This is a genomic window from Qipengyuania sp. Mu-71 (assembly GCF_036867055.1).
Classification (GTDB): domain Bacteria; phylum Pseudomonadota; class Alphaproteobacteria; order Sphingomonadales; family Sphingomonadaceae; genus Qipengyuania; species Qipengyuania profunda.
The window spans coordinates 718,834-774,864 of record NZ_JBAJHR010000001.1; the positions used below are offsets into that span (position 1 = coordinate 718,834).

57 protein-coding genes (2 of these 57 cut by a window edge) are annotated in these 56,031 nt (G+C 66.0%); 30 read left to right on the forward strand and 27 right to left on the reverse strand.

Annotated elements, in window-relative coordinates:
- On the forward strand, positions 1-442 hold the 3' portion of the coding sequence (locus tag V6B15_RS03585) for a DsbA family oxidoreductase (RefSeq protein ID WP_334200060.1). It extends 242 nt beyond the left edge of the window; the window shows 442 of its 684 coding nt (coding positions 243-684); its start codon lies off the left edge, out of view; the stop codon is at positions 440-442.
- A gap of 57 nt (positions 443-499) precedes the next feature.
- Here V6B15_RS03585 and V6B15_RS03590 read toward each other — a convergent pair whose 3' ends face one another.
- The 4 genes from V6B15_RS03590 to mgtE all read right to left on the reverse strand — a co-directional run bounded on the left by V6B15_RS03590 (position 500) and on the right by mgtE (position 4,911).
- Positions 500-742, reverse strand: a complete 243-nt coding sequence (locus V6B15_RS03590; RefSeq protein ID WP_330767237.1) for a hypothetical protein — start codon at positions 740-742, stop codon at positions 500-502.
- A gap of 62 nt (positions 743-804) precedes the next feature.
- Positions 805-2,595: a methyl-accepting chemotaxis protein gene (locus tag V6B15_RS03595; protein ID WP_334200061.1), complete on the reverse strand. Its 1,791-nt coding sequence runs from the start codon at positions 2,593-2,595 to the stop codon at positions 805-807.
- Between the two features lie 172 nt (positions 2,596-2,767).
- Positions 2,768-3,157, reverse strand: a complete 390-nt coding sequence (locus V6B15_RS03600; RefSeq protein ID WP_253514930.1) for a DUF1489 family protein — start codon at positions 3,155-3,157, stop codon at positions 2,768-2,770.
- A 308-nt stretch (positions 3,158-3,465) separates the two neighbouring features.
- Positions 3,466-4,911, reverse strand: a complete 1,446-nt coding sequence (gene mgtE / locus V6B15_RS03605; protein WP_320182027.1) for a magnesium transporter — start codon at positions 4,909-4,911, stop codon at positions 3,466-3,468.
- 100 nt (positions 4,912-5,011) lie between these two features.
- Here mgtE and V6B15_RS03610 point away from each other — a divergent pair, with 100 nt between their 5' ends.
- The 6 genes from V6B15_RS03610 (at position 5,012) to V6B15_RS03635 (ending at position 10,519) form a co-directional block, all read left to right on the forward strand.
- Positions 5,012-5,473 carry a peptidylprolyl isomerase gene (locus V6B15_RS03610; protein ID WP_253514934.1) on the forward strand — a complete coding sequence of 154 codons (462 nt, stop codon included), beginning with the start codon at positions 5,012-5,014 and terminating at the stop codon, positions 5,471-5,473.
- Positions 5,474-5,562: 89 nt separating this feature from the next.
- A complete protein-coding gene (gene miaB / locus V6B15_RS03615; RefSeq protein ID WP_334200062.1) occupies positions 5,563-6,906 on the forward strand; it encodes a tRNA (N6-isopentenyl adenosine(37)-C2)-methylthiotransferase MiaB in 1,344 nt (447 codons plus the stop codon).
- Between the two features lie 95 nt (positions 6,907-7,001).
- Positions 7,002-8,045, forward strand: a complete 1,044-nt coding sequence (locus V6B15_RS03620; RefSeq protein WP_334200063.1) for a PhoH family protein — start codon at positions 7,002-7,004, stop codon at positions 8,043-8,045.
- Positions 8,046-8,138: 93 nt separating this feature from the next.
- Positions 8,139-8,627, forward strand: coding sequence for an rRNA maturation RNase YbeY (gene ybeY / locus V6B15_RS03625; RefSeq protein WP_334200064.1), 489 nt, complete (start codon positions 8,139-8,141; stop codon positions 8,625-8,627).
- A 72-nt stretch (positions 8,628-8,699) separates the two neighbouring features.
- The gene (locus V6B15_RS03630; protein WP_334200065.1) at positions 8,700-9,566 is read left to right on the forward strand and encodes a hemolysin family protein; all 867 of its coding nucleotides are present in this window, start codon (positions 8,700-8,702) and stop codon (positions 9,564-9,566) included.
- A 68-nt stretch (positions 9,567-9,634) separates the two neighbouring features.
- Positions 9,635-10,519, forward strand: a complete 885-nt coding sequence (locus tag V6B15_RS03635) for a LysR substrate-binding domain-containing protein (protein ID WP_334200066.1) — start codon at positions 9,635-9,637, stop codon at positions 10,517-10,519.
- Here V6B15_RS03635 and V6B15_RS03640 read toward each other — a convergent pair.
- The 7 genes from V6B15_RS03640 to V6B15_RS03670 form a co-directional block, all read right to left on the reverse strand.
- A complete protein-coding gene (locus V6B15_RS03640) occupies positions 10,516-11,439 on the reverse strand; it encodes a lysophospholipid acyltransferase family protein (RefSeq protein ID WP_334200067.1) in 924 nt (307 codons plus the stop codon). The two genes, V6B15_RS03635 and V6B15_RS03640, sit on opposite strands and share 4 nt — an antisense overlap.
- Positions 11,411-11,833 (reverse strand): Fur family transcriptional regulator, encoded by a 423-nt coding sequence (locus V6B15_RS03645; protein WP_253515174.1) that lies wholly within the window; start codon positions 11,831-11,833, stop codon positions 11,411-11,413. Before V6B15_RS03645 ends, V6B15_RS03640 begins: the two co-directional genes overlap by 29 nt.
- Positions 11,834-11,908: 75 nt before the next feature.
- Positions 11,909-12,346, reverse strand: a complete 438-nt coding sequence (locus V6B15_RS03650) for a MucR family transcriptional regulator (RefSeq protein WP_253515175.1) — start codon at positions 12,344-12,346, stop codon at positions 11,909-11,911.
- 115 nt (positions 12,347-12,461) lie between these two features.
- The gene (locus V6B15_RS03655; RefSeq protein ID WP_334200068.1) at positions 12,462-12,914 is read right to left on the reverse strand and encodes a GNAT family N-acetyltransferase; all 453 of its coding nucleotides are present in this window, start codon (positions 12,912-12,914) and stop codon (positions 12,462-12,464) included.
- Positions 12,911-13,522 carry a tRNA (adenosine(37)-N6)-threonylcarbamoyltransferase complex dimerization subunit type 1 TsaB gene (tsaB, locus tag V6B15_RS03660; protein ID WP_334200069.1) on the reverse strand — a complete coding sequence of 204 codons (612 nt, stop codon included), beginning with the start codon at positions 13,520-13,522 and terminating at the stop codon, positions 12,911-12,913. Before tsaB ends, V6B15_RS03655 begins: the two co-directional genes overlap by 4 nt.
- 36 nt (positions 13,523-13,558) lie before the next feature.
- Entirely contained in the window at positions 13,559-14,152 is a 594-nt protein-coding gene (locus V6B15_RS03665) for a malonic semialdehyde reductase (protein ID WP_334200070.1), read from the reverse strand.
- Between the two features lie 28 nt (positions 14,153-14,180).
- Positions 14,181-14,762 carry a NifU family protein gene (locus V6B15_RS03670; RefSeq protein ID WP_320182038.1) on the reverse strand — a complete coding sequence of 194 codons (582 nt, stop codon included), beginning with the start codon at positions 14,760-14,762 and terminating at the stop codon, positions 14,181-14,183.
- A 101-nt stretch (positions 14,763-14,863) separates the two neighbouring features.
- Here V6B15_RS03670 and V6B15_RS03675 point away from each other — a divergent pair, with 101 nt between their 5' ends.
- From V6B15_RS03675 to trxB, 10 genes are all read left to right on the forward strand, one after another.
- Complete coding sequence (locus tag V6B15_RS03675) at positions 14,864-17,803, forward strand: M16 family metallopeptidase (protein ID WP_334200071.1); 2,940 nt, start codon at positions 14,864-14,866, stop codon at positions 17,801-17,803.
- A gap of 123 nt (positions 17,804-17,926) precedes the next feature.
- Complete coding sequence (locus V6B15_RS03680) at positions 17,927-19,300, forward strand: class II 3-deoxy-7-phosphoheptulonate synthase (protein ID WP_334201322.1); 1,374 nt, start codon at positions 17,927-17,929, stop codon at positions 19,298-19,300.
- Between the two features lie 179 nt (positions 19,301-19,479).
- Positions 19,480-20,733 carry an ergothioneine biosynthesis protein EgtB gene (egtB, locus tag V6B15_RS03685; RefSeq protein WP_442969003.1) on the forward strand — a complete coding sequence of 418 codons (1,254 nt, stop codon included), beginning with the start codon at positions 19,480-19,482 and terminating at the stop codon, positions 20,731-20,733.
- Complete coding sequence (gene egtD, locus V6B15_RS03690; protein ID WP_334200072.1) at positions 20,733-21,737, forward strand: L-histidine N(alpha)-methyltransferase; 1,005 nt, start codon at positions 20,733-20,735, stop codon at positions 21,735-21,737. The genes egtB and egtD overlap by 1 nt, the downstream gene beginning before the upstream one ends.
- 49 nt (positions 21,738-21,786) lie before the next feature.
- Entirely contained in the window at positions 21,787-22,446 is a 660-nt protein-coding gene (locus tag V6B15_RS03695; RefSeq protein WP_334200073.1) for a retropepsin-like aspartic protease family protein, read from the forward strand.
- 46 nt (positions 22,447-22,492) lie between these two features.
- Positions 22,493-23,236 carry a trehalose-phosphatase gene (otsB, locus tag V6B15_RS03700; RefSeq protein ID WP_334200074.1) on the forward strand — a complete coding sequence of 248 codons (744 nt, stop codon included), beginning with the start codon at positions 22,493-22,495 and terminating at the stop codon, positions 23,234-23,236.
- Positions 23,233-25,020, forward strand: a complete 1,788-nt coding sequence (locus V6B15_RS03705; protein WP_050600325.1) for a glycoside hydrolase family 15 protein — start codon at positions 23,233-23,235, stop codon at positions 25,018-25,020. Before otsB ends, V6B15_RS03705 begins: the two co-directional genes overlap by 4 nt.
- A complete protein-coding gene (locus V6B15_RS03710) occupies positions 25,002-26,408 on the forward strand; it encodes an alpha,alpha-trehalose-phosphate synthase (UDP-forming) (protein WP_334200075.1) in 1,407 nt (468 codons plus the stop codon). Before V6B15_RS03705 ends, V6B15_RS03710 begins: the two co-directional genes overlap by 19 nt.
- Positions 26,409-26,465: 57 nt before the next feature.
- Positions 26,466-27,245: a tyrosine-protein phosphatase gene (locus V6B15_RS03715; protein WP_334200076.1), complete on the forward strand. Its 780-nt coding sequence runs from the start codon at positions 26,466-26,468 to the stop codon at positions 27,243-27,245.
- A gap of 63 nt (positions 27,246-27,308) precedes the next feature.
- Entirely contained in the window at positions 27,309-28,292 is a 984-nt protein-coding gene (gene trxB / locus V6B15_RS03720) for a thioredoxin-disulfide reductase (RefSeq protein ID WP_334200077.1), read from the forward strand.
- A gap of 125 nt (positions 28,293-28,417) precedes the next feature.
- Here trxB and V6B15_RS03725 read toward each other — a convergent pair whose 3' ends face one another.
- From V6B15_RS03725 to V6B15_RS03745, 5 genes are all read right to left on the reverse strand, one after another.
- Positions 28,418-28,852 carry an MAPEG family protein gene (locus V6B15_RS03725; protein ID WP_320182047.1) on the reverse strand — a complete coding sequence of 145 codons (435 nt, stop codon included), beginning with the start codon at positions 28,850-28,852 and terminating at the stop codon, positions 28,418-28,420.
- A 13-nt stretch (positions 28,853-28,865) separates the two neighbouring features.
- The gene (locus V6B15_RS03730) at positions 28,866-29,315 is read right to left on the reverse strand and encodes an MAPEG family protein (RefSeq protein WP_334200078.1); all 450 of its coding nucleotides are present in this window, start codon (positions 29,313-29,315) and stop codon (positions 28,866-28,868) included.
- 69 nt (positions 29,316-29,384) lie between these two features.
- Positions 29,385-30,035, reverse strand: a complete 651-nt coding sequence (locus tag V6B15_RS03735) for a class I SAM-dependent methyltransferase (protein ID WP_334200079.1) — start codon at positions 30,033-30,035, stop codon at positions 29,385-29,387.
- Positions 30,032-31,249 carry a DUF3419 family protein gene (locus tag V6B15_RS03740; protein ID WP_334200080.1) on the reverse strand — a complete coding sequence of 406 codons (1,218 nt, stop codon included), beginning with the start codon at positions 31,247-31,249 and terminating at the stop codon, positions 30,032-30,034. Before V6B15_RS03740 ends, V6B15_RS03735 begins: the two co-directional genes overlap by 4 nt.
- 78 nt (positions 31,250-31,327) lie before the next feature.
- Positions 31,328-32,281 (reverse strand): threonine ammonia-lyase, encoded by a 954-nt coding sequence (locus V6B15_RS03745; protein WP_334200081.1) that lies wholly within the window; start codon positions 32,279-32,281, stop codon positions 31,328-31,330.
- Positions 32,282-32,348: 67 nt separating this feature from the next.
- Here V6B15_RS03745 and V6B15_RS03750 point away from each other — a divergent pair, with 67 nt between their 5' ends.
- From V6B15_RS03750 to V6B15_RS03780, 7 genes are all read left to right on the forward strand, one after another.
- Positions 32,349-33,560, forward strand: a complete 1,212-nt coding sequence (locus V6B15_RS03750) for a saccharopine dehydrogenase family protein (protein ID WP_334200082.1) — start codon at positions 32,349-32,351, stop codon at positions 33,558-33,560.
- Between the two features lie 194 nt (positions 33,561-33,754).
- On the forward strand, positions 33,755-34,450 hold the full coding sequence (locus V6B15_RS03755) for a hypothetical protein (RefSeq protein WP_334200083.1): 696 nt from the start codon (positions 33,755-33,757) through the stop codon (positions 34,448-34,450).
- 8 nt (positions 34,451-34,458) lie between these two features.
- Entirely contained in the window at positions 34,459-35,091 is a 633-nt protein-coding gene (locus V6B15_RS03760; protein WP_334200084.1) for a hypothetical protein, read from the forward strand.
- A gap of 150 nt (positions 35,092-35,241) precedes the next feature.
- Positions 35,242-36,588: an oxygenase MpaB family protein gene (locus tag V6B15_RS03765; protein WP_334200085.1), complete on the forward strand. Its 1,347-nt coding sequence runs from the start codon at positions 35,242-35,244 to the stop codon at positions 36,586-36,588.
- Positions 36,589-36,639: 51 nt separating this feature from the next.
- On the forward strand, positions 36,640-37,329 hold the full coding sequence (locus V6B15_RS03770) for a CerR family C-terminal domain-containing protein (RefSeq protein ID WP_334200086.1): 690 nt from the start codon (positions 36,640-36,642) through the stop codon (positions 37,327-37,329).
- Positions 37,330-37,334: 5 nt separating this feature from the next.
- On the forward strand, positions 37,335-38,513 hold the full coding sequence (locus V6B15_RS03775; protein WP_334200087.1) for a carboxynorspermidine decarboxylase: 1,179 nt from the start codon (positions 37,335-37,337) through the stop codon (positions 38,511-38,513).
- 189 nt (positions 38,514-38,702) lie between these two features.
- Complete coding sequence (locus V6B15_RS03780) at positions 38,703-39,905, forward strand: type III PLP-dependent enzyme (protein WP_334200088.1); 1,203 nt, start codon at positions 38,703-38,705, stop codon at positions 39,903-39,905.
- A 4-nt stretch (positions 39,906-39,909) separates the two neighbouring features.
- On the opposite strand, the gene V6B15_RS03785 is transcribed toward V6B15_RS03780, so the two are convergent.
- From V6B15_RS03785 to murI, 7 genes are all read right to left on the reverse strand, one after another.
- Entirely contained in the window at positions 39,910-40,683 is a 774-nt protein-coding gene (locus tag V6B15_RS03785; RefSeq protein ID WP_334200089.1) for a hypothetical protein, read from the reverse strand.
- Positions 40,680-41,372 carry a nitroreductase gene (locus V6B15_RS03790; RefSeq protein WP_253514995.1) on the reverse strand — a complete coding sequence of 231 codons (693 nt, stop codon included), beginning with the start codon at positions 41,370-41,372 and terminating at the stop codon, positions 40,680-40,682. Before V6B15_RS03790 ends, V6B15_RS03785 begins: the two co-directional genes overlap by 4 nt.
- A gap of 64 nt (positions 41,373-41,436) precedes the next feature.
- On the reverse strand, positions 41,437-42,642 hold the full coding sequence (locus V6B15_RS03795; protein WP_334200090.1) for a cell wall hydrolase: 1,206 nt from the start codon (positions 42,640-42,642) through the stop codon (positions 41,437-41,439).
- A 52-nt stretch (positions 42,643-42,694) separates the two neighbouring features.
- Positions 42,695-43,552 (reverse strand): TauD/TfdA dioxygenase family protein, encoded by an 858-nt coding sequence (locus tag V6B15_RS03800; protein ID WP_334200091.1) that lies wholly within the window; start codon positions 43,550-43,552, stop codon positions 42,695-42,697.
- Between the two features lie 55 nt (positions 43,553-43,607).
- Positions 43,608-43,886, reverse strand: a complete 279-nt coding sequence (locus tag V6B15_RS03805) for a YdeI/OmpD-associated family protein (RefSeq protein WP_334200092.1) — start codon at positions 43,884-43,886, stop codon at positions 43,608-43,610.
- Positions 43,887-43,893: 7 nt separating this feature from the next.
- On the reverse strand, positions 43,894-45,114 hold the full coding sequence (hemA, locus tag V6B15_RS03810) for a 5-aminolevulinate synthase (protein WP_334200093.1): 1,221 nt from the start codon (positions 45,112-45,114) through the stop codon (positions 43,894-43,896).
- Between the two features lie 108 nt (positions 45,115-45,222).
- Positions 45,223-46,017 carry a glutamate racemase gene (murI, locus tag V6B15_RS03815; RefSeq protein ID WP_334200094.1) on the reverse strand — a complete coding sequence of 265 codons (795 nt, stop codon included), beginning with the start codon at positions 46,015-46,017 and terminating at the stop codon, positions 45,223-45,225.
- 165 nt (positions 46,018-46,182) lie between these two features.
- On the opposite strand from murI, the gene plsY reads away from it, so the two are divergent.
- From plsY to V6B15_RS03840, 5 genes are all read left to right on the forward strand, one after another.
- Positions 46,183-46,788: a glycerol-3-phosphate 1-O-acyltransferase PlsY gene (gene plsY, locus V6B15_RS03820; protein WP_334200095.1), complete on the forward strand. Its 606-nt coding sequence runs from the start codon at positions 46,183-46,185 to the stop codon at positions 46,786-46,788.
- Positions 46,785-47,891, forward strand: a complete 1,107-nt coding sequence (gene dprA, locus V6B15_RS03825) for a DNA-processing protein DprA (RefSeq protein ID WP_334200096.1) — start codon at positions 46,785-46,787, stop codon at positions 47,889-47,891. Before plsY ends, dprA begins: the two co-directional genes overlap by 4 nt.
- A gap of 284 nt (positions 47,892-48,175) precedes the next feature.
- Positions 48,176-48,841, forward strand: a complete 666-nt coding sequence (locus V6B15_RS03830) for a hypothetical protein (RefSeq protein ID WP_334200097.1) — start codon at positions 48,176-48,178, stop codon at positions 48,839-48,841.
- Between the two features lie 71 nt (positions 48,842-48,912).
- Entirely contained in the window at positions 48,913-51,504 is a 2,592-nt protein-coding gene (topA, locus tag V6B15_RS03835) for a type I DNA topoisomerase (protein ID WP_334200098.1), read from the forward strand.
- Positions 51,504-51,686 (forward strand): hypothetical protein, encoded by a 183-nt coding sequence (locus tag V6B15_RS03840; RefSeq protein WP_050599265.1) that lies wholly within the window; start codon positions 51,504-51,506, stop codon positions 51,684-51,686. Before topA ends, V6B15_RS03840 begins: the two co-directional genes overlap by 1 nt.
- 12 nt (positions 51,687-51,698) lie before the next feature.
- On the opposite strand, the gene V6B15_RS03845 is transcribed toward V6B15_RS03840, so the two are convergent.
- Genes V6B15_RS03845 through lepB form a run of 4 tightly spaced genes read right to left on the reverse strand, consistent with a single transcriptional unit; the run spans position 51,699 to position 55,434 of the window.
- Complete coding sequence (locus V6B15_RS03845; protein WP_334200099.1) at positions 51,699-52,925, reverse strand: MgtC/SapB family protein; 1,227 nt, start codon at positions 52,923-52,925, stop codon at positions 51,699-51,701.
- Positions 52,926-52,970: 45 nt separating this feature from the next.
- Entirely contained in the window at positions 52,971-53,873 is a 903-nt protein-coding gene (gene era / locus V6B15_RS03850) for a GTPase Era (protein WP_263604835.1), read from the reverse strand.
- Positions 53,870-54,541 (reverse strand): ribonuclease III, encoded by a 672-nt coding sequence (gene rnc, locus V6B15_RS03855; protein ID WP_334200100.1) that lies wholly within the window; start codon positions 54,539-54,541, stop codon positions 53,870-53,872. Before rnc ends, era begins: the two co-directional genes overlap by 4 nt.
- Positions 54,538-55,434 (reverse strand): signal peptidase I, encoded by an 897-nt coding sequence (lepB, locus tag V6B15_RS03860; RefSeq protein WP_334200101.1) that lies wholly within the window; start codon positions 55,432-55,434, stop codon positions 54,538-54,540. The genes rnc and lepB overlap by 4 nt, the downstream gene beginning before the upstream one ends.
- A gap of 67 nt (positions 55,435-55,501) precedes the next feature.
- On the opposite strand from lepB, the gene pgi reads away from it, so the two are divergent.
- A protein-coding gene (gene pgi, locus V6B15_RS03865) for a glucose-6-phosphate isomerase (protein WP_334200102.1) crosses the window boundary here: on the forward strand, positions 55,502-56,031 show its 5' end (the start). 1,027 nt of this gene lie beyond the right edge of the window; only the first 530 of its 1,557 coding nucleotides appear in the window; the start codon lies at positions 55,502-55,504; its stop codon lies beyond the right edge, outside the window.

A 56,031-nucleotide genomic window follows, 5' to 3' on the forward strand; every position in this document is an offset into this window, starting at 1 on the left:
CATGCGCGAAGCGGCGCAAAACGCGGGCGTATCGCTCGATTACCAAGGCGGCGATCCCGAACCGCCGCGGTGGATGTGGAACACCTTCGATGCGCACAAGCTGCTGACCTGGGCGGGCGAGGCGCACGGCCCGGAAAAACAGACCGAGCTCAAGCTCGCCTTGTTCGAAGCGCATTTCAACCAGCGGCGCCAGATCGGCGACCACGCGGTTCTGCTCGACGTGGCGGACAGCGTCGGTCTCGACCGCGCAGCAGCCGAAGCCGCACTGGCAAGCGAGGAATGGGCGCACAAGGTCCGCGCCGAGGAACGCGCGGCGTGGGATTTCAACATCACCGGCGTGCCGGCGATGATCGTGGAAAACAAGTTCATGATCCCCGGCGCGCAGCCACCCGAAGCCTATGCCGACGCGCTGCGCCGGGTGGCACAGAAGACCGCCGCCTGAACGCAAACGCCCCGCCGGTGAGGGCGGGGCGCTCGGTCATCGGTCGCGTCTGAAAGCTCAGCCGCGCGAATCCTGGATGGCAGACAGCGTCTTGTCGCCCTTCTGCGCGTCCTGCGCGGGATTGTCCGAACCCGTTTCGGGCTCGCGGTTTGCGGGATCGGTCGCGCGGTTGAGTTCACCCCGCTTGCCGACCTGGCGATTGACTTCGCCGCCGGCCGAGCCCTGCTGCGAGGGGGTCGCATTCTCGGTCATCTCGGCGATCAGTTCGTTGTCGGGATGGCGTGATTGGCGTTCGGGCATATGCGTTTCTCCTTTGCCCAACCAACGGGGCGGCCCGCCCTGATGTTCCGAGATTGGGCGGGTCAGGCGGCCCGTACCGAGTGGACGAACCCGCGCGAACTCGCATCGAGCGCGCGGGCGGTCCCGTCGAGTTGGTCGGCTGAGGTCAGCACCTGTTCGGCCGCCGCGCCGGTGCCGCGCGCCATGTCGCCGATCTGCGCCAGATTGCTTCCCACCGCATCGACGCCATTGGCGGCGAGGTCGAGATTATGGGCCAGCTCGCGGCTCGACAGCGATTGCTCGTCCACCGCCTGCGCGATCGCGGTGGCGGTCATCTCGACCTCGCGAATGCGTTCGCCGATGCGTGCCAGCGCCTCCACGCTTTCGCGCGTCACCACCTGCATACCGACGATCCGGCGGCCGACGTCGCCCGTCGCCTCGCGCGTCTGCCGTGCCAGCTCCTTGACCTCGCTCGCCACCACCGCGAAGCCGCGTCCGGCCTCGCCGCCGCGCGCCGCCTCGATCGAGGCGTTGAGCGCGAGCAAATTGGTGCGGTCGGCAATCGCGCCGATCATGTCGACCACTTCGCCGATCTCCTCCGCCACATTGGCAAGGTCGGCCATCTTGCGGTCGGCCACTTCGGTGGTCTGGCGTGCATCCTGCACCACGCCCGCCGAATTGCCCGCCTGCCGCCCGATCTCGGCGATCGACATGGCGAACTGGTCGCTGGCGGAGGCGGCCGCGGTCACCCCGACCTGCGTTTCGGCCATGTCGCGCGAAACCTGTTCGACGAAACCGATGGTGCGCGTCGCGGCGCCGGCCATGTCGGTCGAAGTTGCCTGCAGCTCGCGCGCGGCCTGCGCCACGCTGCCCACCGCTTCGCCCACGCCGCCCTGGAAATTGTCGACCAGCCGCCGCAGCACTGCATTCTGCTCGGTGCGTGCCTTGCGCTGCAGTTCGGCCAGCGCATCGGCGCTTTCGCGGAACACTACCAGCGCGCGCGCCATTTCGCCAATTTCGTCCTCGCGGCCCGTAGCGGGGATTTCGATCGACCGGTCGCCGCGCGCCAGCCGCGTCATCGCGCCGGTGATCTCGGACAAGGAGCCGGAGACCTGCCGCGACAGGCCGCGCGCGCCGGCGATCACCAGCACGATGCAGCCCGCGATCATCGTCAGCGCCAGCACGATCGCCCATGTGCCCAGCGTATCCAGCGCCTGCTGCGCGGCATCGGCCTGCAGCCGCAGCGTGGTTTCGATCTCTTCGGCCTGCTGGGCAAGCTGGCTGCCCGAAATGTCGATCGCACCGGCCAGCGCGTCACCCGTGGGCGAGGGGCCATGCGCATTGATCGAGGCCTGCAGCGCGCGCAGTTCGGGCGCGAACCCCTCGACCTGCGTCACCAGCCATTCCATCTGTTCGCGCGACTGGCTGCCGCCGCCGTCGAGCGCGATCGTGGCGTCGATCTCGCTGCGCGCCTGGTCGAGCGTGGCAAAGGCCGAGGCGATCATCCGGGCCTCGCCCTCCGCCGCATAGCGCGAGGCGAAATAGCGGCTTTCGGCGATCGAGGTTGCCAGTTGCGAGGCCGCCAGCGCGCGCGAGGCGCTGACCGAAGCATCGCCCGCACGCGTCGACAGCACCGCCAGAGTGCCGCCCAGCAGTAGGCCCAGCAGCGTGAGAATCAGCGTGAAGGAGATCGCGAAGATCCGCACCTTGCCCGCGATGCTCGCGCGCATGTGCGCTAACCGGCCAGCCAGCCGGCGACGCGGCGCGGGGCGCTCATCGGCGGGCGGGGGCAAGGCGGCGGCGGGCTCGGCGGGCGGCTGCTCGCTATCGGCTGCACGAGCGAAAGCGTGGACGAAATTCGGCTGGGCGGTCATCGGGGGAAGCCATGTGATTGGTGATGGCGCCCGATTACGCGCCAGCCCTTACCAAGGCGTAAACCATGACACGAAAAAGCCTATAAAACCAATGACTTAATTCAGAAACGTCGCGGTCGCGTCGATGTCATAAAGCTTTGAATTCAGGCATTTGCATGATGAAGCACGATTTTCAGATCAAGCCCAGTCGTTCGAGCTTGCCCGCCAGCTTGCCGGGCAGCGCATCGCCGATGTCTTCGCCCGGCGCCAGGTCGCGCGGAACCTCGCCCTTGAGATAGCGCCAGCCCTGGTGCGCACGCTTGGGGCGCGGGTGGACGCGGACCAGTACCGGTTCGAGGTCGATCGACCAGCGCCCGTCGGGGGTTTCGCTGAACCCCAGTATCTCGCTGCGCGCGACGATGCTGTGCTGGTGGATCCAGAACAGCGACCCGCCGATGCACTGTTCCCACTTGGTCGGGCGATAACGCGTGGTGAGGTTTGGGCTGCGCCGCGCGGCATACCAGTTCTCGATATCGGCATAGCTCTGCGCACCGAAGGCGATCTTGGTCAGGTTGAGCGGCATGGGGGTGAGATAGGGGATACCAGCGAAACCTCAACTCCCCCGTCGCCCCGGACCTGATCCGGGGCCGGTGCTTCTTTTCATCGGATGCGGGCGAGGCCAGGCAGCCCCGAACCCGGATCAGGTCCGGGGTGACGTGATGGGGACGGCAAAGTCACCACTTTCCTACATCGATCGATCCCCGGCAGGATGCACCAATGCGCGCATCTCTTCCCCTCCGGCTCCCGTATTTCCGCGGTTTCGCAGCGCAGCAACCACCCGCAGCTTTTTTCGCCCTGAACCGTGTAACACCCGGTCCATGTGTAGGCTTGCTACCCCGTGACCCCGCAGGCCACGGCGAGGCCGAGGAAGGCGAAGAAGCCCATCGAATCGGTGATCATCGTCACGAACACGCTACTCGCCACTGCCGGGTCCTGGTCGAGCCGTTCGAAGGCGACCGGGACCAGCACGCCCGCCAGCCCTGCAGTGACCACGTTGATCACCATCGCCAGCGCGATCACGCCGCCGAGCAGGGGAGTGAAGATCACGCCCGTCGCCAGCCCCACCAGCACCGCGATGGTCATCCCGTTGAGCACCGCCACGCGCATTTCGCGGATCAGGATGCGGCGCGTGTTGCTGCGCGTCAGCTGGTTGGTGGCGATCGCGCGGACGGTCACCGCCATCGTCTGCGTGCCCGCATTGCCGCCGATGCTGGCGACGATCGGCATCAGCACCGCCAGCGCCACCAATTGTTCGATCGCCGCGCCGAACAGCGCGATGATCAGGCTGGCGACCAGCGCGGTGCCCAGATTGGCGACCAGCCAGCGCACACGCGCCGAATAGGCTTCACGGATCGGCTCGTTGATGTCGCCTTCGCCCGCGCCGCTCATCAGCAGCGCATCTTCGCCCGCTTCTTCGGAGATGATGTGGACCACGTCGTCGACCGTCATCTGGCCGACCAGCCGCTCGTTCTCGTCGACCACCGCGGCGCTGATCAGGTTGTACTTCTGGAACATCAGCCCGACCTCTTCCTGGTCGAGCATCACCGGGATCAGCGTCTGGTCGCGCTTCATCACATCGGCCAGCGCAATGCTGCGCGGCGCGCGCAATACCCAGCTCAGCGCGCAGGTGCCGACCGGGTGGTGCTTCTCGTCGACCACGAAGACCTCGAAGAATTCGTCGGGCAGGTCGCGGCCCTCGCGCAGGAAATCGATCAGATCGCCGACGGTCAGATGCTCGGGCACCGCGACGAAATCGCGGCTCATCAACCGGCCCGCGGTCTCCTCGGGATAGGCGAGCGCGGACTGGATCGCGATCCGGTCTTCCAGCTCGATCTCGGCCAGGATGGCGCGCTGGTCGGCCTCGTCGAGATCCTCGATCAGCTGGACCGCATCGTCGGTTTCGAGCTGGTCGACGATCTGCGCCACCGCCTCGGGCGGCAGCGCCTCCATCATGTCCTCGCGGACGTAATCGTTGAGCTCGGCGACCACGTCCGAGGTCATCAGGTCGGTGATCGTCGCAGCGAGCTGGTAGCGTTCCTCGCGCTCGAACAGTTCGAGCAAATCGGCGATGTCGGCGGGGTGGAGCGGCTCGACCAGCTCGTAGACCGCCTTGCCGTCGCCTTCGTTCAGCGCATCGGCGACCGAGCGGACGAACTCCGCCTTGAGCGTGTTCTCCTCATCCATCCGTTCGTCGTCGATACGGTCGTCGGGGCGCGCCTCCTCGACGGGCGGATCGGCCAGCATCACATCGTCTTCGGGCGGCGTCGCATCGGCCATGGCCTGCGGTCTAGGCAGACGCGGCGGGATTGCAAGCAGAGGGTGACACGCCGTGCACAATCCCTATGTAGGCGGCCAACCAATCACAGGAGATACCCCGATGGCGGACAAGCTGACCTTCACTCTCGACACCGGCGATGGCGACAACAAGGACGTGGTCATCAAGCTGCGTCCCGACCTCGCGCCCGGCCATGTCGAACGCATCACCACGCTCGCGGGCGAAGGCTTCTACGACGGGGTGGTCTTCCACCGCGTGATCCCCGGCTTCATGGCGCAGGGCGGCGATCCGACCGGCACCGGGATGAGCGGCAGCGACAAGCCCGACCTCAAGGCCGAATTCAACAGCGAACCGCACACGCGCGGGACCTGCTCGATGGCCCGCACGCAGGTGCCCGACAGCGCCAATTCGCAGTTCTTCATCTGCTTCGACGACGCCGAATTCCTCGACGGCCAGTACACCGTCTGGGGCCAGGTCGAGAGCGGCATGGAACACGTCGACGCGCTCCCCAAGGGCGAACCGCCTGCAAACCCGGGCAAGATCGTCAAGGCGACTGTTGGGTAAACTTCGCCGGGATCGAAAACGGGAAGGGCGGCCACGAGCCGCCCTTTTCGTTGAAAGGGCTGGTCCCATCGGGTAAAGGCGCGCCACTCATGAAACCGACCACCACCCCTCCCAAGACCTACCGGGTCAAGAGCTTCGGCTGCCAGATGAACGTCTATGACGGCGAACGCATGGCCGAGATGCTCGACGCGCAGGGCATCGCGCCCGCAGCCGAGGGCGAGGATGCCGATCTGGTGGTGCTCAACACCTGCCACATTCGCGAGAAGGCGGCGGAGAAGGTCTATTCGGACATCGGCCGCCTGACCAAGGGCAAGACGCAGGACAAGGCGCCGATGATCGCGGTCGCGGGCTGCGTCGCGCAGGCCGAGGGCGAGGAGATCATGAAACGCTCGCCCGCGGTGAGCATGGTCGTCGGCCCGCAGGCCTACCACCGCCTGCCCGAAATGCTTGGCCGCGCAGTGCAGGGCGAACGCGCGACTGATACCGATATGCCCGCGATCGCCAAGTTCGCCGCACTGCCCGATCGCCGGCGGATCGGCCCGACCGCCTTCCTCACCGTGCAGGAAGGCTGCGACAAGTTCTGCACCTATTGCGTGGTGCCCTATACCCGCGGCGCGGAAATCTCGCGTCCTTACAGCGATCTGGTGACCGAAGCGCGCAAGCTGGTCGAAGCGGGCGCGAAGGAAATCACGCTGCTCGGCCAGAACGTGTCCGCGTGGAGCGGCGAGAATGACAGGGGCCACGCGGTGGGCCTAGCGGGTCTGATCCGCGACATCGCCGCGATCGATGGCCTCGCGCGCATCCGCTACACCACCAGCCACCCGGCCGACATGGACGACGAGCTGATCGCCGCGCATGGCGACACGCCCAAGCTCATGCCGTTCCTCCACCTGCCCGTGCAGGCGGGCAGCGACCGCGTGCTCAAGGCGATGAACCGCAGCCACAGCGTCTCCAGCTATCTCGAGCTGCTCGACCGCTTCCGCGCCGCGCGGCCCGATCTCGCGCTGTCGGGCGACTTCATCGTCGGCTTCCCCGGCGAGACCGATGCCGAGTTCGAGGAAACGCTGCAGCTGGTCGGCGAGGTCGCCTATGCGCAGGCCTTCAGCTTCAAATACTCGCCGCGGCCCGGAACGCCGGCTGCGACGATGGACGGGCAGGTGGCGAAAGAGGTCATGGACGAGCGCCTGCAGCGGCTCCAGGCCGCGCTCAACCGCGACCAGCTGGCGTTCAATGAAAACACCGTCGGCCGCACCTGCGAGGTACTGGTCGAACGCAAGGGCAAGCTGCCCGGCCAGTGGCTCGGCAAGACGCCGTGGCTGCAAAGCGCGTGGTTCGAAGGCGACGTGCAGATCGGCGACCTGGTGCAAGTCGAACTGGTCGAGGCGGGCCCCAACTCGCTTGCCGGGATGCTGCGCGAGACTGTCGCCGCCTGATTACTGCGGGATGACTATCCACCGTCTCGCAGCGTGGACCAACTTGCGCGCGGTGCGTTGAAGCCTAAACTCCGAGTCGCATTCGAAAGGAGCCTATGGCCCGCAAACCTGTCCAGAAGGACGCACAGACCTTCTCCCCGCCGCCCTCTCCGCAGCGCGAAGTGCGCCGCGCACAGGTCGATCTCGGCTTTGACAACCAGAGCCTGCTGGGCGCGCTGTTCGGCCAGTTCGACGCCAATCTGGTGCAGGTGGAAAACCGCCTCGGCGTGTTCATCTCCGCCCGCGGTAACCAGCTGCATATCGAAGGCCCCGAAGACAGCGTCGCCCGCGCGCGCGACGTGCTCAAGGCGATGTACGACAAGCTGGCCGTGGGGCAGGATCTCGACGCGGGGGCGATCGAGGCGCTGATCACCATGTCGGACGAACCGACGCTCGACGGGATCGTCGGCACCGAACCGGGCAATGACAAGGTTGGCCCGCCGATCATGATCCGCACGCGGCGCAAGACCATCGTTCCGCGCAGCGCGATGCAGACCACCTATATGCGCAGCCTGGTGCGCGACGACATCATCTTCGCGCTGGGTCCGGCAGGGACGGGCAAGACCTATCTGGCGGTGGCGCAGGCGGTCGCGCAGCTGATCACCGGCAGCGTGCAGCGGTTGATCCTCTCGCGCCCTGCGGTGGAAGCGGGCGAAAAGCTCGGCTTCCTGCCCGGCGATCTGAAAGAGAAGGTCGATCCCTATCTGCGCCCGCTGTACGACGCGCTCTACGATTGCATGCCGCCCGAACAGGTCGAGCGGCGGCTGGCCTCGGGCGAGATCGAGATCGCGCCGATCGCCTTCATGCGCGGCCGCACGCTGGCCGATGCCTTCGTCATCCTCGACGAAGCGCAGAACACCACGCGCGAACAGATGAAGATGTTCCTCACCCGCTTCGGCCAGAACAGCCGGATGGTGATCTGCGGCGATCCGCGGCAGGTCGACATTCCCGGCGGCGACGGGATGAGCGGGCTGGCCGATGCGGTCGGCAAGCTCGAAGGCGTCGACGGCTTCGGCACGATCCGCTTCACCGCCGCCGACGTCGTGCGCCACCCGATCGTCGGCCGCATCGTCGAGGCCTACGAGGGGCCGAGCGCCTAAGTTAGTCATTGCGAGGAGCCGCAGGCGACGCGGCAATCCATAGAACTGCGCGCTGGATTGCTTCGCTGCGCTCGCAATGACAGAGGGTCGGAAATGGATTTCGACATCGACATTGACGGCTGGCCCGCGGACGTGGAGTGGGATGCGCTGACCGTGCGCGCGCATGCGGCGCTGGGCACTGTCGAGCCCGCGCTGGACAATCCGCGGCTGACAGCTTCGGTGCTGTTCACTTCGGATGAGGAGGTGCACGCGCTCAACCGCGAATGGCGCGGCAAGGACAAGCCCACCAATGTGCTGTCGTTCCCCATGCTCGAGCGCGCCGACCTGCTCGACCTCGCCCCCGAGGGGCCGCCCGAAATGCTCGGCGATCTGGCGCTGGCCGCGGGCACCTGCGCGCGCGAGGCGGCGGACAAGGGAGTGCCGCTCGAGGCGCATGCGGCGCACCTGCTCATCCACGGTTTGTTACACCTTGCCGGCCATGATCATGTCGATTCGGACACGCAGGCCGAAGCGATGGAAGCGCTCGAGATCGCAGCGCTTGCAAAATTGGGTATCGCCGACCCATATGGGGACCGCAACTGACTGGAGTGCATAATTAGGGCCATGCCCGATTCGTCATCACCCGCGGGAGACGCGGAGAGTAGCAGCGGGCTTATGCTCGCCATCCGGAAATTCTTCGACCCCGACTACGGCGAACGCTCGCTGCGTGCGCAGCTGGAAGACGCGATCGACGAGCACGAGGACGAAAACGGCGACGACACGCCCGAGCATAGCGGCACGGGCGATTTGTCGCTGGTCGAGCGCCAGATGCTGCGCAATCTGCTGCATTTTTCCGAGCACGATGCCGACGATGTCGCGGTACCGCGCGGGCAGATCATCGCGATCGAGGCCACCGCCAGCTGGGACCAGCTGGTCGAGACCTTCGCCGAACACGGCCATTCGCGCATGCCCGTCTACCGCGACCAGCTCGACGATGTGATCGGCATGATCCACATCAAGGACGTCTTCACCATCCTCGCCCGGCGCGAGGCCCCGCCGAGCGACTGGACCGTGCTGATGCGTCAGCCGCTCTATGTCCCGCAGACGCGCAACGCGCTCGACGTGCTGGCCGATATGCGCGCGCAGCGCATGCATCTGGCGGTGGTGGTCGACGAGTTTTCGGGCACCGACGGTCTCATCACGATCGAGGATCTGGTCGAGGAAATCGTCGGCGAGATCGAGGACGAACACGACGAGGCGCCCGAGGAATGGATCGTCGATATCGGCGAGGGCATGTGGGACTGCGACGCCCGCGCCGAGCTCGACGATGTCGCCGAGAAGGTCTCGCCCGCGCTGGCCGAGGTCGAGGAATCGGTCGATACGCTGGGGGGGCTGGCCTTCGTGCTGGCCGAACAGGTGCCCGAGGTCGGGCGTGTGCTCGAACATCGCAGCGGCTGGCGGATCGAGGTCACCGATGGCGACGAAACCCATGTGAAGCGCCTGCGCCTGCACGCACCCGAGGATTCTGCAACAGTCATGTGACGACAGTTGCAGATTATCGCACATTCGCCCTCGACAGCGACGAATTGCGACCATAGCGTGCAACCATCATGGCTACCCGGCGACTGCCCCCCTTGCGCGCCCTCGAGGCGTTTGTTCGCACCGTCCGGCTCGGCTCCGCGCGCGGTGCGGCGGACGAGCTGGGGCTCAGCCCTTCGGCGCTGTCGCGGCGGATCGGCAATCTCGAAGAATTCGTCGGCAAGAAGCTGTTCACCCGCGCGCGCCAGTCGATGCAGCTGACCGATGACGGACACGCCTTTTTCGAAGCGGTGAACCCGCAGCTCGAAGCGCTTGCGCGGGCGGTCGAAAGCCAGTCGGAAAACCTCTCGCTGTTGCGCCTGCGGCTGGGCGTACTGCCGCTGTTCGGCACGCAGCGGCTGTTTCCCAAGCTTGGCGAACTGCGCGAACGCCATCCGCTGCTGCATATCGATATCGATACCGGCGCGCATCTTGAGGACCGCGTGGGCGATGTCCTCGATGCCGCGATCATCCTCTCGCGCGGGCCGTCGCGCGGGCTGCACGCCGTCCGGCTCGATTACAACAAGGTCCACGCGATCTGCAATCGCGACCTTGCCGACACGCTCGGGTCCACCCCCGACCGGGATCTGCTCGCCCGGCAGACTTTCCTGATCCACAACGAACTGCCCGAAAGCTTCACCGCCTGGCGCGCGGAAATCGGCTTCGCCGATCTCGAACCTGCGGCGATCGACCATTTCGATTCGGGCCAGATCATGCTCGAGGCAGCCGCGCAGGGGCTGGGCATCGCGATCATGCATGACGACCATATGCGCCGCGCGGCCGACAGCCGGCTGGCGACCCTGTTCGAAGTCGCGGTCGAAAGCCCCTATAGCTATTGGTTCGTGTGCAAGCCCACCGCGCTGGAAGAACGCCCGGTGCGGCTGTTCCACGACTGGCTGGTCAAGGCCGGGCTCTAGCCTTCGCGGGGCGTCCCGTCGGGCGCGAAATAGCGGATCGCTTCGACCGTATGGCGGAAATCGCGCAGCGGTTCGTCGAGCGTCGCGCCCAGTTCTTCCTCGATTTCTTCGCGCGCTTTCGCGGCGATCGCCTTGCGCCCGTGATATTCCTCGGGGCTGAACGGCTCGAGATAGGTAATCCGCAGGCGGAACGAGCCCTTGCGGCCCATCACGCGCATCGCGTTGTTGAGCCCGTCTTCCTCGCCGATCCAGCCGATGAATTCGGACACCTCGCCATAGTCGAGCACCACCGGCTGGACGAGCACGCCCGGCGGCGGGGGTTCGAGCACCGACAGCATCGAACTCTTGAAGGGCAGCAGCGATTTGCCATCGGTGGTCGTGCCTTCGGGGAAGACGGTGACCGACCAATTGTCCGCCAGCGCCTCTTTCAGCGCATTGATTTGCTGGGCCACGTCCATGCGGTTCTCGCGCTTGACGAAGACGGTGCGGTTAAGGCGGCACAACCAGCCGATAACGGGCACTTGCGACAGTTCGTATTTGGCGACGAAGGCGGTCCCCGTCGCGCCTGCCAGTGCAAGGATATCGACCCATGAGACATGGTTGGCGATAAAGAACACGTCGCGCCGAAGCGGCGTCCCGCGGATCTGCACCCGCGCCCCGACGACCCAGGCGGTATAGCGCAGGAACAGCATCGGGAAGGGCGAGCCATAGGCGAACACCCGGTAGAGGTAATGCAGCGGCACGCTGACCAGCAGCCCAAGCAGGATCCCCAGCGTGCGCAGGGCGAAGCGCAGCCATTCGCGCACGGTCAGCGGGGTTTTCTCGCCGCGCATCGCGGCCAGCCGGCGGGCGGACAGGCGGGCCAGCCGCCGTTCGGCCTGCGCGAGGCCCTTAGCCTTCGCGGTCGAGGCGGACGCCATAGAGTTCCAGCCGGTGGTCGACGAGGCGGTAGCCCAGCTTGGCGGCGATCTGCTTCTGCAGCGCCTCGATCTCCGGATCGACGAATTCGACGACCTTGCCGGTCTCGACATCGATCAGATGGTCATGATGCGCCTCGGGCACCGCCTCGTAACGCGCGCGCCCGTCACCGAAATCGTGGCGGTCGAGAATACCGGCCTCTTCGAACAGCCGTACCGTGCGATAAACGGTCGCGATCGAGATGCCCGAATCGATCTTGTTGGCGCGTTCGTGCAGCAGTTCGACATCGGGATGGTCGTCGCTTTCCGACAACACGCGCGCGATGACCCGGCGCTGCTCAGTAATGCGCAGACCTTTGTCGGCGCACAATTGTTCAAGATCGATTTTCTGGTGCAATTTTGCTTCCCGCATAAAAAACGCCCCGTACCCTTATCGGGCCGGGGCGTCTTGCTCAAGGCGAACCGAAGGGCTTTACGCTTCCTTCTTCTTACGGCCGCGCTTCTGGCCGGGTTTACGGCCCAGTCCGATCTTGACCGCCAGCTCGCGCCGCTTCTCGGCATAGGCGGGGGCGACCATCGGGTAATCGGCAGGCAGGTTCCAGCGCGCGCGATATTCCTCGGGGGTCATGTCGTAGGCGGTCTTGAGATGCCGCTTGAGCATCTTCATCTTCTTCCCGTCTTCGAGACAGACGATGTAATCTTTCTTCACCGACGAACGAATGGGCACCGCAGGTTCGGGCTTTTCTTCTTCGGGCTCGGTTCCGCCAAGCCCCGAAAGTGCATTGTAGATGTTCGAGATCAGCGTCGGCACTTCGTCGACCGCGACGCTGTTATTGCTCACATGGGCCGCCACAATATCCGAGGTTAGCGTAATCAGGGTCTCGCCCATGTCGGTCTTGAAATCTTCCATCATTTACCTTCAAAAATTTGGGATGTTACCCGCGTCGCGACCCGCGCTCGTCGCATTGTATAAATTCGACAAGAAAATGCAACGACTGTTGGGAAAGGTTATTCTTGTCGCGCTTTTACAACTTCCGCGCGAAGGTGATGGCGTCCAGCCGAGTGCCATCCGCTGTCCGGTAATAATCGACCCGGCGACCGATCGGTTCGAACCCGCACTCGCGATAAAGTGTCTCGGCGGGATTATTTGCGCGCATTTCCAAGAATATACTCTCGGCTCCACCGTCGAGCGCCAGGCGGGCGAAAGTCTCGATCAGTGTCCGGCCAAGTCCTCGCCCGCGCAATTCGGGGCGAACGCCGATCAGCAGCATCTCCTCTTCGCCCGGCGCGCGCTTGGCGAGAATGAAGCCCGCGGCGATATTCGTGCCGACTATTGGTTTGCCCTCGGCATCGAGCAGAATCGCATAGGTGTGCGGCATGGCCAGCGAATTTTCGACCTGCTGGCGCGTCCATGCTTCGCGCCAGTGCGGGTCGAAGGCGGCCTCCATCACCGCCATCAGCTGGTCGAGCTCGCTCATCCCCCCGGCAGTTTCGCATCCGGGGCGCGCCCGTACAGCGGGGCGAGATCGGCGCGCAGCAGGCTGTCGGGCAGGGCGGGCACATGGCGCGCATCGGGCAGGCGGACCGGATCGGGCGTGCGACCGGCAAGCTCGCCAAGCTCTTCGGCCTTCGATCCTGCAAGCAGGTCGCCAAGGGAGCGCGCCGCGGCATTGGCGGGCGGGAAGGAAGCGACTGCGCCCAGCGGCAAGCCGTCGCCGCCGAAGTCCTGCACGAACCATTCGCCATGCCCGCCGGTCATGCATGCGGTCACCGTCTGCCCGCTATCCCCCCGCGCCATTGCGGCGACCAGCGCCAGTGTCGGATAGCCGCGGACTTCGGCGTGCCAGGCGATTCCCAGCGCCCGCGCCACCGCCAGCCCGATCCGCACACCGGTAAAGCTGCCCGGCCCGAGCGAAACGCGGATCTCGTCCGCGCGGCCCTTGCCCGGCAATTCGGCAATCATCGGGACCAGCCGCTCGGCATGGCCGCGGCCCAGCACTTCGTGGCGAGAATCGACCAGCGCGCCGTTGTCGAACAGCGCAGCCGAACAGGCCTCGGTGGCAGTTTCAATCGCAAGGACGCGCATGACCGCGCACTGCCCCAGCAAAAGCGCGGCTGCAAGTCAGTCGATACGGTTGAACTTGTCGAAGTCGGGGCGCGGGCTGCGCGCGAAGATGCTTTCGCGGTCCCCATAGCCGATGGCGCAGATGAAATTGCTGCGATGGCGCGGCTGGTCGGCGAAGAACGCCTTGTCGACCGCGTCATTGTCGAAGCCCGACATCGGGCCGCAGTCGAGCCCCAGCGCGCGCGCGGCGATGATCAGGTAAGCGCCCTGCAGCGAGGAATTGCGGAACGCGCCTTCCTTGCGGCCTTCCTCGTCACCGTCGAACCAGCTTTTGGCGTCGGTATGCGGGAACAGCCACGGCAGTTCCTCGTGGAAATCGATGTCGTAGCCGATGATCGCGACCACCGGGGCCGAGGTGATCTTGTCCTTATTGCCGTCCATCGCCAGCGCGGCGAGCTTGTCCTTGGCGGCGGCGGACTTGGCCCAGACGATCCGCGCAGGCTGCATATTGGCCGATGTCGGCGCCATCTTGAGCAATTCGTAGATCGCGTGGATCTGCTCGTCGCTGACGGGCTTGTCGAGCCAGCCGTTATAGCTGCGCGCTTCGCGGAAGATCAGGTCGAGTGCGTCGGGCGAAAGGGTATCGGCCACGGGAAGGACTCCTACGGATGTCGGGGGATCAGGCGGCGCGGACTTCGACGACCTCGGGCACGTAATGCTTCAGCAATCCCTCGATGCCGTGCTTGAGCGTGGCGGTGGAGGAGGGGCAGCCCGAGCACGCGCCCTGCATCTGCAAATGGACCACGCCGTCGCGGTAACCGCGGTACTGGATATCGCCGCCGTCGCCGGCGACTGCGGGCCGGACCCGGGTTTCCAGCAATTCGTTGATCTGCGCGATGATGTCGCCATCTTCCTCGCGCTCTTCGACCAGCATCCCTTCGTCTTCGGGCGGGACCGCAATGCCCCCGGCGCTGCCCGGGGTGAACAGCGGCGCCTGCGCCACGAAATGGTCGAGCAGGATCGCCAGTACCTGGGGCTTGAGATCGCTCCAGCTGGCACCGGGCGCGACCGTAACCGTGACGAAATCGCCGCCGAAGAACACGTTCACGACTTCGCCCGTATCGAAGATCGCCTGCGCCAGCGGACTGGCCTCGGCAGCTTCGGGGGAGGCGAATTCGCGCGTGCCCTGCGCCATGACCTGCTGGCCGGGGAGGAATTTGAGGCTCGCCGGGTTGGGCGTCGTTTCGGTCTCTATGAACATGGACCACGATGTAGGAAGCGTGGGAACAAGGGGCAAGGAAGGAACGCTTGCAGGGGAAACATTCACCTAGCCTTCACAGGTCGCCCTCCTATATGCCCTCCATGACCCATTTTCCGCGCGCCATCCGGCGTCTCGCGCTCGTCCTTCCCGCTGCGCTGCTCGCTTCGCAGCCCCTGCTTGCGCAGGAACCTGCGGCCCCCACGCCGCAATATCTCACGCCTGCCGACGGCACGCCGTGGATCTACGAGGGCAGCGATGTCCCGCGCGACGAGGAATGGACCTTCGGCGAACTGCCCAATGGCGTGCGCTATGCGGTGCGCAACAACGGCGTTCCGCCCGACCAGGTCTCGGTCCGCGTGCGGATCGACGCCGGATCGCTGCACGAGGAAGAGAGCGAGCGCGGCTATGCCCATCTGCTCGAACATTTGCTGTTCCGCGAAAGCAAATATCTCGGCCCGGCGGAAGCGATCCCGACCTGGCAGCGGCTCGGCGCGACTTTCGGCAGCGATACCAATGCCGAAACCAGCCCGACGCATACCGTGTTCAAGCTCGACCTGCCCAATATCTCCACCACCAAGCTGGCCGAAAGCATGAAGCTGTTGTCAGGCATGGTGCGCAGCCCGGTGCTGAGCGATGCCAATGTCCGCGCCGAAGTGCCCATCGTGATGGCCGAAAAGCGCGAACGCGGCGGTCCGGGCGAACGGGCGGGCAATGCCAGCCGCGAAGTGCTTTTCGCCGGGCAACGGCTCGCCACGCGCACGCCGATCGGTACCGAGGAAACGCTGGCCGCGGCCACCGGGGCGAGTGTCAGCGCCTTCTACAAACGCTGGTACCGGCCCGAAAACGTGGTCGTCGTGGCCACCGGCGACATGGACCCCAAGCAGCTTGCCGCCGAGATCGAGGCATGGTTCGGCGACTGGCAGGGCGAGGGGCCGCATGTGCCCGCGCCTGCGTTCGGCGATCCGGTGGCACCCGCGGGCGCCGATCCGGACAATCCGGTTGGCGAGATCGGCGTCATCGTCGAACCCGACCTGCCGCGTTCGTTCACCTATGCGGTGATGCGCCCGTGGCGTCCGGTGCAGGATACGGTGGCCTATAACGAAGGCCTGCTGCGCGATGCGCTGGCACAGGCGCTGATCAACCGCCGGCTTGAATCGCGCGCGCGGGCGGGTGGCAGCTATCTCTATGCGCAGGTGGCGCAGGACGATGTCAGCCGCTCCGCCGACATGACTTTTGTAAATTTCGCCCCGCTGACTGGCGACTGGAAGGCCGCGCTCGATGATATTCGCGGGGTCATCGCCGATGCGCTGGCGACTCCGCCGTCGCAGGAGGAAATCGACCGCGAGCTGGCCGAGTTCGAGATCGTCTTCACCAGCCAGGTCGAACAGCGCCGCGTGCTGCCCGGACCGCGGCTGGCCGACGATGTCGTCAATGCAGTCGATATCCGCGAGGCGATCGCCGCGCCCGAAACCGTGCTGACGGTGTTCAATTCGATGAAGGCGACGCTGACGCCCGAGCGCGTGCTCGACCACACCCGCGCGCTGTTTGCGGGCGATGTGATCCGTGCCGCCTATGTCACGCCGACCACGGGCGAGGCGAGCGAGGCGGCGATCCGCGCCGCGCTGGGTGAAGACATTGCCGCCGATGGCGAAGCGCGCATTGCCGCGCAGGCGATTTCCTTCGACGAATTGCCGCCGGTAGGCGAACCGGGCGAGATTGCCACGCAAGCACCGATAGGCGTGCTCGACATTGAACAGGTCGAATTTGCCAATGGCGTCAAGGCGATCCTGTGGGCGAACGATGCCGAACCCGGCCGCGTCGCGGTCAAGGTGCGCTTCGGCGCGGGCTATCGCGCGATCGACCCCGACGACGCGGTCTATGCCAATCTCGGCTATGCCGCGCTGATCGGATCGGGGATCGGCGAACTGGGCCAGGAAGAGCTCGACGTGCTCGCCACCGGGCGCAAGTTCGGCTTCGATTTCCAGGTCGGCGATGGCGCCTTCACCTTCTACGCGCAGACGCGCGAACAGGATCTGGAAGAACAGCTTTATCTTTTCGCTGCGAAGCTGGCGATGCCCGGCTGGGACCCGAACCCGGTGATCCGCGCCAAGGCGGCGGGCAAGCTGGCCTATGAAAGCTATGGCTCCAATCCCGGCGGCATCTTGCAGCGCGATCTCGAATATCTGGTACGCGACAGCGACCCGCGCTTCCGCACTCCGACGCCCGAAATGTACGATGCGGCGACCCCCGCAGGCTTCCGCGAATTCTGGGAGCCCTTGCTCGCGCAGGGTCCGGTCGAAGTGCTCGTGTTCGGTGAATTCGACAAGGCCGAAACGGTCGAAGCCCTGCGCCGGACCTTTGGCGCGCTGGCCCCGCGCGAGGCGCCTTCCGCCGCGGTGCTCGAACGCGCGGTCGACTTCCCCGAAGCGGGCGCGACCGTGGTCCGCCACCACCGCGGCGATGCCAACCAGGCTGCGGCGGTTATCGCCTGGCCCAGTGGTGCCGGAGTCGAGAACCTGCGCGAATCGCGCCGTCTCGAAGTGCTCACCTCGCTGTTCAACAACCGCCTGATGGATGCCATGCGCGAACATGCCGGGGCGAGCTATTCGCCCGTCGTGCGGTCCGACTGGCCGAGCGATGTGAACAGCGGCGGACGGATTGCCGCGCTGGCCCAGCTGCGTCCCGAGGATGTGCCGGTGTTCTTCGCCGAGGCCGAACGCATCGCCAAGGAACTGGCGAGCGCGCCGGTGGGCGAGGACGAGTACAACCGCGTGGTCGAACCGCTGCGGCAATATGTCAGCCGTGCCTCGACCGGCAATTTGTTCTGGCTCTACCAGCTCGAGGGCGCGACCGTGGACGCGCGCCGCATTCCGATGCTGCGTTTCCTGCTGTCCGATTATACGCAAACGACACCCGCCGATTTGCAGGTGCTGGCGCAGAAATACTTCGGATCGCGCGAAGGCTGGCGGCTGGCGGTCATCCCGCAGGGGCAGGAAGTGGTCACCGCATCGGGCGGCGAGGATGCCGTCGCGGGACGCTGAGGCCGGTCACTGCAATCGGCTTTTTACGCTGGCCAAGCAAATGCTGCTTGCGACATGATGCCGCCTCGTCTGCTACAGGCGGGCAATCTGGCGCCATTCCCGGCGCCGCAAATGGAAGAGACAATGGCGACCAACTGGGCACCCGATAGCTGGCAGGGATACGAGGCAAGGCACTTGCCCGAATATCTCGACCCGGCCGCGCTCGAGGCCGCGACGACCACGCTCGAAACGCATCCGCCGCTGGTGTTTGCCGGCGAAGCGCGCGCGCTCAAGGCCGATCTCGCCGAAGTCGCCGAAGGCCGCGCCTTCCTGCTGCAGGGCGGCGACTGCGCCGAAAGCTTTGCCGAATTTCACCCCAACAACATCCGCGACACCTTCCGCGTGCTGCTGCAGATGGCGGTGGTGATGACCTTCGCCAGCAAGAAGCCAGTGGTCAAGGTCGGGCGCATGGCGGGGCAGTTCGCCAAGCCGCGCAGTTCGAACACCGAAACGCAGGGCGATGTCACGCTGCCGAGCTATTTCGGCGACAACATCAACGGCATCGAATTCGACGCCGCGACGCGCACCAACGATCCGCAGCGCATGGTCCGCGCCTATTCGCAGGCGGCGGCCACGCTCAATTTGCTGCGCGCCTTCGCCACCGGCGGCTATGCCAATCTGCGGCAGGTCCATCAGTGGACGCTCGAATTCATGGGCCGCAGCCCGTGGGCGGACAAGTTTTCCGACGTTGCCGACCGGATTGGCGAAGCGCTCGACTTCATGGAGGCCTGCGGGGTCGATCCGCAGGTGGTGCCGCAATTGCAGCGCACCAGCTTCTTCACCAGCCATGAAGCGCTGCTGCTGCCCTACGAACAGGCGCTCACCCGCCGCGACAGCCTGACCGGCGAATGGTACGATTGCTCCGCGCATATGGTGTGGATCGGCGACCGCACGCGCTTCGAAAACAGCGCGCATATCGAATTCGCGCGCGGCATCGGCAATCCTCTGGGGATGAAATGCGGCCCCAGCCTCGAAACCGACGCGCTGCTCAGGCTGCTCGACACGCTCAACCCCGCGCGCGAGCCGGGCCGGATCACGCTGATCAGCCGCTTCGGCCATGACAAGGTGGAAGATGGCCTGCCGCGGCTGGTGCGCGCGGTGAAAGCCGAAGGGCATCCGGTGGTGTGGAGCTGCGACCCGATGCACGGCAATGTCGTCAAATCGGACAGCGGCTACAAGACGCGGCCCTTCGACCGTATCCTTACGGAAGTGAAGGGCTTCTTCGCGGTCCACCGCGCCGAAAGCACGCATCCCGGCGGGATCCATGTCGAGATGACCGGGCAGGACGTGACCGAATGCGTCGGCGGCGCAGTGGCGATCACCGACGAGGCGCTCAAGGATCGCTATCACACGCATTGCGACCCGCGTCTCAATGCCGCGCAATCGCTCGAACTGGCCTTCCTCATTGCCGAAATGCTCAATGAGGAACACGGTATCCGGCAGGCCGACGCCGCCTGAGCGGGCAGCCCGGGGGCATGCGCGGGAACCGGGGCGCCGGCCCCGCATTCTCCGGTAATGCGCGTCAGTCGATTGTTTGGGCATGCTTTTTGGCCCCCGGCCTTTAAACCGAAACTGAATTGCGCCATGGTGAACCGTGGTTGCCACCTTCCGGCGACTGCAGTTCAAGGGGACCGGCATTGAACCAGGTCCAGCCGCAAGCGCAGCCCGCGCTGGGAGAGGAAATCGAGAGTCGCTACGCCGCGACCCGCGCGCTGAGCGAGGCGCTGGCCGCCCCTCTGTCCGAAGCCGATGCGACGATCCAGTCGATGGAAGATGCCAGCCCCGCCAAATGGCATCTGGCGCATACGACGTGGTTCTGGGAAACCTTCCTGCTGCGCGACCATCTCGGCGGATATACGCTGTTCGACGAGCGCTGGCCCTTCGTGTTCAATTCCTATTACGAGGCCGAAGGCGAGCGCATCCATCGCTTTTCGCGCGGGATGCTGTCGCGCCCGACGCTGGCGGACATCCGCCATTGGCGCGCGCATGTCGACGCCGCGATGGCGCCGCTGTTCGCGCGCGAGGAGCTCGCGCCGCTGATCGAACTCGGGCTCGCGCACGAACAGCAGCACCAGGAATTGCTGCTCACCGATATCAAGCACGCTTTGTTCCAGAACCCGCTCGGCGTGGCCTTGTGGGATACGCCCATGCCAGCCGCACAGCCGCAGGCGGATGACTGGCACGAACATCCCGGCGGCATCGCGCGGATCGGCCACCAGGCGGATGGCTTTGCCTTCGACAATGAAGGCCCCGCGCACCGCGTCCTGCTCGAACCCTTCGCACTGTCGGCGCGGCTGGTCAGCAATCGCGACTGGGCCGAATTCATCGCCGATGGCGGCTATGACACTGCCAGCCTGTGGCTCTCCGACGGCTGGGCCTGGGTGCGCGAACACGGCGTGCGCGCGCCGCTCTACTGGAACGAGGGCGAGCAGTTCACCCATGCCGGCTGGCAGGACCGCGATCCCGGCGCCCCGGTCACGCATATCTCCTATTTCGAAGCCGATGCCTTCGCCAGCTGGGCGGGCCAGCGCCTGCCCACCGAATTCGAATGGGAAGCGATCGCGCGCGGGCAGGAAGGCCAGGCGCCCGCGCATGACCCGCTTGGCGGCAACCAGCTCGACGAGGCAGCGCCGCCGCTCCCGCGTGGCAGCAGCGGCCTGTTCGGCGATTGCTGGCAGTTTACCCGCTCGGCCTATCTGCCCTATCCGCGTTTCCAGCCCGCCGCAGGCGCGGTGGGCGAATACAATGGCAAGTTCATGAGCGGTCAGTTCGTGCTCCGGGGGGCCAGCTGCGCCACCGCGCGCGGCCATTCACGCGCCAGCTATCGCAACTTCTTCTACCCGCACCAGCGGTGGCAATTCACCGGCCTGAGGCTGGCAAAGGACATCTGATGACTACCGAAAAGGGGATCGCGCTCGTCGAACGCGACGAGGACGGCGTCGACAAGGCGTTCCGCCAGGACGTGCTCGCGGGGCTGCGCCAACAGCCCAAGGCCATCCCCGCGCGGTGGTTCTACGACGAAGAAGGCTCGCGCCTGTTCGAGAAGATCACGCAGGTCGAGGAATATTACCCGACTCGCGCCGAGACCGAGATCCTCACCGCGCGCGGGGCCGAGTTTGCAAAGCTGATCGGGCCGGGCAGGGCGGTGGTCGAATTCGGCTCGGGCAGCTCGGTTAAGACGCCGCTGCTGCTCGAGGCGATCGCGCCCGCGGCCTATGTCCCGCTCGATATCTCGGGCGACTTCCTGCGCGAGAGCGCCGCCGGACTGGCGCAGAAATTTCCCGGCCTGCCGGTCCATCCGGTCGAGGCCGACTTCATGCGCCGCGTGACGCTGCCCGAGGCGGTCGAACAGCTTGCCAGGCTGGGGTTCTTTCCCGGCTCGACCATCGGTAACATGGTCCCGCGCACCGCGGTCGACCTGCTGCGCTCGATGCGTGCGACGCTGGGCGCCGACGAGGGCGAGGGCGACAGCGCGATGCTGCTGATCGGCATGGACCTGGTGAAAGACCGCAAGGTGCTCGAAGCCGCCTATGACGATGCCGATGGCGTAACCGGCGCGTTCAACAAGAACCTCGTCACCCGCATCAATCGCGAGCTCGATGGCACTGTCCCCGCCGATGCTTTGGAGCATGACGCGGTGTGGAACGACCGGCTGGCGCGGATCGAAATGCATCTGACAGCCACGCGCGACATCGACTTCGCGGTGTCGGGTGAAAGTTTCGCGATGAAGCAGGGCGACAGCATCCATACCGAGAATAGCCACAAGTTCACCCGCCGCAGCGCCAATATGCTGCTGCTGGCGGGCGGCTGGACCCCGGTCAAACGCTGGACCGATAGCGAGAAACGCTTCTCGCTGATCCTCGCGCGCGCCACCGAACAGCGCGAAGCACCCTAGCGCGCGCGTATTCATGGACGCGACACCGGCGCGTTCCTATATCCCCGGTATGGATTTCGAACCCGTCTTCAGCGCCGCCGCGGATATGCTGCGTGCGATCCCGCGCTCCGAGCTGCTGATCGCCGCCGTCGCGGCCATGGTGCTCGGCTGGATCGGCGCGATGATCGCCAAGCGCTCGGCGCTCGGCGGGCTGCTGCGTGTGGGCAGTTCGCTCGCGCTCGGGCTGATCCTGCTGACGGTGGTGCTGCAATTGTCGCGCTTCGATCCGCGTTTCGATGTCGCGGTGCCGCAGATCGGCCTGCCCGAACAGCTGGTCGAAGGCGGCGAAACGCAGATCCCGCTGTCCGCCGACGGGCATTTCTGGGTCCGTGCCGAGGTCAACGGCGTGCCCGGCAATTTCATGATCGATACCGGTGCCACGCTCACCGCGATTTCCGCGCCGCTGGCCGAGCGCGCCGGGCTCGAGCCGCGCCGCGGCGGTATCCCGATCATGCTGGGCACTGCCAATGGCACGGTGCAGGCGCATGTCGCGACGATCGACAGCCTGACCTTCGGCAATGTCAGCGCCAGCGGGACCGATGCGGCGATCGCGGAAAGCTTCGGCGATTTCAACGTCATCGGGATGAATGTGCTGGCGCGGCTCGGTTCGTGGCGGGTGGAGGACAACACGCTGATCCTCGTGCCCCGCGCCGAGGATACGATTTCGTGAATTCCCCCGTTGGACCGCGCGCGCCGAAACGCTAGGGCAGCGCGCGATGGACGGCTCGACAACGCTTCCGCCCCCGCCGCCGCTGGCGCAGCTGCTTGACCGCGGCGCCGCTGCACTGTTCCTCGATTTCGATGGCACGCTGGTGGAGATCGCGCCGCGCCCGGGCGACATCCACGTGCCCGAGGGGCTGCTGGACCGGCTGCACGCGCTGCGCGACCGCCTGGAAGGCCGGCTGGCGCTGGTCAGCGGGCGCGCGCTCGACGATCTGACCGGTCACCTGGGCGAACCGGCGATCTGCCGGGCCGGGTCGCACGGCGCCTCGCGCTTCCTCGCCGACGGCACGCGTCTCGGTGACGAGCCACGCGGCTTGTCCGAAGCCTCGGTGGGCGAATTGCGCGCCTTCGCCGAAGCGCATGGCCTGTTCTACGAAACCAAGACGCATGGCGGCGCGCTGCATTTTCGCGCCGCACCCGAAAAGCGCGAGGCGACCCTGGCCTTCGCAGAGGAATTCGCCGCCTCGCGCGAATTGTGCGTCACCAGCGGCAAGGGCGTGGCCGAACTGGTGCGCCCCGGTGCGACCAAGGCGGCGGCTGTGTCGGCCTTCATGGAAGTCGCGCCTTTCGCGGGCGCCGTCCCGGTATTCATCGGCGACGATGTGACCGACGAAGACGGGTTTGCCGGCGCGGGCGAACATGGCGGTTTCGGGATCGCCGTGGGCGAACGTCCGAGCCGGCAGGCACGATACGGACTCGACAGCGTTGCTGCAGTGCACCATTGGTTGGAGATATGATGCAGTCGGACCTTGAGCTCTCCCCGATCGGCAACTGCCAGGTCAGCACGCTGGTCGATAGCGAGGGGGCCTTCGTCTGGGGCTGTGTCCCGCGCGTCGACGGCGATCCGGTCTTCTGTTCGTTGCTCAACGACAATGCGCGCGATCGCGGCATCTGGCGGTTCGAGCTCGAAGGGCAGGCGCGCAGCAGCCAGCGGTACGAACGCAACACCGCGATCCTGGTCACCCGGCTCGAGGCCGACGATGGCAGCGCGGTCGAGATCCACGATTTCGCGCCGCGCTTCGAACGTTCGGGCCGGATGTACCGCCCAGTTGCCTATGCGCGCATCGTGCGCCCTGTGGCGGGCGCGCCGCGGCTGCGCATCGTCCTCGCGCCGATGAACGGCTACGGCGCCTCGCTTGCCGAAACGACCAACGGCACCAATCACATCCGCTACATGATCGGCCCGCAGGCGCTGCGCCTGTCGACCGATGCGCCAGTGGGTTACGTCCTCGAGGGGCGCAGCTACCGGGTCGAAAGCGACCAGCATTTCTTCCTTGGCCCCGACGAGCCCTTCGATGGCAATATCCGCAGCGAAGTGCGGCGGATGGAGGCGATGACCGCGCGCTACTGGCAGCACTGGGTGCGCGGGCTGCATATCCCGCTCGAATGGCAGGAAGAGGTGATCCGCGCCGCGATCGCGCTCAAGCTGTGCCAGCACGAGGAAACCGGCGCCATCGTCGCCGCGCTGACCACCTCGATCCCCGAGGCTGCCAACAGCCAGCGCAACTGGGACTATCGCTACTGCTGGATCCGCGACAGCTATTACACTGTCCAGGCGCTCAACCGGCTCGGCGCGCTCGACGTGCTCGAGAAATATCTCGCCTATCTGCGCAACATCGTCGACCAGGCGCGCGGCGGGCAGATCCAGCCGCTCTATTCGGTGATGGGCGCGGACGAGCTTCACGAATTCGAGGCCGAGCATCTTGCCGGTTATCGCGGCATGGGCCCGGTGCGCGTGGGCAATGCCGCCTACAAGCAGGTGCAGCACGATTGCTACGGCCAGATCGTCATGCCGACCGCGCAGGCGTTTTTCGACACGCGACTGCTGCGAATGGCGGACGAACGCGATTTCGAACATCTGGAAGAAGTCGGCGAAGCGGCCTGGGCCAAGCACGACCAGCCCGATGCCGGGCTGTGGGAGTTCCGCACCCGGCAGGAAGTGCACACCTATTCGGCGGTGATGTGCTGGGCCGCCTGCGACCGGCTGGCCAATGTCGCCGCGACGCTGGGCAAGGGCGACCGCGTGGTCCACTGGAAACAGCGCGCCGACGCGATCCGCGCCAAGATCGACGAGAATGCGTGGAGCGAGGAGGGCGGGCATTACGGCGCCAGCTTCGAAAGCGACTATCTCGACGCCAGCCTGTTGCAACTGGTCGAATTGCGCTATCTTACGCCCGACGACGAACGCTTCCTCAAGACCTTCGCCGCGGTCGAGCGCGATCTGCGGCGCGGCGATCACATGCTGCGCTACGCTGCAGAGGACGACTTCGGTGCACCCGAAACTGCGTTCAACGTCTGCACCTTCTGGCTGATCGAGGCGCTTGCGCTGGTCGACCGCCGCGAGGAGGCGCGCGAGATGTTCGAGGCCATGCTCAGCCACACCACCGCATCAGGCATGCTAAGCGAGGATCTCGACTACGAGACCGATGAATTGTGGGGCAATTTCCCGCAAACCTATTCACTGGTCGGTATCATCAACTGTGCCGGCCTGCTGAGCAAACCGTGGAGCGAAGTACGCTGACCGATCAACCCCGACTCGTCGTCATCTCCAACCGCGTTGCAGTGCCCAAGGCGCGCGGCGCAGCGGGCGCGCAGGGCGGCCTTGCCGGCGCGCTGCATGCGGCGCTCAGCGATCGCAAGGGGCTGTGGTTCGGCTGGTCGGGGCAGGAAAGCGAAAGCGGGCGCACCGGGCATATCGACACGCAGACCACTGACGGCGTGACCACCGCGACGATCGATCTGTCGCAGCGCGATATCGACGAATACTACAACGGCTATGCCAACTCGACGCTGTGGCCGCTGTTCCATTACCGGCTCGACCTCGCGCAATACGAACGCGAGACGGGCAAGGGCTACGAGCGCGTCAACGAACGCTTTGCCGACCAGGTTGCGCCGCTGATCGAGCCCGACGATGCCGTCTGGGTCCACGATTACCATCTCATCCCACTGGGCGAGCGGCTGCGCTCGCGCGGGCTCAAGAACCGCATCGGTTTCTTCCTGCACATTCCCTGGCCACCGACGCGGCTGTTCGTCTCGCTGCCCTATCACGAGCGGCTGGTGCGTACGCTGCTCTATTACGATGTGGTCGGCTTCCAGACGCAGGAATGGCTCGAAAGCTTCCTGCATTATTGCGAGAACGAGCTGGGCGCCGAGGTGGACGGCGAAAAGGGCACTGTCAGTTTCGAGGGGCGCACCACGATCGCGCGCGCCTATCCGATCGGGATCGACTGGGATCATTTCTCGCAGCTGGGCAATGCTGGCGAAGCGCGGCAGGCCCAGCAGCGGCTGCTCAGCTCGTCGCGCCGACGCACGGCGATGATCGGGGTCGACCGGCTCGATTATTCGAAGGGCATTCCCGAGCGCATCGACGGGATCGGGCGCTTCTTCGACAAGCATCCCGAACGGGTGCAGGATCTGGTCTTCATCCAGATCGCGCCGCCCAGCCGCGAGGATGTCGACAGCTACCAGGCGATCCGCGCCGAGCTCGAACAGAAATGCGGCCGGATCAACGGCGCGCGCAGCGAAGTCGACATGGTCCCGATCCGCTACGTCAATCGCGGCTACAGCCATGAAGAACTGTTCGGCTTCTTCCGCGCCGCCAAGATCGGGCTGGTCACTCCGCTGCGCGACGGGATGAACCTGGTCGCCAAGGAATATATCGCGGCGCAGGACCCCGAGGATCCCGGCGTGCTGATCCTCTCGCGCTTCGCCGGCGCGGCGGCGCAGATGCCCGATGCGGTGCTGGTCAATCCGCACAGCCCCGACGATATCGCGCATGCCATCCAGACCGCGCTCGACATGACGCTGGAAGAACGCAAGGCGCGCTACCAGAAGCTGATCGCCACCGTGCGCGACGACAATGTGCAGGACTGGACTGCCAATTTCCTTCGCGATCTGAGCGAGGCCTGAGCGCGGCGCCGATCGCTGCGATTGCGTATGCCCTGCCGCGCTGCCACCGTCGCGCGCATGATTCGCGAACCATTCCTCGAGACGCAGGGCATCCACAATTTCCGCGATTACGGCGGCTGGCGCACGCGCGGGGGCGGCCAGGTGCGCACCGGTCTGCTGTTCCGCTCGGGCCACCATGTCGAGGCGACCGAAGAGGATCTCGCCGCGATCGCCCCGCTGGGCATCCACACGGTCATCGACCTGCGCGGGGAAAGCGAGCGCGCGGCCAATCCCTGCCGCCGGGTCGAGGGGTTCGACGGGCAGGTGCTGTTCTACGAAGGCGAAACCACCTCCAGCCCGCCGCATATGGATATCGGCCCCGACACCAGCGCCGCCGATTTCGCGCGCGAACGCATGCTCGCGGTCTACACGCGCATGCCCGACAATCCGGCGATGATCGACATGTTCGGTCGCTATCTCACCATCCTTGCGCAGCGCGAGGGGGCCAGCCTCGTCCATTGCTATGCCGGCAAGGACCGCACCGGCGTGGCGGCGACCATGCTGCTGCACATCCTCGGCGTGGCCGAGGAAGACCAGCGGCGCGAATTCCTGCGCACCAATGACAGCCCGACCTTCGATGTCCTCGCGCGGCAATCGCTGCCCGGGATCGAGGCGCGGCTGGGCCGCAAGCTCGACGAGGGCGCGGCGAAGGACCTGCTCGGCGTGCGCGAGGAATATCTCGATCGCTATCTCGAGATCGCGACCGAGCGCCACGGCAGCTTCGACACCTATCTCGAAGCCGCGATAGGTGTGGATGACGCGCTGCGCGATGCGCTGATCGCCCGCTTCGTGGCGTGACTCTGCGGCTGCGGCTTCCCATATAGCCGCGAACACCCCTTCAGACTGACGGAAATTGACGACATGGCTACCCATCGCACCAAGATGCTCATCATCGGCTCGGGCCCCGCGGGCTATTCGGCCGCCATCTATGCGGCGCGCGCGATGATGGAACCGATCGTGGTGCAGGGGCTGCAGCCGGGCGGCCAGCTGACCATCACCACCGATGTCGAGAACTATCCCGGCTTCGCCGATGTCGTCCAGGGCCCGTGGCTGATGGAGCAGATGCAGAAACAGGCCGAGCATGTCGGCACGCGGATGATGTGGGACACGATCGTCGATGTCGACGTATCGAACGGCTCGCCCTTTACCGCGACTGGCGACAGCGGCGACGAATATGTCGCCGACGTGCTGGTGATCGCCACGGGCGCGCAGGCCAAGTGGCTGGGCGTGCCGGGCGAGATGGAACTGGGCGGCAAGGGTGTCAGCGCCTGCGCCACCTGCGACGGCTTCTTCTACCGCGGCAAGAAGGTCGCGGTGATCGGCGGCGGCAACACCGCGGTCGAGGAAGCGCTCTACCTCACCAACCATTCGGACGATGTCACGCTGATCCACCGCCGCGACGAATTGCGCGCGGAGAAGATCCTGCAGGAACGCCTGCTCAACCATCCCAAGATCAGCGTGATCTGGAACAAGGCGGTCGAAAGCTTCGAAGCCGGTCCAACCGGCGCGCTGGGTCATCTCAACCTGCGCGACACGGTCACCGGCGAAGACAGCACGCTCGAAGTCGACGGCGCTTTCGTCGCGATCGGCCATGCGCCCGCGACCGAACTGTTCAAGGGCAAGCTGCCGATGGACGAGGGCGGCTACCTGCTAACCGAGGCGGGATCGCCCAAGACCGAGGTGCCAGGTGTCTTCGCCGCGGGCGATGTCACCGACCACGTCTATCGCCAGGCGGTCACGGCCGCGGGGATGGGCTGCATGGCCGCGCTCGATGCCGAGCGCTTCATCGCGGGTCTGGAGATCGACGCCGACGGCCACGCGCACGAAGCCGAGGCGGCGGAATAAGCTCTCTACACAGTCATTGCGAGCCGCAGGTGAAGCAATCCATCAACCGACCTTGCAGCGAGTTGCTATGCCGGAAGATGGATTGCCGCGGAGCCTGCGGCTCCTCGCAATGACTTGGTGTTGGCTTACATGTGGGTGCCGAACACCAACATTGCGGCATTGACCGACAGCGCGATCAGCGCGACGCTGGACAGTGCGAACAGCACGAAGCGCACCATCACCACATTCGCGGTCACCTGGACCAGCGAGTGAATGATCCGCAGCCCGACATAGATCCACGCGATCAGCGCGTTCATGCCGTCGCCCGCGCCGATCATCGCCAGCACCAGCGCAACCGCATAAAACACTGTCGGTGCTTCGTGCAGGTGGTTGTAATTATGCGCTTTCCACTGGACCTCTGCGGGCAGCGTCTCGTCCAGCGACTTGGTCCGGCGCGCGTCATTGGGGTCGATCCCCGCCTGCGACATCGCCGGGATACGGGTGGCGTACATCCACAGCCACATGATCATCGTCCATACGACAAGCACGACGATGGGCTGGAGGATTTGCGATTGAATCATCGGATAGTCTCCGTCAGGCCAGCACGAGGCTGGGATCGTGGAACAGCGTCAGCGCAAGCGCGCGATAGGCGAGGTAGATCAGCGCGATCGTCGACGCGATAAACAGCAGGAAGCGGATTTTCACCACATTGACGGTTGCCTGCCAGATCGAATGGACGATCCGCAGGCCGACATAGATCCACGCGAACAACGTATCGAGCGCGCTCGCGCCCAGCAGCGCGATGATCACGCTGGCGGCATAGAACAGCGTCGGCTGTTCCATCAGATGCGCGTAATTGTGCGATTTCCAATTGATTTTGTCGGGGATCACTCCCTCGAGATCCTGTCCCCGGCCGCCCGGCTTGGCAGCGCCGAGCCCGCCGGCCTTGCCCAGCGCGGGCAGGCGCGTGAACGCCATCCAGAACAGGATAAGTAACGACCACGCGATCAGCACCGCCGCGGGTGCGAGCATCTGGGCTAGCATGTGTGGATTCTCCCCTTTGACCCTTATCGGGCAAGAGTGCTGGCCCCGCGGTGGATTGTCAATTGCAACCTAGCCGGGCGGGCGGCGCAGCGTCGCGCGCTGGAAATAGTCCCACCGCGCGGTCTCGAACTCGCAATCGAGCGCGTTGATCGTGCAGGCGCGCAGCAATGCCTCGTGCAAATCGGCACGCGGGCTGACGTGGAACCGTGCCAGCCAGCCGCGCAAGCCCCGCGCGAGCGGCGCGGGCATCGCCTCGAGCGAGCCGAAATCGACCACATGCAGCGATCCGCCGGGAGCGACCAGCCGTGCGGCCTGGTGCAGCGCGCGCTCCCAATCGGGAATCATCGACAGCGCATAGGACAGCACCACCCGGTCGAAACAGTCGCGCCCGAACAGCGCGGGGGCATCGAAGCGGCAGGCATCGCCCTGCGCCAGCCGCGCCCCGGTGCCCAGCGCGGTGCGCGCGCTCTTGAGCATTTCTGCCGAAATATCGAGCCCGTGGACCGCGGTGCCCGGCCAGCGGCGCTTGATCGCGCCGAGGTTGCGGCCCGTCCCGCAGGCGATCTCGATCACGGTCGCGCCATCGGACGCCGCGAGCTGTTCGATCAGCCCGTCGCGGCCGAAGAGGTAATATTTGCGCGTCAGATCGTAGATATGCCGCTGGCCGCGGTAGATCCCGTCCATCAGCGCCGCCTGGCTGGCCGTCCCCGCCTCGCTCATCCGGCGAATTCGTACAGATGCACGCCGCCATAGATCGACGCGCGATCGCGCGCGGTGAGATCGGCGGATGTCTGTGCGTGATAGGTCCAGCGCGCCGCGAGATCGTCTGCCAGCCGTCCGGGCAGCAGGCTCGGCTCGGCCGCGGTGCGGAACAATACGCGCGCGCCGGGGCGGGCGGTGCGGGTGATCTGCGCCCACAATTCGTTGAGCTGCCGGTCATCCATCCAGTCCTGCGCATCGAGCAGGACATAGCGGTCGTGGCTGCCCGCATCGCTCCCGGCGAGGTAATCCACCATATTGGCATGGCGCATATCGAGCCGGCCGATCCGCTGCTGCATCACCGGCCAATTGCCGCGCTGGAGATAGGGCGGCAGGGGAGCGCCCACGGTGCGGTCATAACCGCGCCCGAAGGCCTGCCAGGCGAAGTAATTGTCATCCACCGGGAAATCGCAGGCGAGCTTTTCCAGCCGCCGCTTGAGCACCACCGCCATCTTCTCGTCACCCGCCAGCGCCTGGTATTGCGCGGGCGGGATGCCGAGGCCGAACAGCGAGGCGGGATGATCGGTCAGCCAGCGCATGAATGCCTTATCGAACACCGGGGCCAGCTCGGCCTCGAAAATCGCGCGCTGCTCCGCCAGCGTTGCGGCCCTCAGCACACGGGCGAGGTCGATGCGGTAGAATTTGGCCGCGAGATGCGCGATGCCGATAAACCCGCCCAGCAGGCCCTGGCGGTAGATGCCGCGGGTGAAATGGCTGATCCGCTTGCGCCCGGTAAGGTCGCGGCTTTCCCAGTATTTGCGGCTTTCCGCATCCAGGTGTGGCGCGATCATCGTCCGGTAGATCGCGCGGTTTTCCTGGTGATCGGCCTCGGCGAAGAAGCGGCGGAAACGGTCGTAGCCGGGCAGGTTGCGGATCGCCGCGATCTTGAGCTTGCCCAGCGCGACATGCGCCCGGTTGAGATCGACCGCGACCACTTCGGCAGGGTCGGCAGTGAGATAGGACAGCGCGTTGCAGCTGCCGCTGGCGATACACATCACGCGCATGCCGGGGCCGATTTCCAGCCCTTCCATGTCGACCACCGGGTCTTCCCAGATCTGCGCGTAGACCAGCCCCTTGAAGGCCAGCGCGAAAGCCCTGTCGAGCAGCTTGTCGCCCGCTTTCGCATCCTTGCGGACCACCGCATCGTCGATGATCCGCTTTGCCACTGCCACCATGCGTGTCACGTCCCGAGAGTTACGATCGTCCGACGCCAATAGGGCGCGTGCGTGTCGCTCTCGTTACGGTATCGGGTGCTAGGCGTTCAGCGTCTTAGCAAAGCTCGCCGCATCGGTATTGCCGCCGGTCACCATGATGACCGTATCCGCGTCGACCGGGACCTTGCCCGAGAGCGCTGCCGCCAGCGCCGCCGCGCCGCCGGGTTCGACCACCAGGTTGAGCTTGGCAAAGGCAAAGCGCTGGGCCGCGCGGACTTCCTGGTCGGTCACGACCACACCGGGCTGCGCGCGGCCCTGCAACACCGACAGCACCACCGGCGCACTGGCATCGGGCTGCAACGCATCGCAGATGGTGATGGGCGGATTGACCGCGCGTACGACTTCGCCCGCTTCGAGCGCTTGCCCGACCACGTCCCAGCCCTGCGGTTCGATCACATGGATCGCGCTGTCGGGGCAGGCGAGAGCCAGCCCGGCGGACAGCCCGCCGCCGCCGCAACAGACGACTACGCGCGACGGCGCGCGGCCAAGCTGTGCCGCGATCTCGATGCCCGCGCTGCCCTGGCCCTCGATCACCCACGGATCGTTGAAGGCATGGACTAGCGTCGCATCGCGTGACGCGACCTCGCGCGCGGCGACTTCCTCGCGATCCTCGCCGGGGCGGTCGTATAGCACGATCTCCGCGCCCAGCGCGCGGGTCGCTTCCAGTTTCACCGTGGGCGCATTGCGCGGCATGACGATCGCCGCCGCGATCCCCAGCCGCCGCGCCGCCCAGGCGACGCCCTGCGCGTGATTGCCCGACGATACCGCGACCACGCCGCGCGCCCTCTCCGCCGCGTCGAGGTTCGACAGCCGCCACCAGCCGCCGCGGATCTTGAATGCGCCGATCGGTTGCAGGCTTTCCGCCTTCACATGGCAGCGCACCCCGCCGATCTCGACCGGCAGCAGCGGTGTCGGCGGAAGCAATTCGGCAATGGAGGCGGCCGCGGCGAGAACGCCTTCGCGGGTCGGTTTGCGCATATCGTCTCGGATCATTTGGCCCCTGTAGCGCATTTCGCTAGGGGGCGCGCAAGATTCGAAATTCCACGAAAGAGGTTTACCCATGTCCACAGTCCTGGTGATCGGTGCGGGCGGCGTCAGCTCGGTCTGCGTCCACAAGATGGCGATGAACGCCGATATTTTCGGCGACATCCACCTTGCCAGCCGCACGAAGAGCAAGTGCGACAGCATCGCCGCGAGCGTGAAAGAGCGCACCGGGCAGGATGTGGCGACCTACGAGATCGACGCCGAGGAAGTCCCGGCGATGGTCAATCTGATCAGGAAGGTCGGCCCGAGCCTAGTGGTCAATCTCGCGCTGCCGTACCAGGACCTGCCGATCATGGACGCCTGTCTCGAAGCCGGCGTGTCCTATCTCGACACCGCCAATTACGAACCCAAGGACGAGGCGCGGTTCGAATACCACTGGCAGTGGGCCTATCACGACCGCTTCAAAGCTGCGGGGCTGATGGCGCTGCTGGGCTCGGGCTTCGATCCGGGCGTCACCAGCGTCTTCACCATGTGGCTCAAGAAGCACAAGCTCAAGACCATCCGCCAGCTCGATATCCTCGATTGCAATGGCGGCGATCACGGGCAGGCTTTCGCCACCAATTTCAATCCGGAAATCAACATCCGCGAAGTCACCGCGCCCGCGCGCCACTGGGAAAACGGCGAATTCGTCGAGACCCCCGCGATGGGCAAGAAGGTCGAGTTCGACTTCGAGGCGGTCGGCCCGAAGAACATGTACATGATGTATCACGAGGAGCTCGAAAGCCTCGCCAAGTTCAACCCCGAGATGGAGCGGGCGCGCTTCTGGATGACCTTTGGCGATGAATACATCAAGCACCTGACCGTGCTGCAGAATGTCGGCATGACGCGGATCGACCCGGTCAAGTACCAGGGCAAGGAAATCATCCCGCTGCAGTTCCTCGCTGCCGTGCTGCCCAAGCCCGAATCGCTGGGCGAGACCACCAAGGGCAACACCAATATCGGCGTGATCGCGACCGGCGAGGCGCTCGACGGATCGGGCGAGAAGACCTTCTACATCAACAATATCTGCAGCCACGAAGCGGCGTACGAGGAAACCGGCAACCAGGCGGTTTCCTATACCACGGGCGTCCCCGCAATGATCGGCAGCGCGATGATGCTCACCGGCAAGTGGACCGGCGAGGGCGTGTTCAACATGGAAGAAATGGACCCCGATCCCTTCATGGACATGCTCAACGCGCACGGCCTGCCGTGGCAGGTCAAGGAACTCGACGGCCCGGTAGATTTTTGATCGCGGCCGGCTGCGACAGGCGAGGGTGGCGGTAACGCTTTTTGAAGTGTCTTTGCTGCCACCATCAGCCACTTAGTCGCGCTGGAATGCGGGCGTTGTTGACGCCGGACTTCGCTTCTTTGTAGCCCCGGGTCGTCCATTCGGACAACTGGGCGGGTCTCTCCCGTCCGGCATCAATGAGGGGTCACAATTCCATGAAGAAATCCGTCGCGGCCATCGCGCTGCTGGGGCTGTCCGCCTGCGCCAAGCCCTATGTCGGCACGCCGTACACCGCGCCTGCCGCACCCGTTACCTCGGTCGCCATCGTCGACGACACGCTGCCCGAAGAGGCGGTCGCATACGAAGCCGCATCGACCATGGGGAATTTCGGGCTGATCGGCGGGCTGATCGACGCCGGGGTCCAGGCCTCGCGCCGTGACCGGGTCAATGAAGCGCTCGACAGCGTCAACCACACACCCGAAGCGAATTTCGAAAGCTATCTCGTCTCGTCGCTGGCCCAAAGCGGCATCGCCGCGGTTATGCTGGCCGGACCGGATCGCGAAAAGCGCGAACTCCTTAGCGACTATCCGGGCGCGCCGCAGGGCACCCAGGCGCTGGTCGATTTCAACGTCACCGCCTATGGCTATGTCAATGCAGGCAACCAGAACTGGCGCCCGACGGTCTCCGCCGACGTCAAGATGGTCGATGCGCTGACCGGCAAGACGCTGATGGAAAACCGCATTGTCTATAACGGGGTCGATGCGCAGGCCGGTGTGGTGACCATCGCTGCGAACCCGGCTTATGTGTTCGAGAACCGCGAAGACATGATCACGCAGCCCGAGCGGCTGGCCGCCGGGATCGACGATGCGCTGAGGCGGGTGGCGGACACCGCCGTCCGGCTGATGCGCTAGGCGGGGCCATGAACAGGAACCTGTTTATCGCGTTTGGTGCAGCCGCCCTTCTGGGTGGCTGCACCACGACCACACCGGCCATTCCGCCGACGCTGGCCTATGATCGGCCCGATTGCCCGACTGCGGTCGATACGGCTGGGGCAATCGGCCTGACGCCTGAAAAGGACAAGGCGATTTGGACGGTCGATGCCCATCTCTCCGGCAATGGCGCGTGCCTGCGGCGCGGCGCGGTGGCAGCGCCGTATCTCGTCTTCGCGCTCCCCGATGCAGCGCATGCCAAGATGGTCGAGATCGGTTCGGTGCTCGAACTGGAGCGGGTGTTGTCGCCCAAGGTCGTGCTGCTCGATGCCGCCGGTGCCGAAACGCGCAGCTTCCGCCGCGACCAGTACATGTTCCGCCCCGGGCTGCTGTCGATCCAGTTCGTACCGCAGGAAAACGAGCGGTATGCGCTGGTCACCGTCGATCCCGAACCGGTCGGCGAAAGCCACGATACTATCGTGTCGAACACGTCGACCACCACCGTCTACACGGGCTTCGGTGCCTCCAACTGGCGCAGCGGCCAGGAACGGATGATGTCGCGCGGGTTCTCCTACGAAGGCCCCGTGCGGGCGCTGGTCTATCGTCCCGACAAGGACGATTGAGCGGATCGCAAATTCCCGGCGGGGCGGGGCAGCAAGCGCTGCTCCGCCCCGTTTTCCTTGGCGGTATGCCGCGCGTTTGCGGCCAGGATCCCGCAACGGGTTGACGGTTTGATCGAGTGATATAAATTGGCGCGTGAAGGGAGCCGCTTCATGGCCACGCTTGCGCACGTCGAACCGCTCGAACCCGTACCCGCAGCTTTTCCGCCCGAGGTAGTGGCGCAGCGCGAGGCGATCCCCGCCATCTATGGCTCGGTCGATTTCACGCAGCTGCCCGAACGCTTCTCCACCGATCTTGTCGACCAGGTCGAGATGCCCGCGCGCTTCGCCTCGCGCCGCGCCGAACTGCTGGCCGACAGCGAATGCCTTGCGACCATCCGTGCCTATACGATGACCGGCGACCGCACGGCGGATGCCTATGCCGCGCTGATGCCCCAATACGGCTTCCGCGCGCTGGTCGACATGCTCGACCGCGCCTGCGACGAGGGCCTCGAGGCGGTTGAGGGTGCGCCGCCCGAACTGTGCGCCTTCATCGCCGCAATGGAGGCCACGCCCGAGTGGCTCGACATGGAGCTGGTTGAGCAGGGCGCGCGGACCGAGCGCAATGCGCATGTCCACCTGACCCCCTTCGTGCTGCGCGGCGCCTTCATTGCGACCTTCATGAACAAATACAGCGCGCTGCCGATGGCGCTGACCGGCACGCTGTCGAACAACACCGCTTCGCGCCGCGCCTATGAGACCGGCAGCTTTTTCACCTGCACGCTGATGCCCGGTGCGCTCCGCCGCTCGGGGGCGGGGTTTAAGGCGGCGGCCAAGGTCCGGCTGATGCATTCGATGGTCCGCGCCAACATCATGCGTAGCGGCAAATGGGACGTCGGCATCTATGGCATTCCGATCCCGCAGGTGGACCAGATGCCCGCCGGGCTGATCGGCACCTATCTGATGGCGCGCGAGGTGCTCGACAGCGGCCGCGAAACCTTCACCCCCGAAGAACGCGCCAAGGTCGAACTGGCGCGCTATCGCTGCTTCCTGCTGGGCCTGCCCGAGGATTTGCTGAGCGATACCCCGCGCGGGATCGAGAAACTGTGGCTGACGCGCTCGGCCACGCTGCGCGCCGAGTTTGAGCCCGAGACCTGCGGCGCGCTGCTACGCGCGACGATGGACGCCGAGATGACCCAGGGAGAGGGGGCCTTGGCGGGGGCGAAGCGCTGGATGGAGGGCGGTTTTTCGAAGCTGTTCTTCATCCAGCACTTCATGGGCGGCGACCGTGAACTGGCCGCCAGCGTGGGCGTCACGATGAGTGCCGCGGACCGGCTGGCGGCGGTCTGCGCGCTGGCTTTCGTCCACGGCCACATCCGCTGGTACAAGGCGCTGGCCGCCATTCCGGCTACGCGCGACTGGGCCGACCGGCGGCTGGTGCGCAAGCTGGGGCAGCTGCTCGAGACCTATGGCCATGCCGATTTCGTCACCGACGCGAGCCAGTACAAGCCCGCGCTATAGCCGCGCGGGCAGGCTATGGAGCTTGCCCGCCGCTTGCCCTATGGGCCGCGCATGGCCCAGTCCCCACCCGCCAACCGCGGCACCTATGCCAAGAGCAGCGAGACGCGCAGCCTCATCCTCGATGCGGCGATCGTGGCCTTTGCCGAAAGCGGGCTGGAAGGCGCGAGCACCCGCGCGATCGCGGCCGCAGCCGGGGTCAACCAGCCGCTGCTGAACTATCATTTCGGGTCGAAGGACGCGCTCTATCTCGAATGCGCGCAGGCGATTCTCGAACGCTTTGCCGATGGCATGGCGGCCGCCACCGCGCCCGCAGTCGCTTTCCTTGCGCAGGGGCAGGGCGACCGCGCCACTGCGCACGATCTGCTCCGCCAGCTGATGGATGCGCTGGTCGAAACGCTGGTCATGGGCGAGGAGGCGGCGCTGTGGGCGGGGTTCGTCGCGCGCGAGATGAACGCGCCGGGCGATGCCTTCGCGCTGCTCTACGAGCGGCTGTGGCAGCCGGGGACCGAACTGACCGCGCAGCTGATCCGCGCCGCGCGCGGCAGCGATCCCGACAGCGAGGAGGCGCGTCTCGACGCGCTGCTGCTGATCGCCAACATGATCGCCTTCACCAGTGGCAGGCGCGTGTCGCAGGCGATCATGGGATGGAACGAAATCGGCGCCGAACAGGTTGCCGCCGTACGCCGCTCGATCGCCCGCCAGGTCGATGCGCTGGTGGCCGATACTTCAAGAGAGAATTGAACCCTATGGAAACCAAAGCCGGCGATCCGGGCGCCTTTACGCAATTCGACCTCGACCGCGTCGACAGCCCCGCTTTCGTCGTCGACGCGGCGAAATTGCGCGCCAATTGCCAGATATTGGCCGAGGTGCGCGATGCCGCCGAGATCAAGATGTTCAGCGCGCTCAAGGCGTTTTCGATGTGGTCGACCGCACCGATCATCGGCGAATATCTCGATGGCGTGTGTACGAGCGGATTGTGGGAAGCGCGGCTGGCGAGCGAGTTCTACGATGGCGAGATCGCGACCTATTCGGCGGCCTACAAGCCCGAGGAGCTCGACGAGGTCTGCCGCCTGTCCGACCATGTGATCTTCAATTCGCCCGGCCAGCTCGAACGCGCGACGCTGATCATGGAAAACGCGCGCGCCGCGGGGCAGGATTTCGATGTCGGGCTGCGGATCAACCCGCTGCATCCCACCGGCGAGGTGCCGCGTTACGATCCCTCCAGCCCGGGCAGCCGGCTGGGCTTCCCGCTCGACCAACTTACCCCAGAGATCATGGCGCAGGTCGACGGGATCCATTTCCACAATCTGTGCGAACAGGATCTCGAGCCACTGCTGGCCACCTGGGACAAGGTGTTCGACGCGATCGAGCCGTGGTTCGGCCAGCTCAAATGGATCAACATGGGCGGCGGGCACCACATCACCCGCGCCGATTACCAGCGCGAGGAACTGATCGAATTCCTGCGCGATGCGAAGGACGACACTGGCGCGGAAATCCATCTCGAACCGGGCGAGGCGGTCGCGCTCGATGCGGGCATATTGGTGGGCACGATCCTCGATACCGGTTTCAACGGCCTGCCTGTCGCGGTCGCCGATGTTTCGGCCACCTGCCACATGCCCGATGTGATCGAGGCGCCCTATCGCCCCGCTATGCTCGGCGAGAGCAGCGACGAGGCGGTCCCGGCGGTGCGGATCGGCGGCCCGTCCTGCCTCGCAGGCGACGTGATCGGCGATTATCGGATTCCCGGCGGGGCGGAGGTGGGCAAGCGTTTCGCCTTCCTGGACCAGGCGCATTATTCGATGGTCAAGACCAACACTTTCAACGGCGTCCAACTGCCCAGCATCTATCTCTGGGACAGCGAAAGCGACCAGCTCGAGCTGATCAAGGAGTTCGGTTACGACACCTTCCGCGACCGGCTGAGCTGATGCTGCGACCGCGCCATGGAACGCCAGGCGCGCTCGACCTTTGATACAGTGACATAGACAGGGCCGAACCGGCCGATTCCGCTTGCTTTATCGCGCATCTCGCTTATGTGCGCCGCTCCGCTGCCCCAAGGGGATCCGATCCGCAAGGCAGCCTTGTCTGAAACCTAGCCGTTTTGGGGGTCCCTTGAGTTGCACACATTTCCTGACGCCCGGTCCGTAGTTCGCGCGCTCCAGCCGGACGAACCGATCATCCTCAATCGCCCGCACGCCGCCGCGCGCGCCGCCCGTTTCTTCGTCGAGAAGTTTCCGGGCAAGTCGCTCTATGCGGTGAAGGCGAATCCCTCGCCCGACCTGCTGCAGGTGTTGTGGGACAATGGCGTCACGCATTACGACGTCGCCTCGATCGCCGAAGTGCGGCTGGTGCGTGCCACGCTGCCCGGCGCAACGCTGTGTTTCATGCACCCGGTCAAGGCGCCCAGCGCGATCCGCGAAGCCTATCGCCAGCACGGCGTGCGCACCTTCAGCCTCGATTCGGTCGAGGAACTGGAGAAGATCGTCGAGGCCTGCCGCGACGACGCGGGCGAAGCAGCGCAGGACCTGCGGCTGTGCGTGCGGCTGCGCGTCTCGAGCGAATATTCCGAACTCAGTCTCGCGTCCAAATTCGGCTGCGACCTGACCGAGGCGCCGCAGCTGCTGCAACAGGCGCGCCAGCATGCCGACTGGCTCGGCGTGTGCTTCCACGTGGGCAGCCAGGCGATGACGCCCTTCGCCTATGTCCAGGCGCTCGAACGCGTGCGCGTGGCGATTGGCGAGGCTTCGGTGGTCATCGACATGATCGATGTCGGCGGGGGTTTCCCGTCGGTCTATCCGGGGATGGAACCGCCGCCGCTGGAAGACTATTTCCAGATCATCCACCAGAACTTCTACAACCTGCCGATCGCCTACAATGCCGAATTGTGGTGCGAGCCGGGCCGCGCGCTGTGCGCCGAATACAGCTCGCTCATCGTCAAGGTCGAGAAGCGCCGCGGCGAGGAACTCTACATCAATGACGGCGCCTATGGCGCGCTGTTCGATGCCGCGCACGTGGACTGGAAATTCCCCGTCCGCGCGCTCGAGGACGACCTCATCAAGCCCGACATGGACTTCGCCTTCTACGGTCCCACCTGCGACGACGCCGATTACATGCAGGGCCCCTTCGTCCTGCCCGAGGACATCCAGGCGGGCGATTTCATCGAGATCGGCATGCTCGGCGCCTATGGCGCGGCGATGAAGACCGATTTCAACGGCTTCGGCGCGGCCGAGCGGGTGGTGGTCACCGATGAACCGATGGCCAGCCTCTATGACGGCAGCCGCCAGCGTCCTGCGGCGGACAATGTGGTGAGCCTGCGCTGAGCGGTCAGCCGTATTCGGCGCGGTGCGCGTCGAGTACCGGTTTCACCCGGCCCAGCGCTTCACCGATCAGGTCGGGTAGCTTTTTCCGGTCGAGCGGCAGCACCGCATTGTGCGCGGCGGCAATGCGCTTTGCATCCGCCCAGTCGACGCCGAGCCTGATCGCCCATTCGCGGAACTGGTCCGCCGCGCCCGCGCGCGGTTCGAGCGCCTTGGCCAGCGTCGGGTGGAAGCCCAGACGGCCGGTGAAGGGCAATAGCGACAGCGGAAAGCCCTTGCGCAGATAGACGAAGGTATCGTCGACATGCGCGGTGCCGCTGGCGCGGTGCAGCGCGAGAACCGAGGAGAAGTGGACGCTGTCGTCATCGGAGACAAGCGTGACGCCGCGCGGCACCGAAAAGGCGAAGTCATCGGCATAGAGCTGCGCCAGCGCATCCTGTTCGCAGCGGACATCTTCCCACGGCAAATCGGGCAGGATCTCGTGATGCCGCGCGGTGCCATACAGCTTCGCCTGCGGGAAGGCAGTGTGCATCCAGTCGCAATGCAGCGTGTGGAACGGATGCAGGTTGATCACCGCCTCGACCTTCGCGCCGCCATCGGTCAGCGCGTCGACCTCGGCGCGGATTTCATCGGTCAGCGTGTAGCTGTCCAGGAAGACGAACTTGCCGCTGGCGAGCCGCACCAGCGCGCATTGCGTCCCGACATCGAAAAAGCCGCCGATGCGGAAGCTGCCGCGGACGGTCCAGAAACCGTCGCCCAGGTCGACGAAGCGGTCGCTCATGCGAAGCCTACGAAGCGGGCGGCCTCGTCCACGCTCTTGCGTTCGCTCACCACCGCATTGGCGGGGAAGCTCTCGTCGGGCCAGCCCAGCGCTACCGCTTTCATGATCACCTGGTCGTCGGGGATGCCCGCATGTTCGCGCACCACGGGGCTCTGCATAATCCCCTGGCTGTTGATCACGCAGCCGAGCCCGCGGCTCCATGCGGCATTGACCAGCGCGGTGGTGACCGCGCCGCAATCGAACGGCGTGTCGTCGCTGCCCGACAGTTCGCGGTCGTAAGTGACGATCACGCAGACCGGCGCGTCGAACTGGCGGAAGCCGCGCAGCACCCAGTCCTGCCGCTTGTCCTTGTCGTCGCGTTCGATCCCCATCGCGCCGAACAATTGCTTGGCGACACCGACCTGGCGTTCGCGGTGGACACCCGCGAAGGGTTCGCCGCGGCGGAACTCGCGGCTGTCGGGCTCGCCCGCGAGAATGCGTTCGGTATTGCCCTTGCGGATCCGGTCGAGCGGTTCGCCGGTGATGACGTGGAAATGCCACGGCTGCGTGTTCATCGAAGTGGGCGAGCGCATGGCGAGCGTCAGCACTTCCTCGATCACCGCGCGCGGCACCGGCTTGTCGAGATAGCCGCGGATCGAGCGGCGGCCCATCACCACCTCGTCATAGGTCATGTCCGGATTGCCGCTCATTCAGTCTCGCTCCCAATAGTGTTGCCGGTAGGACTAGCGTGCCACGCCAGCGCCGACAAATCCCCTACGGGATGGCGGGCAGGCAGGTTCCGATGTCCGGCGCGGAAAACAGCCGGCAGTCGAAGAACACCGCTTCGCCGCCATTGGCATTCGCTGCGGCGAAACTGAACCGCAGGCTGCGGCGGTCGCTGTCGGTCAGCGGCAGGCTGGCCGGGACCTGCGCGGGATCGCTCCATCCCTGCACGCGGCAATAGCCGCCGCCCGCGCACAGGCTGCGCGCCCGGTCGACCAGCGCACCCGGCGAATCGCCGGGCGATACGAGCACGAAATGCACGCCTGCGCCCGGACCGGGCTGGCCGGCGGATGCGGCTGCGCGCGGCGTCTCGCCGGCGGCACGCGCCACGCTGTCGCTTGTGATGCTGCGCACCGCCTCGCCGCTGCCCAGCAGGCCGGGCATCGGATTGGCGGCAGCGGTGGCGAGCGCGGTGTCGCGCAGTCGCAGCGGATCGGGCTCGCCGCCTGCATAGCGCGCCGACAATGCCCGCCGGCTGCCCCAGAAGCCGCGCCAGCGGAAGAAGATATGCGGCCCCACCTTGGCCACCTTGGCGAGCCGGTCGCTCCACCACGGATAGACGTAGTCGGCATGGAAATGCGTGGCATTGCCGACGGGGGCATGCGTCGCGCCGCCCAGCATGTCCTCCGCCCGCGCGCGCGCCGCGCTCCATGCCGCATCGGAATAGCGCCGCGCGAGCGAGCCATCGCAAGTGAAGCTGAACTGGCAGCCGGTGGGCCGCTGCGAGCCTTCGAACACCACGCCGCACACGCTGCCCGCGAAGGCGGGGTGGCGCACGCGGTTGAGGATTACCTGCATGACCGCGCGCTGGTCGCCATCGCCGCCACCCGCCTCGGCCATTCCCGCCAGCGCGAGGCAGTCACGCGCGCGGGCGCGATCCGCCGCGCTGCCGCGAAAGGAAAAGGGAGACGCACTGCCGGGCCCGATCGCGGCGAACGCCACGCCTGCATTGCGCGCCTGCGCAACGCCCGCGGGCAGATCGGAAAGCACCACCGTGTCGTCGCCCGTCGCGGGAAGATCGGGCACCGGCATGGGGGCGGTTTCGACTGGGGCATCGGTCGCTCGCTGGTCGCTTGCGGGTGCCGGCGTCCCGCCGAACAGCGCGAGCAGCAGGAAGGGCAGCAGCACCAGCCCGGCCAGCGCCAGAAGCGGCAAGAGGGCGCGTTCTTCGCGCGGGGCAGGGGCGGGGCCGTCCATGCCGGCTATCTAGGGAGGAATGTCCCGCCTACCAAGCTGTTACGATAGCCGTTCAGGGCGTGAAAAAGGGCTTGTCGCCGGCAATCGTCACGCGTTCCATCACGCGGCGCGCGGGGAAATAATCGCTCGCGGCGAAATGCTGGCACACCCGGTTGTCCCAGAACGCGACCGAGCCCGCCTGCCAGCGAAACCGGCACTGGATTTCGGCATCCTTGGCCGTGGCGAACAGGTGATCGAGCAGCCAGCGGCTCTCGCTCTCCGCCAGCCCCTCGATATGCGAGGTGAAGGCGGTGTTGACGTAGATCGCGCGTTCGCCGGTTTCGGGATGCGTGCGGATCACCGGGTGGCGCATCGGCGGGTAGGTATCGTGCAGTTCCTCGGGCCGCTTGCCCAGCCGCTTGGCGAACACCCGCGCGATGTCATGCACCGCGGTCAGCCCTTCGCAGAAGGTCTTCATCGGGTCCGACAATCGTTCGTAGGCGAGGTGCATATTGGCGAACAGCGTATCGCCGCCGCAATCGGGCACTTCGCGCGCCAGCAGGATCGAGCCGAGCGAGGGTTCTGCGCGCCAGGTGACGTCCGAATGCCAGGCGTTTTCCTGTCCGCGGCTCTTGGGGCCATGTTCGATCCGCAGCACTTCGCGGTTCGGCTGGTCCTTCGGCGTGGCGGGATGGATTTCCAGTTCGCCGAACGCGCGCGCAAAGGCGATATGCTGCGCGGTGGTGATGTCCTGGTCGCGGAAGAAGATCACCCCGTGGCTGAGTAGCGCGGCGCGGATCTCGGGGATACGCGCGGCAATGTCGGCGCTGCCGAGGTCGATCCCGAGTATTTCCGCCCCGATCGCCGGGGTCAGCGGACGAATGTCGAGCGTGCCGGTATCGCGCGTCGCGCGGTCGGAAATCGTGGCCATGTTCTCTCTCCCTGCCGCATAGCATGCCACAGGCGGCACGCGATTGCATCGGCTTTCAGGGAGCGACGAATTTGCGCGCGCTGGCGCGGCGGTGCGGGCATCCGGGCCAGCAGCACGGGCGCTTCTGCCCGTCGAGCACTTCCTCGTGCAGCCGGGCGCGGCGCTTGGCGCGGGTGGGTTCCTGCTTGGCCGAGATCGTCCAGCAGATCCATTCGTTGCGTGCCAGCGGGGTCAGCGCCTGCCATTTCGTGGCCAGCGCCGGGTCGCTGTCGAGCAATGCATCGAGTTCGGGGGGAAGCGCGTGGCGGAAATCGGGATCAGCAGGTGCCGCCATTCCGGCGCTATGCCGCCTGCGCGAGTTCCAGATCCATGCGGTCCCAGATTTCGACCAGCGCGCCGACCAGATCGTCCATCATCGCGGGCGTATGCGCGGGGCCGGGGGTGAAGCGCAGCCTCTCGGTGCCGCGCGGCACGGTCGGGAAATTGATCGGCTGCACATAGACGCCGTATTCGGCGAGCAGGATATCGCTGATCTTCTTGGCGCGGACCGGATCGCCCACCATCAGCGGGACGATATGCGTGACGCTGTCCATCACCGGCAGGCCCGCATCGCGCATCTTCTGCTTGAGCAGTTCGGCGGCGGCCTGCTGGCCTTCGCGTTCCTCGTTGCTCGATTTGAGATGGCGCACCGAGGCCAGCACGCCCGCGACCAGCGCGGGGCTGAGCGAGGTGGTGAAGATGAATCCCGGCGCATAGGAGCGGATGCAGTCGACGATCTTCCGGTCGGCTGCGACATAGCCGCCCATCACGCCGAACGCCTTGCCCAGCGTGCCTTCGATGATGTCGATCCGGTGCGCGGCTTCGTCGCGTTCCGAAATGCCGCCGCCGCGCGGGCCGTACATGCCCACTGCGTGGACTTCGTCGATATAGGTCAGCGCATTGTATTTCTCGGCGAGGTCGCAGATCGCATGGATCGGCGCGATGTCGCCATCCATCGAATAGACGCTTTCGAAGGCGATCAGCTTGGGCGTGGCTTCGTCTTCGGCGGCCAGCAATTCCTCCAGATGGGCGAGGTCGTTGTGGCGGAAGACGCGCTTTTCGCAGCCCGAATTGCGGATCCCGGCGATCATGCTGGCGTGGTTGAGTTCGTCCGAAAAGATCACGCAGCCGGGCAGCAGCTTGGCCACGGTCGACAGCGTCGCATCGTTCGAGACATAGCCGCTGGTGAACAGCAGCGCGGCATCTTTGCCGTGGAGGTCGGACAATTCGTCTTCGAGCTGGACGTGGTAATGCGTGTTGCCGCCGATATTGCGCGTGCCGCCGCTGCCTGCGCCGACATCGTGCAGCGCCTCTTCCATCGCCGAGATGACCTTGGGGTGCTGGCCCATCGCGAGGTAATCGTTCGAACACCACACGGTGACGGGCTTGGGGCCGTTATGGCCCGCAAAGCAGCGCGCATTGGGGAAGGCGCCCTTGTTGCGCAGGATGTCGATAAAGACGCGGTAGCGGCCTTCCTCGTGCAGCCGAGAAATCGCTTCGTCGAAGATCTGGTCGTAATTCACTGGCGTATTCGCCCGTATCTGCACCGCCCGTCCGCGGCTGACTGTGCCGGTCGCCCTAATCGAATACGTTGCAAATCGCTACCGCGATCTTTGCGAGTGGCTCGCAAGTCAGAAGGGACGCAAATCCTCGATCCCGAGCCCCGCGAAGGCCGGGGCAAGCCGTTTGAAATCATCGAGATCGCCCGTCGTCACGGCGAAATCGGGGGCGCTGCGGGCGAAGGACTGGCCCTCGGTGAGCGAGGCGATGCGCCGCGCGATCCCGCCTGCGCCGTGGACGAAACCGACGCCCGCGCCGAAGGCCTCGCGCAACTCGGCCTCGAGCAGCGGGAAATGCGTGCAGGCCAGGATCACCGTGTCGAGCCGCTCGCCATGGTCCTGCAGCACGAGACCTGAGGCGGCGCGCGCGACATCGTCGATATCGACCTCTTCGCCGCGCAATTTCGCCTCGCCCAGCGCGACGAGATTGTTCGCGCCGAACCGCAGCAGCGTGCATTCGCGGGCAAACTGGCGTTCGAGGTCGTCGACATAGCCCTGGCGCACCGTCGCCTCGGTGCCGAGCAGGCCGATCACCCCGGTTTGCGTCATCGCCGCGGCGGGCTTGATCGCGGGCACCGTGCCCACGATCGGCGTTTCGAGCACGTCGCGGACCATGCCCAGCGCGATCGTGCTGGCGGTGTTGCAGGCGATGCAGATCAGCCGCGGTTGGTAGCGTTCGGCCATCCGCCCTAGCAGCCCGGCGACTCGCGCGGCCACCTCCGCTTCGCTCTTTGCGCCATAGGGCAGGCCGGCCATGTCGGCGGCGTAGATCACCGGCGCCTGCGGCAGCAGCGCGCGCAATTCGCCCAGTACGGTCAGTCCGCCGACACCCGAATCGAACAGCAGGATGGGGGAATGTTGGTCCAAAGCTCCAGATCCGTTCGAATTGGCAGGCCGGTTTCGCAGATGGGTCTTGGCCTAACCCGGTACTTTCTTCTAGGTCGCTAGAACGCAAAAACGGCCGCGGGGCAACGCCCGCCTGCGGTAGTGGGACGCTCGGGGCGTAGCTTGGGGTATATCGTGCCAGCAGAAATGACCACCACCGTGCTCTGGCCGGCGCTGCTCGGCTATGCGATCGGCTCGATCCCCTTCGGGCTGCTGCTCACCCGCGCCGCGGGCATGGGCGATGTGCGCAACATCGGTAGCGGCAATATCGGCGCGACCAACGTGCTGCGCACCGGCAACAAGGGGCTGGCCGCGGCCACGCTGCTGCTCGATTTGCTCAAGGGTTTCGCCGCCGTCACGATTGCCGGGCTGCTGTGGGGCGAAGTGGCGATGGCCTTTGCCGCAGGCGCGGCGGTGCTCGGTCACTGCTTCCCCGTCTGGCTGGGCTTCAAGGGCGGCAAGGGCGTGGCGACCAATGCCGGCGTGGCCTTCGGACTCGCCTGGCCGCTGGGGCTGGCCTATGCCTTCGTCTGGCTCAGCATTTTGGCGATCTTCCGCATCTCCTCGCTTGCCGGAATGGCCGCGGTGGTCGCGGCGGCGGCCGCAGCGCCGCTGTTCGGCTATCCGCAGTTCTTCCCCGTGCTCGGCGCGATCGCGTTGCTGATCATCTATCTCCACCGCGAAAATATTGCGCGGCTGGCCAGGGGCGAGGAGCCCCGCGTCGGCGGCAGCAAGGACACCGCCGGGGGATGACCGGCGCGGCGACCTCGGCCCTGTCGCAGGACGAGGCGTTCGCCCGCATCCGGCTGCTGCGCTCGCCCAATATCGGGCCGGTCAGCTATGCCATGCTGCTGCAACGCTTCGGCAGTGCGGTGCAGGCGCTCGAGGCGCTGCCCGATCTGGGCCGGCGCGGCGGGCGCGCCTATCGCGCCATCGCCGCCGAGACGGTCGAGCGCGAGGTCGAGGCGGTGCGCCAAGCAGGCGCGAAATACCTGTTCCACGACCAGCCCGATTACCCCGCGCTGCTCGGCCAGCTCGACAGCGCGCCGCCGATCCTCACCTGGCGCGGCGATCTGGCGCTGGCCGCACGGCCCTGCGTCGCCATGGTCGGCGCGCGCAATGCCAGCGCGGCGGCGGTCAAGCTGGCGCGCGATTTCGCCAGCGGGCTGGCCGAGGCGGGGTTCACCGTGGTTTCGGGGCTGGCGCGCGGGATCGACGGCGCCGCGCATGAGGGCGCCTTCCCGCACACTATCGGCGTGATCGCCAGCGGCATCGACATTGCCTATCCGCCGCAGCACGCCGAATTGCAGGAGCGGATCGCCAGCGAAGGGCTGCTGCTGGCCGAACAGCCGCCGGGCACCGAACCGCGCGGCAGCCATTTCCCCAGCCGCAACCGGATCATCGCCGGGCTGGCAGGCGGGACGCTGGTGGTCGAGGCAGCGGTCAAATCGGGCAGCCTCATCACCGCGCGGCTCGCGGGCGAGGCGGGGCGCGAGGTCATGGCGATCCCCGGCAGCCCGCTCGAGGCGCGCAGCCACGGCTGCAACCACCTCATCCGCGAGGGCGCGGTGCTGGTGCAGGAACCGGGCGAGGTGGCCGAACTGCTGAGCACCTTCGCCGGCGAACCGCGCTCGACCTTTCGCGAACCGGCCAATGGCTTCGACTACACGCCCGAAGACCTTGCCCAGGCCGAACCTGCCGACATTGCCGGGCTGCTCACCGCCGCCCCCGTCGCGGTGGACGAACTGATCCGCCAGTCGGGCACACCCGCCGCGGCAGTGCAGCTCGCGCTGCTCGAACTCGAGATCGCCGGACAGCTCGAACGCCACGCCGCAGGACGGGTGAGCCTGAAGTAACCGCCTCGCCTGCCGGTCATCTTGCGACCAGCTCGGGGATGACGTTACGGAAAGCAGGAAAATTGGCGCATTCTTGCAATTCCATATGTCGTTTCTGTCATATCATCGCGTCTTCCGCACTGGCGACTCGGGCGCCGAAAGCACAGCAGATCAGACAGCGGGCGCTGTTCGCAGCGTGCGCGACGGGCCGCCTCCGTACCTCCTATACGGGCGGCCCGTTCTGCGTTTGGCGCTTGCCCATTCACGGACGCACTCTTACCCGGCCTTCCGGAAACGGGGGCACGATGGAACCGAGAGCGGTCGATTTTCGCACGATTTGGCTGGAGATGCTGCGACTGGCGCGCATGCTGCCGGTGCCGCTGACGCTGTATATCCTGTGCACGACCGGCGCCTACGCCGTGGAGGAATGGCATTACGGCGATGACTTCACGATGGTGGGCACGCTGATCATGCTGGTCGACGGCTATCTGGTCTATGTGCTGATCTTCCTCCTGATGGCGGAGGCGGGGCTGTTCGCGCAGGGCAAACGCGGCGGGTTCATGGCCTATCTGGTCTTCACCGTCCTTTGGGGGCTGGCGATCATCGTCGGCTTCCTGCTCCTGATCGTTCCGGGTCTCATCCTGATGGCGCGGTGGATGCCCGGGGTCTGCGATGTGCTGGTGCGCAATGACGGCGCGGTGCAGGCCATGAAGCAGAGTTGGGAAGCGACCGGCAGGTCGACCGGCGCGCTGATGCTCCACGCGGCGGGGGCATTTTTCCTGAGCGTGGCGAGCGGGGCGGTATGGGCGATGCCCGCCAGCCTATGGGGGTCTGCGCCGCTGGCCTTCACGATCTTTGCTAATTTGCTTGCCGTGCTTGCCAGCGTCTGGCTGGTCCTGCTGGCGGTTGCGAGCTACCGGCTGCTGATGGCGCCAGAGGCCAAAGATGCGGCGGTGCAATCTCCCGCTTGACGGCGCTCTTACCCGGGCCCCATTTTCGCGCGTATACGCACGTACACACGTAAGGGACTGTTTTTACCTCCATGCAACTGGTCATCGTCGAATCGCCCGCCAAGGCGAAAACCATCGAGAAATATCTCGGCAAGGACTTCAAGGTTCTCGCCAGCTACGGTCACGTCCGCGACCTGCCGCCCAAGGATGGCAGCGTGCGCCCCGACGAGGATTTTGCGATGGACTGGGAGCTTTATCGCGACAAGCAGAAGCGCTTCAAGGAAATCAGCGACGCGGCGAAGGGCGCCGACCGGCTGGTCCTCGCGACCGACCCCGACCGCGAGGGCGAGGCGATTTCGTGGCACGTGCGCGAGCTGCTGGCGAAGCGCAAGACGCTGCCCGCCAAGGTCGACCGCGTGACGTTCAACGCGATCACCAAACAGGCGGTGACCGATGCGATGAAGGCCCCGCGCGAACTCGACCAGCCGCTGATCGACGCCTATCTCGCGCGCCGTGCGCTCGACTATCTCTATGGCTTCACGCTGTCGCCCGTGCTGTGGCGCCGCCTGCCCGGCGCCAAGAGCGCGGGCCGCGTGCAATCGGTCGCGCTGCGGCTGATCGTCGACCGCGAGATCGAGATCGAGCATTTCCGCGCCGACGAATACTGGTCGGTGATCGCCAAGCTGCAGCAGGACGGCAGCGAGTTCGACGCGCGGCTGGTCAGGTTCGAGGGCAAGAAACTCGACAAGCTGACGCTCGGCGACGAGGGCAGCGCCGCCGCCGCGAAGCAGGCGGTCGAAACCGCCAACTTCACGGTCGAGGAGGTCGAGACCAAGCCGTTTAAGCGCAATCCCGCGCCGCCGTTCACCACTTCGACGCTGCAACAGGAAGCCGCGCGCAAGCTCGGTTTCTCCGCCAGCCACACGATGCGCTGCGCGCAATCGCTCTACGAAGCGGGCTCGATCACCTACATGCGGACCGACGGCGTCAGCATGGACGGCAGCGCGATTTCCGCCTGCCGCAAGGCGGTCGCCGATCGCTATGGCGGCCATGCGCTCCCCGACAGCCCGCGCATGTACAAGACGAAAGCCAAGAATGCGCAGGAAGCGCATGAGGCGATCCGCCCGACCGACTTCAACCGCGACCGTGCGGGCAGCGGCGACGAGGGCCGGCTCTACGACCTCATCTTCAAGCGCGCGATGGCCAGCCAGATGGCCGCCGCCTCGCTCGAACGCACCACCGTCACGCTGCGCGAGGCCACCGGCCAGCACGAATTGCGCGCCACCGGGCAGGTGGTGAAATACCCCGGCTTCCTCGCGGTCTACCAGGAAGGGCGCGACGACGCCGAGGACGATGAAGAGGGCCTGCTGCCCGCCATCGCCAAGGGCGACAGCCCGCTCAAGAAGGGTGTCGAGGCCAACCAGCACTTCACCCAGCCGCCGCCGCGTTTTTCCGAAGCCAGCCTGGTCAAGCGGCTCGAGGAACTCGGCATCGGCCGCCCCTCGACCTATGCCAGCACGATCCAGACGCTGCGCGACCGCGCCTATGTGCGGATGGAGAAGAACCGCTTCTTCGCCGAGGAAAGCGGGCGGCTGCTGACCGCCTTTCTCGAACGCTTCTTCCCGCAATATGTCGCCTTCGACTACACCGCCGGGCTCGAGGACGAACTCGACACCGTCAGCGACGGGCGCGAGGATTGGAAGAAGCTGCTCGAGGCCTTCTGGCGTGACTTCAAGCCCAAGACCGAAGAGGTGATGGACAAGAAGCCTTCGGAAGTGACCGAGGTGCTCGACGAATTCCTGTCCGACTACCTGTTCCCCGAACGCGCCGACGGCAAGGACCCGCGCCATTGCCCGCTGTGCGAGACCGAAGGCCGCGAAGGCGGCCGGCTGGCGCTGCGCGGCGGCCGCTACGGCGCGTTCGTCGCCTGCGCCAATTACCCCGACTGCAAGTTCACCCGCCAGTTCGCCAAGCCCGGCGGCGAGGGCGATGACGGCGCCGATGACGGGGTGATGGGCGAGGATCCCGAAACCGGCCTCCCGGTCGAACGCAAGACGGGGCGCTTCGGCCCCTACATCCAGCTGGGCGAGGGCAAGGAAGCCAAGCGCGCGAGCATCCCCAAGGACCTCGACGATTTCGATCTCGAATGGGCCCTGAAGCTGCTCAGCCTGCCGCGGATCGTCGGCACGCATCCCGAAAGCGGCAAGGAAATCGAAGCCGCGATAGGACGTTACGGCCCGTACCTGCGGCATGATGGCAAATACGCCAAGCTGCAAAGCACGCGCGACGTGTTCGACACCGGGATGAACGCGGCGGTCACGCTGCTTGCCGAAGCCGCCAATCGCAAGGGCGGCACGCGCGGCAAGGCCGAACCGATCAAGACGCTGGGCGAACACCCGACCAGCGGCGCCGAGATGAAGGTGATGCCGGGCCGCTACGGCCCCTATGTCACCGATGGCACCACCAATGCGACGATCCCCAAGGACATGAAGCCCGAGGACGTCACCGAGGCGCAGGCGATCGAACTGATCGATGCGCGCGCCGCCAAGGGCCCGGCAAAAAAGAAGAAGGCCGCGCCCAAGAAGAAGGCAGCAGCGAAGAAGAAGCCCGCCGCCAAGAAGGCGCCCGCGAAGAAGAAGGCTCCGGCCAAAAAGGCAGCTGCCAAGAAGGCGGAGGCCGGCTGATGGCGAAGGAACGCTTCGAGAGGCATAAGCAGCCGTGGAAGTCCGAGGAAGCAGGGCAATTGCGGCTGCTCGCGGGCAAGGGCAAGGGCCTCAGGGAAATCGCCAAGGCGATCGGCCGCAGCGAGGAATCGACCAAGGACTTCGCCAAGAAGAACAAGATCGAGATCCTCAAGAAGCGGTAGGGGACCGCCCGATCAGAGCCGCACGTAACCCACGGCGAGGCTGGCCGCCAGCGCCACCATGCTGGCCGCCAGCGCCCATGCCGCAGGGCGGGCCTCGCGTCCGCCATAGGCAAGCGTAACGCCCAGTTTCACGCTCATATTGGCAAGGATCGTTCCCGCTATGGCGAGCGCGGCGAGCCGGGGCGCGATCGTGCCCGGCTCCAGCCCGCCGGCGGTGACGATGGCGGCATCGACGTCCATGCTGCCCATCAGCAGCAGCAGGACCGCGATCCCTTCCTCGCCGAAGCGCGTCTCGGCCCAGCGCGCGGCGACCGCAGCCACGGCCACGAAGGCGACGAAGGTCAGCGCAGGCAGCATGGCGATCGGATTGCCGGGCGGGGCGGGGCCGGTGGTCGCAGGCGCCGCGCGGTAGAGCCACAGCGCCGCAGCGAAGCCCGCCAGCAGCGCCGGGGCGACGAGGATCGCGAAATCGGCCAGCAGGCTCGTCGCCAGCACCGCGACCAGGATGATCACCCGCAGATACATGACCGCGCTGGCCAGCGCGATGCCCGCATTCTCGGCCCCGTGCCCGGCGCCTGCGCCAAGCCGCTGGGCGAAGGAATGCGTCACCGCGGTGGAACTGTAGGCGCCGCCGATGACAGCCGTCGCAATGGTCCCGCGGCGCGCGCCGAACAGGCGGTTGGCGACATAGCCGGCGAAGGAAAAGCCGGTGACGATGATGACCACCAGCCACAAGGTGCGCGGCTCCCACGCGTCGTAGGGGCCATAGCGCCCCTCGGGCAGGAAGGGGAACACCGCCAGCGCGATCACCGCATAACGCGTGAAGGCCTTGATATCGGCCTCGTCGAGTGCGCCGACCCAGCGGTGGACTTCGGTGCGCAGCGCAAGGATCAGCGTGACCACCGCCGCGCCCGCGACCGCCAGTGCCTCCTCGCCGATCCCGGCGAGGAACCCGAGGCCCAACGTGACCATGGCGGCGACCGCGCTGGTCGCATCGGGCCTGCCGCTCTCGAGCACCGCGCGCGAATAGCCGATCGCGACGATGGCGGTGGCCGCCGCAAAGACGAGGCCCGAGGCCACCGCGAAGCCGTGGCCCGCAATAACGCCCGCCAGTCCCGCTGCCACGCCCAGCAGGGTAAAGGTGCGGACCCCGGCAACCCGCATGCCGGGGGTCTCGTCACGCAGCTTCCATCCGCGCTCGATCCCCACCAGCAGCCCGGCCGCGAGCGCGGCAGCCATCTGGGGGAGGGAATCGAGCGCAAGCATTGCCGGTGCGAAGAGCTCCTAGCTCTTCCAGTCCAGCCCGATTTCCTCGAACATTTCCTTGTCCTCGCTCCACCGCTCGTCGGTCTTGACGTGGAGGAACAGGTGGACCTTCTGGCCGAGCAGTTCGGTCAGTTCCTTGCGCGCGGCCTCGCCGATGGCCTTGATCTTTGAACCGCCCTTGCCGAGCACGATCGCGCGCTGGTTGTCGCGGATGACCACGATCTGCTGGTGGATTTCGACGCTGCCATCGGGACGCTGGATGTATTTCTCGGGCCGCACCGCGCTGTCGTAGGGCAGTTCTTCGTGCAACTGCTGGTACAGCTGTTCGCGCGTGATTTCGGTGGCGAGCAGGCGTTCGCTCGCATCGCTCACCTGGTCTTCGGGATACATCCACACGCCTTCGGGCATCATTCCCGCCAGCGCTTCCTTCATTTCGGGCACCCCGTCGCCGGTGAGTGCGGAAACGAAATAGATATCGGCGAAGTCGACCTTGCCCGCCAGGTCCTGCGCCAGCGCCAGCAGCGGTTCCTTCTTCGCCACATCGACCTTGTTGAGCACGAGGATCTTGCGTTCGGGACGCTGCGCGACCTGTTCGAGCAGCGGTTCGAGCTCGTGCCGCCGCTGCTTGACCGGATCGACCATCAGCAGCACCGCATCGGCGGCTTCCGCGCCTTCCCAGGCCGCGCTGACCATCGCCCGGTCGAGCCGCCGCTTGGGCGCGAAAATGCCCGGCGTGTCGACCAGGATCATCTGCGTGTTGCCATGCAGCGCGATGCCCATCATCCGCGCCCGCGTGGTCTGCGCCTTGGCGCTGGTAATCGCGACCTTCTGGCCGACCAACTGGTTGACCAGCGTGCTCTTGCCCGCATTGGGCGCACCCAGCACGGCGACCACGCCGCATTTGGTTGTTTCCTGCGTCACCCGAACGTCTCCATGAATATGCGTGCCGCCTGTTTTTCGGCTTCCTGCTTGCTGCCCGCGGTGCCTTCCGCCTCGCCGACCTTGTGGACCTTCACCCGCACGGTGAACCGCGCAGCGTGATCGGGCCCAGAGCGGTCAACCAGTTCGTATTCTGGCGGGCGCCGCTGGTTGCCCGCGGCCCATTCCTGCAGCGCGCTCTTGGGATGCTTGGACTTGCCCGCACCGCTTTCGAGCGCGGGACGCCACAATAGCTGGACCACGCTGCGCGCAGGCTCGAACCCGTTGTCGAGAAATTCGGCGCCCAGCAGCGCTTCCATCACATCGCCGAGGATATTGTCGCTGTCGCGGCCGCCGTCGCTGCTCGCCTGCTTTGAAATGCGGATATGCGGGGCCAGGGCGATGCCGCGCGCGACCTGCGCGCACATTTCGCGGCTGACGATGGCGTTGAGCCGCTGCGCCAGCTTGCCCTCGGGCGCATCGCTGCGCGCATAGAGCCAGTCGGCGATCGACAGGCCGAGCACGCGGTCGCCAAGGAATTCGAGCCGTTCGTAATCCTGTTTCTCGCCCATGCTGCCATGCGTCAGCGCGGCGAACCACAGCGTCTCGTCCTTCACCGTGAAACCGGTCTTGGCGAGCCAGTCGCGCGCGGCGGGATCGAGCGCGCTCATATGTCGGCCCCGATGCGGTTCCAGCGCGCGGCGCTGAACCAGGTCCACGGCAGATGCCATTCGGCCGTCCCGTCGCTCGACCACAACACGCGACTGGCGCGTCCGACCAGCAGCTCCGCATCGACCAGCCCGACCCCGCCATCGCGCACTGCCGGGAAGCGGCTGTCGAGCGAATTGTCGCGGTTGTCGCCCATCATGAACAGATGGCCCGCCGGCACGATCACCGGCTCGGTATTGTCGGGATCGACGCGCAGCGGATTGCCGCGCGCATCGGTTGCGATCTGGCCGGTCTCGTCGGTCAGCAGGCGCGCGCCGACATTGCCGAAATCGACCGTCAGATAGCTGCGGCCCGAAGGCAATGTCTCGCGGAACTGGCGATAGCGGCAAATCGTCCCGTCCAGCACCACGCCGCCATCGCGTCGGCAGCCGGTGTTGGCGCTCATCGGGATGTCCGCCGCGCCGGCATCCTCCTTGGGCAGCGGGGTGCCATTGAGGATGACCACGCCGTCCTGCACCGCCACCGTATCGCCGGGCAGGCCGATCACGCGCTTCACGTAATCCACCCCGGTCACCGGGTGCTTGAAGATCGCCACATCGCCGCGTTCGGGCAGGCTGGCGAAGAACCGCCCCTCGAACAGGTCGGGTTCGCCTGGGAGCGAATATTTGGAAAAGCCATAGGGCCACTTCGCCGCGACGAGGTAATCGCCATTGCGCAGATTGGGCAGCATGCTTTCGCTGGGAATGGTGAAGGGCGAGAAGATGAAGCTGCGGAAGATCAGCACCACGAGCACCAGCTTGGTGACGAACCACAGGAAGCTGCCGAGCGTCTCCTTGTCTTTCGGTTCGCTCGAACTGGTCGGGGGCGAATGCGGATCCAGGGCGCGGTCTGTCATGCGGGCTTCTCAATCATCGCGGAGTTCCCTAGTCGCGCACCTGCGGACACGAAAGGATTTTTGCACCATGACCTCTGCTGCCGATATCTGGGACCAGCTTGCCGCGCTCCCGCGCCCGACGCTGGGCGAATTGTTCAGCGCCGCGCGCGACGGCGGCGAAGGCGCGGACGAACCGGGCGGCGCCGACCGCGTCGCCATGCTCTCGGGCCGGATCGCGCTCGATGAGGGCGGGATCCTGTTCGACTGGTCGAAAACGCATCTCGACCGCGCGGTGATCGCGCGCTTCGAGCAGCTCGCCGAAGCGATGGACTTCGCCGGCATGCGTGCAAAGCTGTTCGCCGGCGAAGTGGTCAATCCGACCGAAGGCCGCGCCGCCGACCATGCGACTTTGCGCGGCACGGGCGAGGGCGCCAAGGTCGAGGAAGCGATGGCGCTGATCGACCGCATGGGCATGCTGGTCGAGGCGATCCACCAGGGCGCGCTGGGCGAGATCGAGCACCTGATCCACATCGGTATCGGCGGCAGCGCGCTCGGCCCCGCGCTGGGCGTCGATGCGCTGAGCCGTGACCTCAGCTATTGCGACGTCCATGTCGTCTC

Excerpts from the sequence above, each read along its gene's own strand:
- egtD (WP_334200072.1), top strand. The coding sequence starts at position 20,733 with ATGACTACCGAAAAGGGGATCGCGCTCGTCGAACGCGACGAGGACGGC.
- V6B15_RS03730 (WP_334200078.1), bottom strand. The coding sequence starts at position 29,315 with ATGCTAGCCCAGATGCTCGCACCCGCGGCGGTGCTGATCGCGTGGTCG.
- otsB (WP_334200074.1), top strand. The coding sequence starts at position 22,493 with ATGGACGGCTCGACAACGCTTCCGCCCCCGCCGCCGCTGGCGCAGCTG.
- topA (WP_334200098.1), top strand. The coding sequence starts at position 48,913 with ATGCAACTGGTCATCGTCGAATCGCCCGCCAAGGCGAAAACCATCGAG.
- V6B15_RS03755 (WP_334200083.1), top strand. The coding sequence starts at position 33,755 with ATGAAGAAATCCGTCGCGGCCATCGCGCTGCTGGGGCTGTCCGCCTGC.
- plsY (WP_334200095.1), top strand. The coding sequence starts at position 46,183 with ATGACCACCACCGTGCTCTGGCCGGCGCTGCTCGGCTATGCGATCGGC.
- V6B15_RS03795 (WP_334200090.1), bottom strand. The coding sequence starts at position 42,642 with ATGGACGGCCCCGCCCCTGCCCCGCGCGAAGAACGCGCCCTCTTGCCG.
- V6B15_RS03775 (WP_334200087.1), top strand. The coding sequence starts at position 37,335 with ATGGAAACCAAAGCCGGCGATCCGGGCGCCTTTACGCAATTCGACCTC.
- V6B15_RS03595 (WP_334200061.1), bottom strand. The coding sequence starts at position 2,595 with ATGACCGCCCAGCCGAATTTCGTCCACGCTTTCGCTCGTGCAGCCGAT.
- V6B15_RS03600 (WP_253514930.1), bottom strand. The coding sequence starts at position 3,157 with ATGCCGCTCAACCTGACCAAGATCGCCTTCGGTGCGCAGAGCTATGCC.
- V6B15_RS03650 (WP_253515175.1), bottom strand. The coding sequence starts at position 12,346 with ATGGAAGATTTCAAGACCGACATGGGCGAGACCCTGATTACGCTAACC.
- V6B15_RS03705 (WP_050600325.1), top strand. The coding sequence starts at position 23,233 with ATGATGCAGTCGGACCTTGAGCTCTCCCCGATCGGCAACTGCCAGGTC.
- lepB (WP_334200101.1), bottom strand. The coding sequence starts at position 55,434 with ATGACAGACCGCGCCCTGGATCCGCATTCGCCCCCGACCAGTTCGAGC.
- V6B15_RS03590 (WP_330767237.1), bottom strand. The coding sequence starts at position 742 with ATGCCCGAACGCCAATCACGCCATCCCGACAACGAACTGATCGCCGAG.
- V6B15_RS03805 (WP_334200092.1), bottom strand. The coding sequence starts at position 43,886 with ATGGCGGCACCTGCTGATCCCGATTTCCGCCACGCGCTTCCCCCCGAA.
- rnc (WP_334200100.1), bottom strand. The coding sequence starts at position 54,541 with ATGAGCGCGCTCGATCCCGCCGCGCGCGACTGGCTCGCCAAGACCGGT.
- V6B15_RS03715 (WP_334200076.1), top strand. The coding sequence starts at position 26,466 with ATGATTCGCGAACCATTCCTCGAGACGCAGGGCATCCACAATTTCCGC.
- V6B15_RS03675 (WP_334200071.1), top strand. The coding sequence starts at position 14,864 with ATGACCCATTTTCCGCGCGCCATCCGGCGTCTCGCGCTCGTCCTTCCC.
- V6B15_RS03765 (WP_334200085.1), top strand. The coding sequence starts at position 35,242 with ATGGCCACGCTTGCGCACGTCGAACCGCTCGAACCCGTACCCGCAGCT.
- V6B15_RS03735 (WP_334200079.1), bottom strand. The coding sequence starts at position 30,035 with ATGAGCGAGGCGGGGACGGCCAGCCAGGCGGCGCTGATGGACGGGATC.
- V6B15_RS03670 (WP_320182038.1), bottom strand. The coding sequence starts at position 14,762 with ATGTTCATAGAGACCGAAACGACGCCCAACCCGGCGAGCCTCAAATTC.
- V6B15_RS03630 (WP_334200065.1), top strand. The coding sequence starts at position 8,700 with ATGCTCGCCATCCGGAAATTCTTCGACCCCGACTACGGCGAACGCTCG.
- trxB (WP_334200077.1), top strand. The coding sequence starts at position 27,309 with ATGGCTACCCATCGCACCAAGATGCTCATCATCGGCTCGGGCCCCGCG.
- V6B15_RS03840 (WP_050599265.1), top strand. The coding sequence starts at position 51,504 with ATGGCGAAGGAACGCTTCGAGAGGCATAAGCAGCCGTGGAAGTCCGAG.
- V6B15_RS03640 (WP_334200067.1), bottom strand. The coding sequence starts at position 11,439 with ATGGCGTCCGCCTCGACCGCGAAGGCTAAGGGCCTCGCGCAGGCCGAA.
- V6B15_RS03655 (WP_334200068.1), bottom strand. The coding sequence starts at position 12,914 with ATGAGCGAGCTCGACCAGCTGATGGCGGTGATGGAGGCCGCCTTCGAC.
- V6B15_RS03610 (WP_253514934.1), top strand. The coding sequence starts at position 5,012 with ATGGCGGACAAGCTGACCTTCACTCTCGACACCGGCGATGGCGACAAC.
- V6B15_RS03830 (WP_334200097.1), top strand. The coding sequence starts at position 48,176 with ATGGAACCGAGAGCGGTCGATTTTCGCACGATTTGGCTGGAGATGCTG.
- dprA (WP_334200096.1), top strand. The coding sequence starts at position 46,785 with ATGACCGGCGCGGCGACCTCGGCCCTGTCGCAGGACGAGGCGTTCGCC.
- mgtE (WP_320182027.1), bottom strand. The coding sequence starts at position 4,911 with ATGGCCGATGCGACGCCGCCCGAAGACGATGTGATGCTGGCCGATCCG.
- V6B15_RS03680 (WP_334201322.1), top strand. The coding sequence starts at position 17,927 with ATGGCGACCAACTGGGCACCCGATAGCTGGCAGGGATACGAGGCAAGG.
- V6B15_RS03695 (WP_334200073.1), top strand. The coding sequence starts at position 21,787 with ATGGATTTCGAACCCGTCTTCAGCGCCGCCGCGGATATGCTGCGTGCG.
- V6B15_RS03785 (WP_334200089.1), bottom strand. The coding sequence starts at position 40,683 with ATGAGCGACCGCTTCGTCGACCTGGGCGACGGTTTCTGGACCGTCCGC.
- V6B15_RS03845 (WP_334200099.1), bottom strand. The coding sequence starts at position 52,925 with ATGGCTGCCGCGCTCGCGGCCGGGCTGCTGGTGGGGATCGAGCGCGGA.
- V6B15_RS03620 (WP_334200063.1), top strand. The coding sequence starts at position 7,002 with ATGGCCCGCAAACCTGTCCAGAAGGACGCACAGACCTTCTCCCCGCCG.
- V6B15_RS03760 (WP_334200084.1), top strand. The coding sequence starts at position 34,459 with ATGAACAGGAACCTGTTTATCGCGTTTGGTGCAGCCGCCCTTCTGGGT.
- V6B15_RS03725 (WP_320182047.1), bottom strand. The coding sequence starts at position 28,852 with ATGATTCAATCGCAAATCCTCCAGCCCATCGTCGTGCTTGTCGTATGG.
- V6B15_RS03745 (WP_334200081.1), bottom strand. The coding sequence starts at position 32,281 with ATGATCCGAGACGATATGCGCAAACCGACCCGCGAAGGCGTTCTCGCC.
- V6B15_RS03800 (WP_334200091.1), bottom strand. The coding sequence starts at position 43,552 with ATGGCCACGATTTCCGACCGCGCGACGCGCGATACCGGCACGCTCGAC.
- V6B15_RS03770 (WP_334200086.1), top strand. The coding sequence starts at position 36,640 with ATGGCCCAGTCCCCACCCGCCAACCGCGGCACCTATGCCAAGAGCAGC.
- V6B15_RS03750 (WP_334200082.1), top strand. The coding sequence starts at position 32,349 with ATGTCCACAGTCCTGGTGATCGGTGCGGGCGGCGTCAGCTCGGTCTGC.
- ybeY (WP_334200064.1), top strand. The coding sequence starts at position 8,139 with ATGGATTTCGACATCGACATTGACGGCTGGCCCGCGGACGTGGAGTGG.
- tsaB (WP_334200069.1), bottom strand. The coding sequence starts at position 13,522 with ATGCGCGTCCTTGCGATTGAAACTGCCACCGAGGCCTGTTCGGCTGCG.
- V6B15_RS03790 (WP_253514995.1), bottom strand. The coding sequence starts at position 41,372 with ATGAGCGGCAATCCGGACATGACCTATGACGAGGTGGTGATGGGCCGC.
- miaB (WP_334200062.1), top strand. The coding sequence starts at position 5,563 with ATGAAACCGACCACCACCCCTCCCAAGACCTACCGGGTCAAGAGCTTC.
- V6B15_RS03740 (WP_334200080.1), bottom strand. The coding sequence starts at position 31,249 with ATGGTGGCAGTGGCAAAGCGGATCATCGACGATGCGGTGGTCCGCAAG.
- V6B15_RS03635 (WP_334200066.1), top strand. The coding sequence starts at position 9,635 with ATGGCTACCCGGCGACTGCCCCCCTTGCGCGCCCTCGAGGCGTTTGTT.